This window comes from Micromonospora sp. LHW51205, assembly GCF_003315815.1.
Classification (GTDB): domain Bacteria; phylum Actinomycetota; class Actinomycetes; order Mycobacteriales; family Micromonosporaceae; genus Micromonospora; species Micromonospora chalcea.
Genome location: NZ_QMEZ01000009.1, coordinates 1 through 57,671, shown reverse-complemented (window position 1 = coordinate 57,671; position 57,671 = coordinate 1). Strand labels below are relative to the sequence as shown.

Genomic DNA, 57,671 nt, shown 5'->3' with positions numbered 1-57,671 from the left:
TGCTACGGGTGTCAGCCCTTGACCACGTTCAGGTCGAACTTGGCGGTCACCTCGGGGTGCAGCCGGATGCTGACCGGGTAGGAGCCGAGCGCCTTGATGTGGCCGGGCAGCTCCAGCCGGCGGCGGTCCAGGGTCGGGCCGCCGGCGGCCTTGACGGCGTCGACGATCTCGGCCGGGGTGACCGAGCCGAAGAGCCGGCCGCCGTCGCCGGCGCGGGCCTTCAGGTTGACCTTCAGACCCTCGATCTGGGTCTTGACCTCGGTGGCGTGGCCCAGGTCGCGGATCTCGCGGGCCGAGCGGGCCCGCTTGATGACCGTGACCTGCTTCTCCGCGCCCTTGGTCCAGGCGATCGCGAAGCCCTGCGGCAGCAGGTAGTTACGGCCGAAGCCGTCCTTCACCTCGACGATGTCGCCCGGAGAGCCGAGGCCGGACACCTCCTGAGTGAGGATGATCTTCATGTCCGTGCCTCCTCTCAGCGGGCCGTGGCCGTGTACGGCAGGAGCGCCATCTCGCGGGCGTTCTTGACCGCACGGGCGATCTGCCGCTGCTGCTGCGAGGTCACGCCGGTCACCCGCCGAGCGCGGATCTTGCCGCGGTCGGAGATGAACTTGCGCAGCAGCGCGGTGTCCTTGTAGTCGATGTAGGTGATCCCGTCCTTGTCGAGCGGGTTCACCTTCTTCTTCGGCTTGCGAAGTGCCGCAGCCTTAGCCATTGCTCGTGCTCCTGGTTTGCGATCGCGGGCGCTCGGCGCCATTAGAACGGAGGCTCCTCGTCGAAGTTTCCGCCCGAACCACCGCGGGAGGGGGCGGGGGCAGCAGAGGCCCAGGGGTCGTCGAAGTTGCCTCCGCCGCCACCCTGGCCGCCACCACCACCGAAGCCGCCGCCACCGCCGCCGGAGCGGGACATCTTCTGCACCTTCGCCGTGGCGTAGCGCAGCGACGGGCCGATCTCGTCGACCTCCAGCTCGATGACGGTGCGCTTCTCACCCTCACGGGTCTCGTACGACCGCTGACGCAGCCGGCCGGACACGATCACCCGAGCGCCACGCTGCAGCGACTCGGCGACGTTCTCGGCGGCCTGGCGCCAGACCGTGCACGAGAGGAACAGCGGCTCGCCGTCCTTCCACTCGCCGGAGGCCTTGTCCATGAAGCGGGGCGTCGAAGCGACCCGGAACTTGGCGACCGCCGCGCCGGAGGGGGTGAAACGCAACTCGGGGTCATCGGTCAGGTTGCCGATGACCGTGATGGTGGTGTCTCCTGCCATGACCATCTCCTCGCGCACTCATCTTTGTGCCGTACAGGCTCTCAGAGCCGTACGACAGCGTGGATGAGGCTTGATCCGGACGTGTCGGGACTAGATGCTCAGCGCATCTCCGGACGGATGACCTTGGTGCGCAGCACCGACTCGTTGAGTCGGAGCTGACGGTCCAGCTCGCCAACGGCCTCCGGCGTCGCCTGGAGGTCGATGACGGCGTAGATGCCCTCGGCCTTCTTGTTGATCTCGTACGCGAGGCGCCGGCGGCCCCACACGTCGGTCTTCTCCACCGAGCCACCCGCGGTCCGGATCACGTTCAGGTACGTGTCGAGCGACGGGGCGACGGTGCGCTCCTCGAGGCTGGGGTCGAGGATCACCATGACTTCGTAATGACGCAAGACGTGCTCACCTCCTGTGGGCTAAGCGGCCACGGTCCTTCCGTGGCAGGAGGTCGTGCGTCGTTGCCGTGACCGGTTCCGGGGGAACCCGGCTGGACACGGACAACCGGACCAGGATAGCCGGTGCGGACGATCATGGCCGGACCGGTCGGCCGGCACGGCCCGGACGCGGCGACAGGGGCCCACCTTCGGCCTCGAGAGCCGGCAGGTGGACCCCTGTCCACGGGGCCGCGGGGCGTCCCGTCCGCATTCCTTGGGTGGGACCTGGGGAGGAACGACCACACCGATGAGGTTGGATCGAAGACGCCCCGCGGAGCTTTATCGTGTTGTCACCTGTGCTGACCATACAATGGCTCTCGTCACCACTTGGGGTAAATTGAGGATTTAGTCCGGACTTCCATTTGATGTGCCGGATTCCTGATGGATCCCGCCCCGTCGTGCCGGGCCGCACGCCGGGGCGTCCCGTCACCGGGCGTCGGCCCCCTCACCCGTACGTGCTGTGGACCACGTCCGGGCGGAGCGTCGACCATCGATCCCACCTCGGACAACGACCGCCGGGCCGGGTGGTGACGCCTCCGACCCGCCGGGCGTCTCCGGCGAGCGCGGCGACCGTCGCAGGCGCGACGTAGGCTGCCCTGCATGCGAATCGGAGCCCACGTCGATCCGACCGACCCGCTGGCCGAGGCGGCCGCCCGGCAGGCCGAGGCGGTGCAGTTCTTCCTGGCCGACCCGCAGGGCTGGAAGGCCCCGAAGCCGCGCGAGGACGCCGAGCGCCTGCGCGCCGCCGACGTCGACCTCTACGTGCACGCGCCGTACGTGATCAACGTGGCCACGCTCAACAACCGGATCCGCATCCCCAGCCGCAAGCTGCTGCTCGCCCACGCCAACGCCGCGGCGGCCGTCGGCGCCAAGGGCCTGATCGTGCACGGCGGCCACGTCAACGCCGGCCAGGACGTCGCCGTCGGCTTCGACAACTGGCGCAAGACCTTCGCGTACGCGGCGGAGTCCGGCGGATTCCCGCTGCCGGTGCTGATCGAGAACACCGCCGGTGGTGACAACGCCTGTGCCCGGCACCTCGACTCGCTAGCCCGGCTCTGGGACGCGCTCGGCGACCACGAGGTCGGCTTCTGCCTCGACACCTGCCACGCCCACGCGGGCGGCGAGGAGCTGCTGGGCCTGGTCGACCGGGTGAAGGCGATCACCGGCCGGATCGACCTGATCCACGCGAACAACTCGAAGGGCGCCTTCAACTCCGGTCAGGACCGGCACGACAACCTCACCGGCGGCACCATCGACCCGGAGCTGCTGGTGGCGGTGATCCGCGCGGCCGGCGCGCCGGTGATCGTGGAGACCCCCGGCGGCGTCGAGGGCCAGGCCGCCGACATCGCGTTCCTGCGCGGGCAGTTGGGTGCGGCGGAGTGACCGCCGAGAAGTCCGGCACGACCGGCCGCCGGTCCGGCGCCGAGACCCGGGCGGACGGGACCGGCGCGAAGAACCCGCCGGACGACGCGGCCGGGGCCGGGCCGGGGAGCGGCTCGCCCGACGAGCGCGCGTCCGGCGCGGACAGCTCCGGTGAGGACGACACCGCGGGCACGGTGACGAGTGCCGGCAAGGCGAAGCGGACCCGCAAGGCCCGCCGCACCGGCGCGGCGAAGGCGGCAGGCGCGGCGAGCACCGCCGACAAGACGAGCACCGCCGACAAGGCGGGTGCCGGCACCGACAAGGCGGAGGCCGGCACCGACAAGGCGGAGGCCGGCACCGAAGCCGGGACCGAGGCCGAGGCCCGGGACAGAGCGGACGCCGCCAAGAAGGACGGCGACGCCGCGGAGAAGAGCGACGCCGCGAAGCAGGACGGTACGGGCGACGACGAGCCGGCCGACCCCTGGTCCGCGTTCGGTCCGGCACCCGAGCCGGTGCTCGGCCGCCCCCGCCGGGCCGTCCGCGCCGTGGGCCGGTTCCTGGTGCACGAGTGGACGCTCGCCGTCGTCGCCGCGCTGGCGCTGGCGGCGGCGATGACCTGGCCCACGCTGCGCTATCCGCGGCACACGCTGCCGCAGGACTACTGGGACCCGAGCCTGCAGGCGTGGCAGATGGCCTGGTCCGGGCACATCCTGCGGACGAACCCGGCGCAGCTGTGGCACTCGAACACGTTCTATCCGGAGAACTGGAGCTTCGCGTTCTCCGACACGCTCCTCGGGTACGCCCCGGCCGGCCTGATCGGGGTCGGCCCGGAGCACGCCGTGCTGCGCTACAACATCATGTTCGTGCTGGCGCACGCGCTCGCCGCGTTCGGCGCGTACGCGCTGGCCCGGCAGCTCGGCGCGGGCCGGATCGGCGGCGCGGTGGCCGGGGCGAGCTTCGCCTACGCGCCGTGGCTGCTGGCCCAGGCCGGCCACCTGCACATCATCTCCAACGGCGGCATCCCGTTGGCGCTGGCCATGCTGGCCCGGGGGCACGGCTGGTCACTGCGGTACGGGTACCGGCCGCGCCGCCGGCACGCGGGCTGGGCGTTCGCCGGGTGGCTGGTGGCCGCGTGGCAGCTCAGTCTCGGCTTCGGCATCGGGCTGCCGTTCGCGTACATGCTGGCCGGGGTGGTCCTGGTCTCGGTGGTGCTGTGGTTCGTGCGGCGGCGCAAGGTGAAGCGCCCGTTCGGCCGGCGGCTGTTCCTGGCCGACGTGCTGGGCGGCCTCGTCTTCGCGGCGGTGGGCGCGGCGCTGGCGGTGCCCTACTTCAAGGTCGCCGAGCTGCACCCGAACGCGGAGCGCACGATCGGCGACATCGGGCTCTACTCGCCGCCGGCGAGCGGGTTCTTCACCGCGCCGGCCGAGTCCCGGGTCTGGGGTGGTCTGCACGAGGGTGCCCGGGCCGTGCTGCCCTGGCATCCGGAGATGACGTTGTTGCCGGGCTTCGTGCTCTACGCGCTCGCCGCCGGGGGGCTGTTCTTCTCGGTGTGGCGGGTCCGGCACCGGATCTTCCTGCTCGCCGGTGTGCTCGTCACGATGGCGCTGGCGATGGGCACCCGGTTCTTCGGCGGCCGGTTCACCTACGTGCCGTTGTTCGACTATCTGCCGGGCTGGAGCGGGCTGCGCACGCCGGGCCGGATGATGCTCTGGACCACGCTGCTGCTGGGTCTGCTCGCGGCGGGTGCGGTCACCGCGTTCTGCATGCGGGTACGCGAGCTGGCCGCCGAGCGGGTGCCGCCGTGGCCGGGTCCGTGGCTGCGGCTGGCGACGCTGCTGCCGTTGGCTCTGGTGCTGGTGGAGGGGTTGAACGCCACGCCGCAGCCGGTGGTGCCGCGGCAGCCGGCGGCGCTGCGGACCGTGGACGGGCCGATGCTCGTGCTGCCGAGCAGTCAGAACCGGGATCAGCCGGTGATGCTCTGGTCCACCGACCGGTTCCAGCCGATGGTCAACGGCGGCAGCGGCTTCACGCCCCGGTCGCAGGCCCGGATCCGGGAGGCCACTGTCAGCTTCCCGGACTACGCGAGCGTCGACTACCTGCGGCAGATCGGCGTGAAGAACGTGGTGGTGTTGCGCGACGAGCTGGAGGGCACCCCGTGGGAGGGGATGCTGGACCGGCCGGTCGACGCGCTGGGCGTGGCCCGGGAGCAGGTCGGCGAGGCGGTCGTGTTCCGGCTGTAGACCGGAACACGACCGTCTCGGTCACACCGGCACGGGTTCGGCGGGCTGTTCGGCGGCGCGCGCCCGCCAGCGCTGGTGCCAGGGCGCGTCGGGCGCGCCGTCGAGCACCCCGCCGTCGGGGTCGTCGGCGTAGGTCTGCCGGACCGCGTCGAGTTCGGGCCGCATGATGTCCCGGATGACGAACCCGCAGAGCACCGCCACGGTGATCAGACGCAGGCTCGACGCCAGCACGAAGACGCCCTCGGGGAAGACGGGCCGGGACATGGCCGTGCCGAGCAGTTCGCCGTAGAACGCGGCGAAGTAGCCGACCTCGGCGATCTGCCAGGCGAGGAACGCGCCCCAGCGCGGCCGGGCGAGCACCGCGAGCGGCAGCAGCCAGAGCACGAACTGCTGGGACCAGACCTTGCTGAAGATGAGGAACGCGGCGACCACCAGGAAGGCGAGCTGGGCCAGCCGGGGCCGGCGCGGCGCCAGCAGCGCCAGCCCGGCCACGCCGAGGCAGGCCAGCCCGAAGAGCAGGTACGACACCCAGTTGAGCGTGGGGATGTTGGCGTTGAGCCATTCGAACGGCCCGAGTTCGCCGGGTGCGGACGGGCTGATCCGGCCGTCCAGGTAGCGGCCGATGTACCAGAGCGTGCCCCAGTCGATGGGTCGTGTGGTGTTCAGGTCGAAGAAGCGTTCCCAGTTCTCCCGGTAGGGGATCGCCACGGGCAGGTTGACCGCCACGAGGGACACCAGTGCGGTGGCGGTGGCGACGAGCCCGGCGGCCAGTTTTCCGGCCCGTAGCGCGAGCACCAGGATCGGGCCGAGGAGGAACAGCGGCCACATCTTGGCCGCGCCGCCGAGTCCGATCAGGACGCCCGCCACCGCGGGCAGCAGCATCGCGTACCGGTCGGGGCGGGCGCGCGCCCAGGCCAGCAGGCCGAACGCGGCCAGGCCGATGGCGAGCAGGTCCCAGTTGACGGTGGCGGTGAGCACCAGGGCCGGGGAGAGCGCGAACAACGCGGCGTCCCAGGGTCGTCGGCGGCGCAGGCTGAGGATGACCGCGACGGTGGCGACGGCGAGCGCGCCGAGCACCAGCGCGTTGAGGTTGTAGAACCACTGCCCCTGGTTGATGGCGGGGTTGTCGACGCCGAGGGCGTGCACCGGCAGGCCGAGCGCGCCCATGAAGTAGCCGGTCAGCACCGGGTACTCCACCGGGTGGTCGGCGTAGGGCACCTTGCCCTCGTTGAGCCCTTCGGCGTAGTAGAGCGCCAGCACGTCGGTATAGCACATGCGGGTGTACTGGATGTTGTTCTGCCACGCGCCGTCCTGGCAGGGGGATTTCTGCACCCAGTGCAGTGCCAGCGTCAGGCAGACCAGCGCCAGCACGATCCGGCCGGCGGTCCAGAACCGGCTCTCGCGGTCGGCCGGCCGGTCCAGGGCGGCGGCGTGGTCGCCGAGCGGCCCCCCGATCAGACCGGAGGCGCCGCGGACGAACCAGTCCGAGCGGGACGGGTGGTCAATCGTCTCGGCCGATCGCGGCGCCGCCTCGGACGCGCCGGGCTCATCGATGCCTGCGGGCGACTGGGTGCTCATGGAGAGGCATCCTGCCGTACACAGGGGGTCGCCGTCCCGTCGCGCGCGGAGAAATTCCGGTACGCGAAACGCCGGCGGCTCGGGTCCGGCCGCCGCCGTCAGGTCGTGCGCGTCAGTTCTGGCGTGTCGGTGGCGTGCTCGGTAGCAGCCCGCCACCGCCGCCACCACCGCCGGGGCGTCCGCCGCCACCGGGTAGCCCGCCCCCGCCGGGGTTACCACCCTGGTCGCCGCCGCCGGGGTTGCCGCCGCCGGGCGTACCGCCGGGGCAGAACAGGCCCAGCGGGTCGCAGCCCGGTCCGCCCGGCTGGCCCGGCTCGTTCGCCGGCGGCGGCGGGGCCTCGCCGTTGCCGGCGTCGTCCTTGCCGACGTTCGCCGCGGGCGGGAACTCTTCCTTGTCCTTGCCCTTGAGCGCGTCGTCCATGAAGCGCTTGAAGATGTCACCCGGCATCCGGGCGCCGCTGATGTCCCGGCCGTCCTTGTACTGGATCGGCTTGCGGTCCTTGACGTTGCCGACCCATACCGCGGTGGCGAGTTGCGGCGTGTAGCCGATCATCCAGGCGTCGCCGTTGCGGGTGGTCTTGTCGCCGAGTTCCCAGGTGCCGGTCTTCTCGGCCACCTGACGGCCGTCGTCGAGCCGCTTGTTGATCTGGGCCGGGTACTGCTTGAGCACGGAGGTGACGTCGGCGACGATGTCCTTGTCGATCCGCTGCTGCCCCTTGAGCTTCTCCGCGCCGACCAGGTCCCACTTACCCGTGTCCGGGTTCTGCTTCTCCACCTTCCGGATGAAGTGCGCCTTGTGGTACATGCCCTGGTTCGCGAACGTGGCGACGCCGTTGGCGTGGTCGAGCACCGTGATCGGGTACTGGCCGTACCCGAGGACGTGGAAGAACGGCGACGGTGCCAGGTCCTTCGGGTCGGCCTTGGTCAGGTCGTGCGCCTTGGCCGGGTTGGTGTCGGTCTGCCACATCGTGGTGACGCCGGCCTGCTTGGCCATGTCGAGCACCTTGTCCGGGCCGATCTGCTCGGTGATGTAGTAGAACGGCACGTTCAGCGACTTCAGCGTCGACAGTTCGAGCGTGCAGGAGTCACCGCAGGAAACCTTGTCCGCGCCGGCGTTGCTGACCTTGAACTTGGTGCCCTTCGGCGTGAAGGCCGTGCCCTTCCACCGGGACTTGAGCGAGATGCCTTCCTTGAGCGCCGCGGCGAGCGTGTAGATCTTGAAGCTCGAACCCGGTGAGTGGCCACCGCTCACGACGCCGTTGTCGACGTTCTTTCCGGCGTAGTCGGTGCCGGTGCCGTTGTCACCGCCGTAGTAGGCGAGCACGCGGCCGGTCTTCGGGTCGATCGCCACCACGGCGGCCATCAGGTTCGACCGCTGGCCGGCGAGTTCGGAGCCCTTCCTGGCCCGCTGGGCCGCGTCGAGCGCCGCCTCCTGCATCTTCCGGTTGATCGTGGTGGTGATCCTGTAGCCGCCGCGGCTGAGCGCCTTGGCGCACAGCGGCTTCTTGTCCGTCACCTCGGCCTCGTTGTCGGTGCAGAGCTTCATCTCGCGCAGTTCCTGCGAGACGTAGTTGACGACGTTGCCGTACGGGGTGTCGATGCCGTAGCCACCAGCGCTGCTCTTCGACGGCTTCTGGATGTTCTTCGGGTACTCGGTGGGGTGCTGCGGCGTGTTCGGCGCGTCCAGCCACTTCTCCGTGATCATGCCGTTGATCACATAGTTCCACCGGTCGACGGCGGCCTGCGCGTTGATGGCCGGGTCGTAGCCCTTGTGCGTGGCGCTGGGCTCCGGCTGCTTGATCAGGGCGGCGAGCACCGCGGCCTCGGCGACGTTCAGGTCCTTGACGTTCTTGGCGAAGTACGTCTGCGCCGCCGACTGGATGCCGTAGGCGCCCCGGCCGAAGTAGATGACGTTCAGGTAGTGCTGCATGATCACGCGCTTGTCGTACTTGTCGTTCAGCTTGGAGGCGAGGATCGCCTCCTTCACCTTGCGGCCGTACGTGTCCTGGTTCAGGTTGTCGAACGCGTTGCGCGCGTACTGCTGGGTGATGGTCGAGGCGCCCTGCTTGTCGCCGCCGGTGAGGTTGTTCCACGCGGCCCGCGTGATGCCCTTGTAGTCCACACCGGAGTGCTTGTAGAAGTTCCGGTCCTCCGCCGCGGCCACCGCGTGCTGGACGTGCTCCGGAATCTGGTCGATGGTGACGAGTTGGCGGTTCTGGTCACCGATCCGCGCGAAGGCCTTGCCGCTCGAGTCCAAGATCGTGGTGGACAGCGGCGGGATCGTGTCCTGGGGGAGCACCACCTTGGTGGAGTACCAGGTGAAGCTCACCACGCCGATGCCGGCGAGCATGATGAACACGGCGAAGCCGGCGATCAGCATGTTGATCCGGCGGCGCTTCTTCGCGCGCGCCGGGTCCTCGCCGCGACCGCCCCGGCCGGGGCCGGTCGGGCCGCCGGGACCGCCGGGACCGCCGGGACCGCCACCGGCGGAGCCGGGCACCCGGGCGCGGCCGCCCACCGCCGCCGCGCCGACGCTCGCCCGGGCGCCGACGCTCGCGCGCCCGCCCACGCTCGCCGCCCCCACGCTCGCCGCGCCGACCGCGGCACGTCCGGCCGGAGCGGCCGGGGAGACCGGAACCGACGCCCGTCCGGCGCCCGCGCGCCCGGAGGCGCCGGGTGCCGGCGAGACGGGCACCGAGGCGCGGCCACCCGCGCCGGCCCGGCCCACCGAGGCCGAGCCCGATGCCGGGCGCGGCGCCGGAGCGGCGCCACCGACCGAGGCCCGGCCGCCCGAGCCGTACGGTGTCGCGGAGGCGCGCGCCGAGGCGCCGCCGTCCGGGGAGCCGGACCAACCGTTCCCGCCCTGGTTCCACTCGGAACCGGGGTCGCCGTTCGGGCCCGGGATCTGGGCCCGCCCACGCGAAGAACTGGGATCGCCGTAGTTCATTCCTCACACCCTGCCGGTCGCGGTGGGGCGCGGGGGCGCCGCCACCGGGTTGCCGTGAGCTGGAACACGGGACGTTACCCGCCGGCCGTGCCCGCGGTTGCCCGTCAAATCCGATCTATTCGGACTAATTACGTCTAAGGGCTGTCGATTCCGCCACCCGGGGAATGGGCCGGCAGAGATCGGGACAGCCACGTTCACCGTTGCGCCTCTCGCCTTCGCCGAGGGGTGGAGCCGTTGGCCGCGACGGAATCCTCCGCGCCCTCCGCCTCGCCCACGAGACCGTCCCGGCCGAGCAGGAACTGCTCGACGAGATGGTTCCAGTCGCAGCCGGGGCAGACCTCCACCACGAACACCTGGAACTCACGCAGCGTCATGGCCAGGACGGGCAACTCGGCCCGGGTACGCGCCTGGCCGGCCGACTGCTTGAGTTCGTCACCGTAAATGTAGTGGACGTGGATCAGGTTCTCGCTGCGGCAGATCGGGCAGCGGTGATCGGTCGGCTCGCCGTGGAAGCGCGCAGCGTTCTTCAGGTACGGCGAGGCGTCGCAGACGTCGTACGTGCCGATCCGCCCGGCGAGCAGTTCACGCAGCACCGCCCGCTTCTGGAGCGAGTAGTCGACGACCTGGCGCTGCGTACGCATGCGGCAAAGGGTACGCGCTCCGACGAACCCAGGCGACCATGGTCACGATGCGTGATGATCGCGTCGCGTAAGACAGGGTTTGCCCCGTACATCGGCGTCCGCTAACGTGCGATGTATCGGTCCGATACATCGCGGTGGTTAGTGCTCCGCGCAGGGGGAAAGAAGGGATGGCCCGTGCTCGAGCTCGCCATCCTCGGCCTCCTGCAGGAGGCGCCGATGCACGGCTACGAACTGCGCAAGGAGCTGACCGCCAAGCTCGGCGCCATCCGGGCGGCGATCAGCTACGGCTCGCTCTACCCGACCCTGCGCCGGCTGCAGGCGGCGGGATGGATCACCGAAGCCGCTGAGACACCCGCGACCGCCGAGGAGGTTCCCGCGCTGACCAGCCGACGTGGTCGGGTGGTCTACACCATTACCGCGGAGGGCAAGGAACGCTTCGCCCAGCTGATAGCGCAGGCTGGACCCGAGACGTACGACGACACGGGCTTCGGGGTGCACTTCGCGTTCTTCGCCCGGACCGACCAGGCCACCCGGCTCCGGATCCTGGAAGGTCGTCGTCGCAAGATCGAGGAACGTCGCGAAGGTCTTCGTGACGTGCTCGGCCGGGCAGCCGAGCGACTCGACGCGTACACCCTGGAACTGCAACGCCACGGGCTCGACGCCTGTGAGCGCGAAGTCCGCTGGCTGGAGGAGCTCATCGCCAACGAGCGCTCCGGCCGGGCCCCGGCCGACCCGCGAACCGGGACGGCCGACGGCCGACGAGACAACGACAGCCCGCCCACGCCTGGAACGTCCAGGACAGAGCGGCCGTGATGAAGAAGAAGGAGGCAGACGCTATGGGCTCCGTCCGCGTCGCCATCGTCGGTGTGGGTAACTGCGCCTCGTCCCTGGTCCAGGGCGTGGAGTACTACCGGAACGCCGACCCGAACGACCGCGTCCCGGGTCTCATGCACGTCACCTTCGGCGACTACCACGTATCCGACGTGAAGTTCGTCGCGGCGTTCGACGTGGACGCCAAGAAGGTGGGCATGGACCTCGCGGAGGCGATCGTCGCCAGCGAGAACAACACGATCAAGCTGTGCGACGTGCCGCCGACCGGCGTCACCGTGCAGCGCGGCCCGACCTTCGACGGTCTCGGCCAGTACTACCGCGAGATCGTCGAGGAGTCGGACGCCAAGCCGGTCGACGTGGCGCAGGCGCTGCGCGACGCGCAGGTCGACGTGGTCGTCTCCTACCTCCCGGTGGGCTCCGAGGAGGCCGACAAGTTCTACGCCCAGGCCGCGATCGACGCCGGCTGCGCGTTCGTGAACGCCCTGCCGGTCTTCATCGCCTCCGACCCGGAGTGGGCGAAGAAGTTCACCGACGCCGGCCTGCCGATCGTCGGCGACGACATCAAGAGCCAGGTCGGCGCCACGATCGTCCACCGCGCCCTGGCGAAGCTCTTCGAGGACCGCGGGGTCGAGCTGCTGCGCACGTACCAGCTCAACTTCGGCGGCAACATGGACTTCATGAACATGCTGGAGCGCAACCGCCTGGTCTCGAAGAAGATCTCGAAGACCCAGTCGGTGACCTCCCAGATCCCGCACGAGATGCAGAAGAGCGACGTGCACATCGGCCCGTCCGACCACGTGCCGTGGCTGGACGACCGCAAGTGGGCGTACATCCGCCTGGAGGGCCGTTCCTTCGGCGACACCCCGCTCAACGCGGAGCTGAAGCTCGAGGTGTGGGACTCGCCGAACTCGGCCGGTGTCATCATCGACGCCGTCCGGGCCGCGAAGATCGCGCTGGACCGGAAGATCGGTGGCCCGATCCTCTCCGCCTCCTCGTACTTCATGAAGTCCCCGCCGGAGCAGTACGCCGACCACGACGCGCACGCCGCCGTCGAGGCGTTCATCGCCGGCGAGATCGAGCGCTGACGCGCTGAAACGCTGAAGAAGGAAGGCCGGGTCCGCGCGGACCCGGCCTTCCTTCTTCGGGTACGTCAGGACCAGGCGCGCCGCAGCGCCACGGCCGCCTCCAGCTCCAGCAGCGTCACCTTGCGCGGCAGCCCGCCGCCGAAGCCGACCAGCTTGCCGCCCGCGCCGACGATCCGGTGACAGGGCACGATCACCGGCACCGGATTGCGGTTGCAGGCCACCCCGACCGCCCGCGCGCCGCCCGGGTCGCCGACCGCCTTCGCCACCTCGCCGTAGGTCTTCGTCTCCCCGTACGGGATGCCTGTCATCTCCCGCCAGACCGCGCGTTCGAACTCCGAGCCGCGCGGGGCCGACACCGGCACCGTGAACTCGGTCAGCTCACCGGCGAAGTACGCCCGCAGCTCCGTCACCGCCAGCCGGGCCACCGCGTCGCCGGGCTCGTCGGCCGCCCCGTCCACCCGGCCGAAGTGCGCGCCGCGCACCGCGTCGTCGTCGGTGCCGACGGAGAACTCCCCGATCGGTGAGTCGAGCACTGTCCAGCGCATGCCACCCATTGTCGCGCGACGGGCAAAGATTTCCCCGCCCCGGGCGTCTGGAGATGCGGAGGTGGACGGTGGCAGAGGTCGACGGGGAGTTCACCGCGTTCGTCAACGAGCGGGGAGCGGCCCTGCTGCGGGTCGCCTACGCGCTGGCCGGCAGCCAGCACGCGGCGGAGGATCTGCTGCAGAACGCGCTGGCCAAGGCGTACGTCCGGTGGCCCCGGATCCACGGCGACGCGGAGCCGTACGTGAAACGGATCCTCTACCACGACCAGGTCTCCGGCTGGCGGCGGCGGGCGCGACGCGCGGAGGTGCCGGTGGCCGAACTGCCGGAGCGACCGGCCGCCGGCGACGACAGCGACCTGCGGCTGCTGGTGCGGGACGCGCTGCGGACACTGCCGCCGCGCCAGCGGGCCGTGCTCACCCTGCGCTACCTGGAGGACCTGAGCGTCGAGCAGACAGCCGCGCTGCTCGGCTGCCGCCCCGGCACCGTGGCCAGCCAGAGCACCAAGGCGCTGGCCCGTCTCCGGAAGCTGGTGCCGGGGCTGGACGGGCTGACGAACCGGACGGAGGTGACCCGATGAGCACGTCGCTGGACGAGACGCTGCGGACAGCCGTACACGATCTCGCCGACGGCGCCGCGCCCGCGCCGGACCTGGCGTGGCGCGCGCTCGGCCGGGGCCGCAGGCTGCGCCGCCGACGGCGGGTGGGCACCGCCGCTGCCGCGGTCGTCGCCGTGGTCGCGGTGGCGCTGCCGTTCGTCCTGCTCCGGCCGCGTCCCGCCCCGCCGCCGACCGCGCCGCCGGTCACCGTCGACCCGTCGCCTGTCATCAGGTCGGCGCCCGGACCGGACTGGGCGGACGGGCCGCTGGTGCTGCCCGGCGACTGGGTGGTCACCGGCACGCAGGCGAGGGCGGGCGGCGCCGGGCCGTCGTACCTGCTCGACCGGGGACGCGGCAGGTACTTCGGCAACGGCCGCTACGACGCCGTCCTGCCGGCGCCCACCGGCTCGCTGGTGGCGGTCTGGGACGACGACCGGCCCCGGCAGGTCGGCCTGGTCGACGTGGTCCGGGGCACCACCCGCTGGTACGAGCCGGGCCGCGCGCTCGCCTGGCCGAACTGGTCGCCAGACGGTCGCCGCCTGCTGTTCACCAGTCTGCGGGTCGGTCACCCCGGGTTCGTCGTGCTCGACGTGGACGGCACCGTCCGCTCCCACGCTGTCGACACCGGCCGCTATCCCTGCACCGATTCCTGCCCCTTCCTGTGGAGCCGGGACGGGCGGGAGGTGCTGCTACCGCAGACCGACCCGAGCGGTCCCCGGTCCGAGGCGGTCCGGCACCCCCGGCGGGGCGTGCAGTTCTTCGCCGCCGACAGCGGCCGGCCCACCCGGTTCGAGCCGCTGCCGGGCGACCCGGCCGGGCCCTGGGCGTGGTCACCGGACGGGCGGCTGGTGGTGGTGCAGGGGCAGAAGGAGCCGCTGCTCGTGGAGGCGGCGACCGGCCGCGTGGTGAACCCGTTGCCGGTGGCCGACGTCGTCTGGGTCGGCGACGACCGCCTGCTCTACCGGCGGCCGTACGGGTCGCGGGACTTCGTGCTCGCCGACACCACCGGCCGCGAACTCGTGCGTCAGCCGCTGCCGGAGGACCTCGCCCTCGCCGAGGTGACGATCGCGCCGCGCTGACCCGGCGCTGAACCTCTGCTGGACGTAGTGGATGTTGCACGGCGTCGATACCGTGCAGGTCATGGCCACCGGGACGCTCATCTTCCTGATCATCGGCGGGGTCGGTGTGGGCGTGCTGACGCTCGCCCTGCTCGGCTCGGGAGTGCTCCACCTCGGCCAGCCGGACGTCGACGGGCCGGTGTCGCTGGAGGCGGCCGCCGGGTTCACCGGCGCGTTCGGCTTCGGCGCCGCGATCGTCAACGAGCTGCTCGGCGGGCGTACCCCCGGGATGATCGCGGCGGCGGTGGCCGGCGGCGCGCTCGCCGCCGTGCCCACCGGCTGGCTGGCGGCCCGGCTCAGTCGCGCGGCCCGCAACATGCGCACCGACGCCACCCCCACCCGCGACCACCTGGCCGGCGCGATCGGCCTGGTGGTGACGCCGATCCCCAGCGGCGGCTACGGCGAGGTGCGGGTACGCCTCGCCGGCCAGCCGGTGAAGCTCAACGCCCGCGCCGACGGGCCGATCCCGGTCGGCACCCGGATCTTCGTGGTCGAAGCACTGAGCGAGACCAGCGTGCACGTCGAGACCTACTGACACCAACAGACGGGAATGCCCATGCCCCTGCTCGTCGCCATCGGCGGCGCGGTCCTCCTCGCCGTCGTCCTCGTACTCTTCGTGTTGTCCCGGATCAAGGTGGCCGGGCCGAACCAGGCGTTCATCGTCACCGGCCGCAAGGGCCGCACCACCCAGACCGCCGACGGAGCCCGCTCCACCGACATGTCCGGGCAGAAGGTCGTGCTCGGCGCCTCGGTGTTCGTCCTGCCGGTGGTGCAGAAGCTCCAGTCGCTCGACCTGTCCAGCCGCCGGATCGACGTCAGCATCCGCGGCGCGGTGAGCAAGCAGGGCATCCGCACCGAGCTGCACGGCGTCGCGATCGTCAAGGTCGGCGGCACCGAGGACGCGATCCGCGCCGCCGCCCAGCGCTTCCTGAACCAGCAGGAGGAGATCGACAACTTCACCCGCGAGGTGCTGGCCGGTGCGCTCCGCTCGATCGTCGGGCGGCTCACCGTCGAGGAGATCATCCGGGACCGGGCGGCGTTCGCCAGCGCGGTCGCCGAGGAGGCCGAGCACTCGATGACCAACCAGGGCCTGGTGCTGGACACGTTCCAGCTCCAGGACATCCTGGCCGAGGGCTCCTACCTGCAGGACCTGGGCCGGCCGGAGGCGGCCCGGGTGCTCAAGGACGCGGCCATCGCCGAGGCGCGGGCCCGCCAGCAGGCCGAGCAGGAGCGGCTGCTCGCCGAGGAGGCGATCGCCGAGGCGAACCGGAACCTGGCGCTCAAGCAGGCCGGCATCCAGGCCGAGATCGACGCGGCCAAGGCGAAGTCGGCGGCGGCCGGGCCGCTCGCCCAGGCCGAGCGGGACCAGGCGATCCTCTCCGAGCAGCAGAAGGTGGCCGAGCGCAACGCCGAGCTGAAGCAGCGCCAGCTCGACACCGAGGTGCGCAAGCCGGCCGACGCGGCCCGGTACAAGGTGGAGCAGGAGGCCGAGGCGAACCGCAACGCGGCGGTGCTCAACGCCGACGCGCAGCGGCAGGCGACCATCGCCGCCGCGCAGGCCGCCGCCGAGCAGGCCCGCCTCACCGGTGAGGGCGAGCGGGCCCGCCGGGCCGCGCTGGCCGAGGCGAACGCGATCGAGGGCGCCAAGGAGGGCGAGGCGGAGCAGCGCCGGCGTTCCGCGATCGCCGAGGCGGTCGAGCGGGAGGGCCAGGCCGAGGCGGCGGCCATCCTCGCCAAGGGTCAGGCCGAGGCCGACGCGATGGCCCGCAAGGCCGAGGCGTTCGCCGCGTACGGCGAGGCGGCCGTCCTGGACCTGCTGGTCAAGGTGCTGCCCGAGGTGGTCGGCGCGGCCAGCGCCCCGATCGGCGCGATCGACAAGATGACGGTGATCTCCACCGACGGCGCGTCGTCGCTGACCAAGTCGGTGGCCGGGAACGTCGCCCAGGGTCTCCAGCTGGGCAGCGACCTCACCGGCATCGACCTGGCCGGGCTGCTGGCGCGGCTGGGCAGCAGCGCGCAGAACAACGGCAAGAGCACTGTGGACGGCAGCACCGTCGACGCGTGACGAACGACGGCGCCCGCCGGGTCTCCCCTCGGGGAGCCGGCGGGCGCCGTTTCGGTGTGGCGGGTCAGAGCGCGGCGAAGACGAACTTCTCGCCGGTGCTCAGGCCCAGGGTCTCGCTGTTCCAGTCGATGACGCGGCTGGCGATGAGCTGGCTGCCCCCGGTCGCGCCGGCGGTGACCGCCTTGCCGTTGGCGTTCGCCCGCAGGTAGACCGAGCCGTCGGTGTTGTAGTCGAGAAAGTCGAAGACCTCCCAGGCGTCGATCACGGTGGCCTTCGCGATCAGCGCCCGGTTGCCGCCGGCGTCCGCCGTGACGAACTGGTTGTTCGCCAGCGCGCGCAGGGCGAAGAACCCGTCGCCCACGCTGACGACCTCGTACCGCTCCCAGGCCCCGACGGTCGCGGCCCGGGCGATCAGGGGCCGGGTTCCGCCGCTCTCGGTGGTCACGTAGTTGCCGTTTGCCACCGCCTTGATGCCGACCACCGGGGGCGCCGCGTCGAAGTCGAACGTCTCCGCCGCGCCGATGGTGGTCTTGCTGGCGATCAGCGGGTTGGTGGTGTTCGAGGCGGTGACGTACTTGCCGTTTGTGACGGCCTTCAGACTGACCGAGCCGTCGGTGTTCGTGACGATCTGGAACTTCTCCCAGTCGCCGATCGCGGCGGACCGGGCGATCAGCGGACGGTTGCCGCCGCTCTCGGCGGTGACGAACAGGTTGTTCGTGACGGCACGCAGGCCGTAGTAGCCGTTGCCGGCGTCCACCACGTCGTACCGCTCCCATGCGCCGACCTCGGTGCCGCGCGCGATCAGCGGCCGGTTGCCGCCGCTCTCCGCCGTCACGTACAGGCCGTTGCCGCGGGCCTTGAGGCCGTACGACTCGCGCGCCACCACCGCGTCGCCGACGTGCAGCAGCCGGTCGGGCGAGCCCATGATGTCGTGCACCGCGCCGCTGACGCTCGTGCCCACGACCGAGTCGCGCACCTGCTGCGGGGTCCAGCCCGGGTGTGCCTCCAGCACCAGCGCCGCGGCGCCCGCCACGTGCGGGGAGGCCATCGACGTGCCGTTCATCGTCTCCGTGCCGGTGGCGGTGCCGGCCTTGGCCGAGACGATGCCGGTGCCCGGCGCGAAGGTGTCCAGGCAGGTGCCGTAGTTGGAGAACCAGGCCCGGAAGTCGATCTGGTCGGTGGCGCCGACGGTGATGGCCGCCGGCACCCGCGCCGGTGACTCGCCGCAGGCGTCCTGCATGCTGTTGCCGGCCGCGACGGCGTAGGTGATGCCGGAGGCGATGGAGCGGGCGACCGCGTCGTTCACCGCCTGGTCGATGCCCCCGAAGCCGAGGCTCATGTTGGCCACCGACGGCCCGGTGGCGTGCGAGGTGACCCAGTCGATGCCGGCGAGCACCTGTTCGCTGCTGCCGCCGCCGTCGCAGTCGAGCACACGTACGGCGACGAGCGCGACGTCCTTGGCGACCCCGTACTTCGTGCCGCCGATCGTGCCGGCCACGTGCGTGCCGTGCCCGTCGCAGTCCTGCGCCACGTCGTCGGACTCCACCGCGTCGTAGCCGTTGCGGGCCCGGCCGCCGAAGTCCTCGTGGTCGATGTCGATGCCGGTGTCGATGACGTAGGCGGTCACTCCGGCGCCGGTCGCCGGGTAGGTGTACCGGCCGTCGGTCTTCGTCCGGGACTGGTCGATCCGGTCCAGCCCCCACGGCGGGGTGGTCTGGGTGCCGGTGGCCTGGTAGCGCTGGACCTGCTGCACGTAGGCGACGGCCGGGTCCGCGGCGAGGCGCTCCGCCTGCCGGCGGTCCATGCTGGCGGAGTAGCCGGACAGCGCCTTGCCGAACACCCGACGTACGGAGCCGCCGTGCTCGCCGGCGAGGGCCGACGCGGTGGACTTCACCTTGGCGGGACCGGCCTTGCCGTCCTTGAGGACGACGATGTAGCGGCCGGGTACCGCCGCGGCGGTGTCGGCGCCCCGGACCGGGGCACGCTTCGGGCCGGCCGGGTCGGCCGAGGCGGCGCCGCCGGTGGCGGCGCAGATGATGGAGGTCGCGGAGGTGAGGGCAAGCCCCACCAGCGCGGAGCGGCGCAGCGCGCCATGACGTGACACTGAATGCTCTCCCCGTGTCCAGCGGCCGTCCCTTCGGGACGGGCGGATGTGATCAGGACAGCCGTACCCGTCGATCCGGGTGGCTGATGATGACCATCATCATGCGCGAGACATCGACCGATGCACGTCAACCTTTCGGTCGACACGCCGCCGTATCGTCGTGGAGCTTCCCCGCGCGGGGAGGTCAGCCGATGATGCCCTCGTCGCGGGCCCAGCGCAGCAGCGCCGCCTCGGCCTCGTCGCGGTCCAGCGGCCCGCGCTCCAGTCGCAGCTCCTTGAGGTGCTGCCAGGCACGGCCGACCACCGGTCCCGGCGGTACGCCGAGCAACTCCATGATCGCGTTGCCGTCCAGGTCGGGCCGCACCCGGGCCAGGTCCTCCTCGGCGGCGATCCGGGCGATCCGCTCCTCCAGCGCGTCGTAGTCGGCCGCGAGCTGCGCGGCCTTGCGCCGGTTGCGGGTGGTGCAGTCGGAACGGGTCAGCTTGTGCAGGCGGGACAGCAGGTCGCCGGCGTCGGTGACGTACCGGCGCACCGCCGAGTCGGTCCATTCGCCGCGGCCGTACCCGTAGAAGCGCAGGTGCAGGCCGACCAGCTTGACCACCTGGGAGGTGATCTCCTTGGAGTAGCGCATCGCCTTCATCCGGGCCTTGGTCAGCCGGGCCCCGACCACCTCGTGGTGGTGGAAGCTGACCCGGCCGTCCGCGCCGACCGCCTTGGTGGCCGGCTTGCCGACGTCGTGCATCAGCGCGGCCATCCGCAGCACGAAGTCGCAGCCGTCGGACTCCAGTGACATGGCGTTGCTGACCACTGTGAGCGTGTGCTCGTAGACGTCCTTGTGCTGGGCGTGCTCGTCGATGGTGAGCTTCAGGCCGGTCAGCTCGGGCAGGAAGCGCTCGGCCAGGCCGGTGTCGACGAGCAGCCGCAGCCCGGTGATCGGGTCGGCGCCGCAGAGCAGCTTGGTGAACTCGTCCCGGATCCGTTCCGCGGTGATCCGGTCCAGGTCGCCGGCCATCTCGGTCATCGCGGCGCGGACGTCCGGGTGGACGGCGAAGCGCAGCTGGGCGGCGAACCGGGCCGCGCGCAGCATCCGCAGGGGGTCGTCGCGGAACGACTCCTGCGGCGTGCCGGGGGTACGGATGATCTTGGCGGCCAGGTCGGCCAGCCCGCCGTACGGGTCGGTGAACCGGTGGTCGGGCAGGCTGACCGCCATCGCGTTGACGGTGAAGTCGCGGCGCTTCAGGTCTTCGACCAGGCTGGTGCCGTACTGCACCACCGGGTTACGGCTGACCTGGTCGTAGACCTCGGCCCGGAAGGTGGTGATCTCCAGGTTGAGGCCGTCGCGCTGGCAGGCGATGGTGCCGAACTCACGCCCGGTCTCCCAGATCGACTCCGCCCAGCCACGGATGACCTTGACCGTCTCGTCTGGGTGGGCGTCGGTGCAGAAGTCGAGGTCGTTGCCGAGCCGGCCGAGCAGCGCGTCGCGGACGGATCCGCCCACCAGGTGCAGTTCGTGACCGGCCTGGGCGAAGCGCCGGCCCAGCTCGTCGGCGACCGGTGAGACTCGGAGCAGTTCGGCGACGGCGTTGCGCTGCGCGGCGGTCAGCTCGCGGCGGTCGGCGGCGTGGGAGGCGGAGGCTTCGGACATGGGATCGCCAGCCTATCGGGCCGAGGGTGGATCGACCGCGCCGGGCGCGGGTAACGGGCGGAGGTTGACTAAGGTTCCGGTTGGGCGGGGCCGGCCGGACCCGGTTGCGACGTACCCCTTGGAGGCTGGCAGATGAGCGGCGGGCTCTACCGCAGCGCGAACGCGCACGGCGGCGGCCTGCCGCCGGACGACGGCGCCACCTTCATCTCCGCCGAGCCGCTGAACCAGCCGGGCGTCGAGGCCGTCGCGCCCCCGCAGGAGGTGGTGGCCGAGACCAGCGCCGCGGCGAACAGCGCGGTGATGGCCATCGGCAGCCTGGTCAGCCGGGGTACGGGCTTCATCCGCAACCTGATGATCGGCGCCGCGCTCGGCACCATGGTCGGTGACGCGTTCACCACCGCCCAGTTCCTGCCCAACCAGGTCTACGAGTTCCTGCTCGGCGGCGTGCTGACCAGCGTCCTGGTGCCGGTGCTGGTCCGCCGCCGCAAGATCGACGCGGACCGGGGCGAGGCGTACGCGCAGCGGCTGCTGACCCTCGCGGTGCTGGCCCTGGCCGCGACCGCGCTGATCGCCGTGGTGCTGGCCCCGGTGCTCACCGCCGTGTACGCGGCCGGCAGCGACGACCCGGCGTACACCACGCTGGTCACCCGGCTGTCGTACCTGATGCTGCCGATGCTGTTCTTCACCGGCATCAGCGCGTTGATCGCCGCGGTGCTGAACACCCGGGGGCACTTCGCCGCCCCGATGTGGGCGCCGATCCTCAACAACATCGTCTCCATCGGCACGTTCGGCCTGTACATCGTCGTCTACAGCGCGAAGGCGCTGCCGCCCGGCGAGGTGGGCTGGGACCGGATCCTGCTGGTCGGCGGCGGCACGCTGCTGGGCGTCGCGGTGCAGGCGATCGGCCTGCTGCCCGCGCTGCGCAAGGTCGGCTTCCGGTGGAAGGCACGGTTCGACTTCCGCGAGCTGGGGCTGCGCGAGCTGGCCCGGCTCGGCGCCTGGATGTTCTGCTACGTCGCGGTCAACCAGCTCGGCCTCTTCGTGGTGGTCAACCTGCTCAACCGGGCCACCGGCGGGGACGGCCAGAACGCCGGCCTGCTGATCTACAACAACGTCTTCCTGCTGCTGATGATGGCGCACGGCATCATCGCCGTCTCGATCATCACCGCGCTGATGCCGCGGATGAGCGCGGCCGCCGCCGAGAACCGGTTCCACGACGTCACCGCCGACCTGTCCCGGGGCACCCGGATGGTCACCGCGGTGCTCGCGCCCATCGCGGTCTGCTACGCGGTGCTGGCCGCCCCGATCTCGGTGGTGGTGTTCCGGTACGGCGCGTTCACCGGCGACAACGCGGTGGCCACGTCGACGGTCCTGCTGGTGGCGGCGCTCGGCCTGGTGCCGTTCGCGGTCAGCCAGCTCTTCACCTTCGCGTTCTACGCGCTGCCGGACACCCGTACCCCGGCTCTGGTCAACATTCCGGTGGTGGCGCTGCGCGTCCTGCTCCAGGTCGGTCTGTTCCTGATCTTCTCGAACACGTTCGCGGCGGCCGGGATGATGCTCGGCAACGCCGTGTCGTACCTGGCGGCGGCGATCATCTCGGCGATGCTGCTGCGGCCCCGGGTGGGCCGGATCGGGCTGGGCGGGATCATGCGCACGCTCGGCCGGGTGGTCGTGGCGGCCCTCGGCGCGGCGGTCGTCGGCCTGCTCGTGGTCGCGGTGCTGCCGGGCGACCCGGCGAGCCTGAGCTGGCTCGCCGCGGCGGTCCAGTTGGTGATCGGCGGCGCGGCGATCGGCGCCACCTACCTCGGGCTCGCCATGGTGCTGCGGATCGGCGAGATCACCGAGGTGGTCGGGATGGTCCGGCGGCGCCTTGGGCGTTGACCCCCTCGGTGACCGACGGTGAACGAGGATCACCAGGCTGGGGATACGGCTGTGGATAACTTGGAATTCCCCCGTCCACTGGGCCTCTCGGCCTGTGGACAACCAACCGTACGGACGAGGGAGCGCAGGCCGGGAAGGGGAAAACCTCCCCGTCGCCGCACCGGTACGCCCCTGTGCCACCTCGTTGCCGTCAACCTCTAGATTGGCGGTGCGTGTCCGGCTCGCCCGCCGGGTGGGCGGGCGACCCGGCCGGGAGCCCGTGGCGACTGGCCTTCCGGCCGGTCACAGCGGGAAGATGACATGTCGGAGAACCGGGCATCCCGGGTAAGGTCGCTCTCGACGGGTACGACCGGGATCGACGCGACCGTCGAGACCGCGGCCGTTCCACCGAAGGCAGAGCGGGAAGCCACATGCCCAGCAGCACGGGTCCATCGATCGACGCGATCACCGAGGGAGGACGGGTGACCCAGGTCGGCGAGGGTCAGGAAGCGGAGGAGACCTCTCCTGCGGTCGTGACCTTCGGTGCTCCCACGGTCGGTGAGCTGCTCGCCGAGCGGTACGAACTGGTCGAGCACATCAACAACGACAGCGCGGGCCGGTTGGTCTGGCGCGGTGTCGACGTGGTGCTCCGCCGTCCCGTCGCGGTGGTCCTCCGCTACCCGGGTGGCGACTCCGCCACCGAGATGCTTCAGGCCGCGGTCGCCGCGAGCCGCGTCATCCACCCCAACCTGGTCGGCGTCTACGACGCGATCGACGAGGACGACCGCGCCTACGTGGTCCGCGAGTGGGTGGACGGGCAGTCGCTGCGCGAGATGGTCGCCGCCGACGGGCCGCTCGACCCGGCTCGGGCCACGGCGATCGGCAACGCCGTCGCGAGCGCCCTCGCCGCCGTACACGCCACCGGCATGGTGCACGGCAACCTGCACCCCGGCACGGTGATGATCAGCGACGACGGCCGGGTGGTGCTCGCCGACGCGCGTACCGACGGGGCGGACAGCCAGCAGAACGACCTGCGCGCGGTCGGTGGGGTGCTCTACTTCGCCCTGACCGGGCACTGGCCGCACGGCGAGGCCCCGCTGCACGGCGCCACCGCCGGGCACGGCCGCGCCGCCCTGCCGGACGCGGTCCGCGACGCCACCGGCGCCATCGCCGCGCCCCGGCAGGTGCGTGCCGGCGTGCCGGCGTACCTCGACGACCTGACCATGGACCTGCTCGACCGGGAGATCGACCCGCCGGCGTCGGACGTGCTGGCCGCCGAGCTGAGCCGGCTCGACATCCCGGCCGACGAGCAGTTCCTGGAGCAGGCCGGGCCGCTGCGTTTCACCGCCGAGCCCGGCGAGGAGCCCTCGCCGCTGGCCGCGGCCGGCGGGCGCAAGGTCGCCATCGGCATCGCCGGCATGCTGGCTGTCGCCCTGGTCGGGCTGCTCATCGGCATCAACGCGCTCGGCGGTGGCGACGACGGCGACAAGGAGCCGGTCGCCCAGCCGTCGAACAGCGCGCCGGCCAGCGCCGGCGGTGGCGACGAGCCCGCAGCGCAGGTCCGCAAGCTCACCATCCAGGACGTACGGATCATCGACCCGGACGGCGATCGCGCGGAGGTGCGCAACGCCGAGAAGGTCATCGACGGCGACGACGACGAGGGCTGGGAGACCAACACCTACCGGACGAACGCCAAGTTCGGCGGCCTCAAGAAGGGCATGGGCGTCTGGATTGACCTGGGTGCCCCGCACTCGGTCAAGCAGCTGGAGGCGACGCTGTCGGCCACCGGCGCCACCGTCGAGCTGCGTACCGGTGCCCGCGGCGACTTCCCGTCCACCTCCGCCGGCGACAAGCAGCTGGTGAACGCCTACTCCACGGTGGTCGGGCCGGCGAACGAGAACGGCGGCACGAAGATGATCTTCGACGCCTTCCAGCCGGACCAGAAGTACCAGTACCTCCTCTTCTGGATCACCAAGCTGCCGGTGAAGGACAACGGCAGCACCTGGAAGCTCGGCGTCCAGGAGATCACGGTCCAGGGCTCGTGACCCGTCGGCCGCGCCCGCCGCGCCACCTCCGCCGGACGTGGTGATGGCGGAACGCGACGACCCGCAGCCCGGCCGCTCCGACCTGGACCTGCTCCGGGCCCACGTGGCGGGCGACCGGGACGCCTTCACCGAACTGTTCCAGCGGCACCGCGACCGGCTCTGGGCGGTCGCCCTGCGTACGATCGGCGACCGCGAGGAGGCGGCCGACGCCCTCCAGGACGCCATGCTCTCCGCCCACCGCGCCGCCGCCCGGTTCCGGGGCGACTCGGCGGTCACCACCTGGATGCACCGGATCGTGGTGAACGCCTGCCTGGACCGGATCCGGCGGCGGCAGACCCACGCCACCGTCCCGCTGCCGGACGGGACGCACACCGACGGCGAACCGGGCCGGCACACCGGCGGGCGGGAACCGGCCGCACCGGCACACGACCACGACACCGCGCTCGTGGTCCGGCAGGCTCTCGCGGCGCTACCGGCCGAACAGCGGGCCGCGCTGGTCCTGGTGGACGTGCAGGGCTATCCGGTCGCCGAGGTGGCCCTGATGCTCGGCGTCGCCGAGGGGACCGTGAAGAGCCGGTGCGCCCGGGGCCGGGCGAGGCTCGCCGTCCTGCTCGGGCACCTGCGGACCGGTTCCGACTCCCCCGCGGCCGACGTGCCGCGGGTCACCTCCGGGAACCGGCGGGGCCCCGAGGGCGTCGGATCCTCGTCGGGAGCGTCCCGTCAGGCCGTCAGCCAGGAGGAGCCGTGACTTCCCGGGAGTTCAGCGAGGTCGACCACGACCTGCTCGCCGACTACCTCGGCGGGGCGCTGGACGGCACCCCCGAGCAGGCGACAGTGGCCCGGCTGGTCGAGCAGGACCCGGCATGGCGGGTCGCGTACGAGACGCTCGCCGAGGCGGTCGACCTGGTGCACGCCGACCTGGCCGGCTGGGCGGCGGCGCCCACGCCGGAGATGCCCGTGGCGGTGACCGACCGGATCACGGCGGCGCTCGCCGGGGCCGGACCGGGCGCGCTGCGCGACGGTACGCCCGTCGTACCGGCTCAGGCCGGCGGCGCGGCCCGCCCGCCCGGCGCCGCGTCGCGTCCCGAACGACACAGCGGCCCCGGTCGTCGTCCCCGGCGCTGGGCCCGGATCGCCGGGCCGGTGGCCCTGGCCGCGGCCTCGGTCGCGGCGGTGGGGCTCGGTGTCGGCCGGCTGGCCGACCCGGGCGACGGCGGTACGGCCGACCGGGCGGCCGGGGAGGCGGCGCCGATGGCCGCCGCGCCGTACCGGACCACCGGACCGGCGCTGCGCAGCGGCACCGACTGGACCCCGGAACGCCTCGCCGCCGCCCGCGTGCCCACCGGGGCGAAGTCGACGCCGCAGGACATGGCCGCTCCGTCCGGCGCGGCGCGGGAGAACGGCCCGGAGACGCCGCTGTACAGCGACAAGTACCGCGCCGGGGGGTTCGCCGGGCTGGACCGGCTGACCCGGCCGGAAACGCTCGGCGCGTGCCTCACCGCGATCGGCGCGGAGCACGGCGCCACCCCGCTCACCATCGACATGATCGACTACGCCCGGTACCAGGGCGCTCCGGCGCTCGTGGTGACGTTCGCCGACGCGACCGGCGCCCGCTGGGGCTGGGCGAGCGGGCCGGAGTGCGGCGTGCCCGGGTCCGGCGCGGACACGCGCTTCCGTACGCGGGTAGGGTGAAAACGCGGTCATCACGCGTGTCCCGCCACGTGACCTGACCCACCGGATGACCGGCTCGGGAATCCCCGCTTCGTACGATGACGTTCTGCAAGTCAGGCGCCGGCGCCGCTGAGCCGTCGGCACTCGGGATCGACATCGGTGCGGCCGGTGACGAACACACACATCGGGAGACGGCAGTGGACGAGGTCCGCAACCTGATCATCATCGGCTCCGGTCCGGCCGGCTACACGGCTGCGGTCTACGCCGCACGCGCCAACCTGAAGCCGCTGGTGATCGAGGGCGTGCAGTCGGGTGGCGCGCTGATGACCACCACCGAGGTGGAGAACTTCCCCGGTTTCGCCGACGGCATCCTCGGGCCCGAGCTGATGGACAACATGCGCAAGCAGGCCGAGCGTTTCGGCGCCGAGTTCCTCACCGACGACGTGACCCGGGTCGAGCTGAAGGACACCGGCGAGATCGGCTCCGACGCGGTCAGCACCGTGTGGGTGGGCGAGACCGCGTACCGCGCCCGCGCCGTCATCCTCTCCACCGGCTCCGCCTGGCGGCCGCTCGGTGTGCCGGGCGAGCAGGAATACCTCGGCCACGGGGTGTCGTCCTGCGCCACCTGTGACGGCTTCTTCTTCCGCAACCAGCACATCGTGGTGGTCGGCGGCGGCGACTCGGCGATGGAGGAGGCCAGCTTCCTCACCCGGTTCGCCGAGTCGGTGACGATCCTCCACCGCCGCGACTCGTTCCGCGCCAGCAAGATCATGGCGGACCGGGCGCTGAGCAACGAGAAGATCAAGGTCGAGTGGAACACCGTGGTCGAGGAGATCCTCGGCGACGACGGCAAGGTCAACGGCGTACGGGTGCGCAACGTGCACACCGGCGAGAGCAAGGTGCTCGACGTCACGGGCGTGTTCGTGGCGATCGGGCACGACCCGCGCAGTGAGCTGTTCCGCGGCCAGGTGGAGCTCGACGACGAGGGGTACGTGAAGGTCGAAGCGCCGAGCACCCGTACCAGCGTGCCGGGCGTGTTCGCGGCCGGTGACGTGGTCGACCACACCTACCGGCAGGCCATCACGGCGGCCGGCACCGGCTGTGCCGCCGCGCTGGACGCCGAGCGCTTCATCGCCACCATCCAGGGCTGAGAGTTCGACGAGCAAGGTTCGGAGGAGGAGAGTTCATAGTGGGAGCAACCAAGGCGGTCACTGACGCGAGTTTCGTCAGCGACGTGCTGCAGTCCGACAAGCCGGTCCTGGTGGACTTCTGGGCGGAGTGGTGCGGCCCGTGCCGCAAGGTCTCGCCGCTGCTGGAGGAGATCGCCGGCGAGATGAAGGACCAGGTCACCATCGTCAAGCTCAACATCGACGAGAACCCGGAGACGGCGCGCGCCTACCGGGTCATGTCGGTGCCGACGCTGACGATCTTCAAGAACGGCCAGCCCGTGCAGTCGATCGCCGGCGCCAAGCCGAAGGGCGAGTTGCTCAAGCTCATCGAGTCGGCGCTCTGAGCCGTACCGGCAGCGCCGGAACCCCCGTCACCCCGCCCGGGTGACGGGGGTTCCGGCTTTCCTGACCTGCATGAACACGAACCCGCCGGGTACCGGTCACGGTACGCTCCGTAAGCATCTCGTCGGAGTTCCGGTCCTGCCAACGTCCGTGCATAGGGGGTCGTCGTGCATCCGATCCGACCCGGTGACCAGGGACCGGCGGTGGCCGAGATCCGTACCGTCCTCGTCGGCCTGGAGCTTCTTCCCGCCGAGGGCGGAGGCGACGACTACGACGCCGAGACCGAACGCGCGGTCCGGGCGTTCCAGCAGTCCCGCGGCCTCAGCGTCGACGGGCGCGTCGGCGCCGAGACCTGGCGGGCGCTGGACGCGGCCCGCTGGCGGTTCGGCGCCCGCGCGCTCTTCCACGCCGTACCCGAGCCGATCACCGGCGAGGACGTCCGCTCGCTCCAGGAACGCCTCCTGGAGATGGGGTACGACGTGGGGCGCGCCGACGCCATCTACGGCATCCGCACCTCCCGCGCGGTGGCCCAGTTCCAGCGGGAGATGGGGCTGAAACCGGACGGGTCGTGCGGGCCGCACACCGTCAACGCGCTGCGCCGCCTCGGCCGCAAGGTGGTCGGCGGACGCCCGCAATGGCTGCGCGAGTCCGACGCCATCCGGCAGGCCGGGCCGGAACTGGTCGGGCGGACCGTGGTGATCGACCCGGGGCACGGAGGCACCGACCCGGGCGTGGTGGTGCCCGACGGCCCGCTGCACTGGACCGAGGCGGACCTCGTGCACGACCTCGCCAGCCGGCTGGAGGGGCGGCTCGCCGCGGCCGGCGTACGGGTGCAGCTGACCCGGGGCCCCGCGCCCGCGAGTTGCCTGCCCGACGCGGACCGGGCCCAGCTCGCCAACTCCCTCGGCGCCGACGTGTTCATCTCGCTGCACACCGACCACCACGCCAACCCGGCCGCCGAGGGGGTCGCCACCTACCACTACGGCACCGACAACGGCGTCACGTCGGCGACCGGCGAACGTCTGGCCGGGCTGGTGCAGCGGGAGATCGTGGCCCGCACCGGGCTGCGTGACTGCCGTACCCACGCCAAGGCGTGGGAGCTGCTCCGGCTCACCCGGATGCCCGCGGTACGCGTCGAGGTCGGCTACCTGACCTCGCCGGACGACCGGGCCCGGCTGGTCGACCCCCGGTTCCGGGACCGGGTGGCCGAGGCCATCGTCGCCGCGGTGCAGCGGATGTACCTGCCGATCGAACGCGACGTGCCGACCGGCTCGATCGACGTGACCGAACTGCGGGCGGCACTCGCCGCCGGCACCGTCGTCGACTGATCCCCGCTCAGCTGGTCGAGCGGGTGGCCGGCGCCGGGCGGACCGGCCGCAGCAGCGTCTCCGGGCTCATCGAGCCGAGCAGCTTCTCCAGCGCGTACTCGACGTCCGACTTCCAGCTCAGCGCCGTCCGCAACTCCAACCGCAGGCGCGGGTAACGCGGGTGCGGCCGGACCGTCTTGAAGCCCACCGAGAGGAAGAAGTCGGCGGGCGCCACGCAGGCGCGGGCCGGGTCGTCCGCGTCGTCGCCGAACTTGGCGTCCCCGAACGCCTCGATCGCCTTGATGCCGCGCTTGGTCAGGTCGCGGGCCACGCCCTGGACCAGCATCCGGCCCAGGCCGCCGTCGGCGAAGGCGGGCACCACGTGCGCCGTCATCAGCAGCGCCGCGTCCGCCGAGACCGGCGAGGTGGGAAACGCCATCGAGCGCGGGACGTACGCCGGCGGCGCGTACATGACGAAGCCGGCCGGCATCCCGTCGACGTAGACGAGCTTGCCGCAGGAACCCCACTCCAGCAGCGTCTGGGAGACCCACGCCTCCTTCTCCAGGCCCGGGTCACCTGCTGCGCAGGCCCGCTCCGCGGAGACCGGATCCAGCTCCCAGTAGACGCAGCGCCGGCACGATCGAGGCAGGTCCTCCAGCGTGTCCAGGGTCAGGCTGACCAGACGTCGCGACATGAGCGCACCCCACCAATAGGCTCGGAGCGCCGGTTCCTCCCGCGCCCTCCTGCTCCCGACGAGCGATCGTACGCCCCTGTCCGGCGGTACGGGAGGGAACGCGTGAACCCCCGCCCGGACGGCCGAGTGGCGGGTCCGGGATGTGGACGTGTCCACACGGCCGGTGCCGCTACCGTCACCGGGGACTACGATCGACCAACCGGCCCTCGCCGCCAATGGATGTCGGCATCGCGGGTACCACACCGGGCGGCAGCCCCGCCGACACCCGATCGAGGTGATGTCATGACCGGCACGACGCTCGACGACTACACCGACAGGTACGCCCGGCGCGTCCGCGGGATGACCGCCTCGGAGATCCGGGCGCTCTTCGCGGTGGCCAACCGGCCGGAGGTCGTCTCGCTCGCCGGTGGGGCACCCTACATCGCGGCGCTGCCGCTCGACGCGGTCGGCGAGATGCTCGGCCGGCTCGGCTCCGAGCACGGCGCCACCACCCTCCAGTACGGCGTCGGCCAGGGCGCCCCGGAGCTGCGCGAGCGGATCTGCGAGGTGATGTCCCTCTCCGGGATCGACGCCTCGTGCGGCGCCTCCCCGGAGGACGTGGTCGTCACCGTCGGCGGCCAGCAGGCCCTCGACCTGGTGGCCCGGCTCTTCCTGGACCCGGGTGACGTGGTGCTCGCCGAGGGGCCGACGTACGTCGGCGCGCTCGGGGTGTTCCAGGCCGCCCAGGCCCAGGTGGCCCACGTGCCGATGGACGACGAAGGGCTCATCCCGGAGGCGCTGGAGGTGGCCATCGCCGACCTGGCCCGGGCCGGCCGCCGGGTGAAGTTCCTCTACACCATCCCCACCTACCAGAACCCCGCCGGCGTGACGCTGAGCGAGGAGCGGCGCGAACGGGTGCTCGACATCTGTGAGCGCGCCGGGCTGCTCGTGGTGGAGGACGACCCGTACGGTCAGCTCGGCTTCGAGGGCGAGGCGCCCCGGCCGCTGCGGGCCCGGCGGCGCGAGGGGGTCTTCTACCTGAGCACGTTCTCCAAGACGTTCGCGCCGGGCCTGCGGGTGGGCTGGATCCTGGCCCCGCACGCGGTCCGCGACAAGCTGGTCATCGCCAGTGAGGCGCAGATCCTCTGCCCGAGCGCCTACGCCCAGTCGGCCGTCTCCACGTACCTCGGCACCATGCCCTGGCGGCAGCAGCTCAAGGTCTACCGCGAGATCTACCGCGAGCGCCGGGACGCGCTGCTCGACGCGATGGCCGACCTGATGCCGGAGGGCACCACCTGGACCAGGCCGCAGGGCGGCCTGTTCGTCTGGGCGACGCTGCCCGACGGGCTCGACTCCAAGGCGATGATGCCGCGGGCAGTGGCCGCCCGCGTCGCGTACGTGCCGGGGACCGGCTTCTACGCCGACGGCACCGGCGCCGGGAACATGCGGCTGAACTTTTCCTTCCCGACGCCGGAGCGGATCCGCGAGGGTGTCCGCCGGCTGGCCGGGGTGATGGAGCAGGAGATCGCGATGCGGAAGGTCTTCGGCGCGGTCGGCGGTGCCGGACCCCGCCGACGCCAGGGCGGCTCGGACGCGCCCGGTCCCGACTTGGCATGATGCCCGCATGTCCGACAGCCCTGCCGCACCGCCTCCCGTGACCGGATCCGCCGTCGACGAGCTGCACGTGCTCGTACTCGCCGGTGGCCTCTCCTACGAGCGGGACGTCTCGTTGCGGTCGGGCCGCCGGGTGCTCGACGCGCTGCGCGCGGTCGGCGTGCAGGCGGAGCTGCGCGACGCCGACGTGGCGTTGCTGCCCGCGCTGACCGCCGACCCGCCGGACGCGGTGGTGATCGCCCTGCACGGTGCCACCGGCGAGGACGGCTCGCTGCGCGGCGTGCTCGACCTCTGGGACGTGCCCTACGTCGGCTGCGACGCCCGGTCGTCCCGGCTCGCCTGGGACAAGCCGTCGGCGAAGGCGGTGCTGCGCGAGGCGGGCATCCCGACGCCCGACTGGGTGGCGTTGCCGCACGACCGTTTCTCCGAGCTGGGCGCGGTCGCCGTCCTGGACCGGATCGTCGACCGGCTCGGGCTGCCGCTGATGGTCAAACCGGCGCAGGGCGGCTCCGGACTGGGCGCCGCCGTGGTCCGGGAGGCGGCGTCGCTGCCGGCCGCCATGGTGGGTTGTTTCGCGTACGACCAGACCGCACTCGTGGAGCGCTACGTGCCCGGAATGGACGTGGCGGTCTCCGTGCTCGACCTCGGCAAGGGCCCGCAGGCCCTGCCCCCGGTCGAGATCGTGCCGCGCAACGGCGTCTACGACTACGCGGCCCGCTACACCGCCGGCCGTACCACCTGGCACGCGCCCGCCCGGCTCGACGCCGCGACGACAGCCCGGGTGACCGAGGTGGCGCTCGCCGCGCACACCGCGCTCGGCCTGCGCGACGTGTCCCGGGTCGACCTGATCGTCGACGCCGGCGGTGACCCGCACGTGCTGGAGGTGAACGTCTCTCCGGGCATGACCGAGACGTCGCTGCTGCCGCTGGCGATCCAGGCGGCCGGGCTGGACTTCGGCCGGGTGCTCGGCACGCTCGTGACCCGGGCCGCCGCCCGCCGCTGAGGTCAGCCCTCCCGGGTACGCCCCGCCCGCGGCTGGCCGTCGTCGACCACGTCCTCGGCCTCGCCCGCAGTCGGGGCGTCCCCGGTCTCCTGCTCCTCGGCCGCCTCGGATCCGTCCTCCGGCTCCGGGTCGTCGACCGACGGGCCCGCGGAGGGGTCTGAGACGCCCCCTGCCGCCTCGGACTCCGGGATCTCGTCCGCAGCCTCGATCACTGATGCGGGCTCGTCCTCGGGCTCCTCAGCGGCGTCCGTGGCCGAGGCCGGGGCAAAGCTCGACGGGGCCTGCCACTGGATGCGCGGCGGCTCGGCGAGCGGCCGGCCACCGAACTCGGCGAGCCACGCGGCCACCAGGGCCAGATTCTCCCGCCACTTGTCCTCGGAGATGGGGGGCAGGATCGAGTCCCACAGCGACAGGAACGTGCCGCGCAGTTGCAGCCGCCCGTACGGCCGGGCCAGGAACCACAGGTGCAGGTGCGCGGAACCGTCGCCCCAACGATTCACGTGGACCCGGGCCACGCCGTCGAGCGACCGGACGGCCCGCTCCAGGCGCACGGTCATCACGCCCAGCTCGGCGGCGAGCAGATTCGGCAGGTCGCCCAGATCCAGGTGGGACCGGGACTCCAGGATCAGGACCATCGGCAGACCGGTGGGCCGGTCCATGGCACGGACCCGCCACCGCTCACCGACCCAGATGTACGCCTCGTCGGGCGCATTGCAGGCGGTGCACTCCCGGTCCGCCTCGCCGCGGCGGGGAGGTTCGAACGGTACGGGCTCGTCGAGCTGCTTGACGCGGAGATCGCCCTCGAAGGGAAAGGACGGCCACTGGGTGAAGTCTGGAACTGAGGGAGGGGTGTCCGGCACGACGCTGACCCTAACCGAGTTGGCGACGCCTGTCCCTACCCGTTCCACTGGCCGCGCACAGGTTGTCCACCACGTTGTCCACAGGGTGCCGAGATCACCAGTACGGTGCGTCATCCACTGCTCAGCAAGGGTTTCGGCGCCTCGTTTCACGTGAAACGAGACGAGCCTGTGGACAACTGCTGTGGATAACTAGAGGGCGTGTGGATCCGTTCTTCCAACGATCGGGCGCGCGATCCGTACCGGGTTCGGGAAGGGCTTCTTGCGGTCGGTTTCACGTGAAACGACGGCGGTCGGATCGTCCGTGGTTCCACGCCGGTCCTCGGTGCGCCGAGTGCTGGGTCCTACGTCAGCCCGGCGCGGGGGTTCGCTGGGCCGGGGTTCTCGCTGGCCGGCTGATCCACGGTGACTCTCGACCGGTCCGCCGCCCCGCCGAGTCGACCAACCGGTATGCGACATGAAGGCACAGCCCGGCCGGACACCCGCCGAGTGCCAAGCAGCCGGGACGGCAGCGTCCGCCAGAGCCGGCCCACGAAGCGGCATCCGAGCCACCTCGGCTCAGCGGCGCACCGCGGCTCACCCCGAGCCACCGGGGCCAGCCGGGTCACCGGGGCTCCTGCCGTTCCCGGCCGCCCCGCCGCTTTGGCCGCCCCGGCCGAACGGCCCGCTCCGGCCCGCTCTGGTCGCTCTGGTCGCTCCGGTCGCTCCGGTCGCTCCGGTCGCTCCGGTCGCTCCGGTCGCTCCGGTCGCTCCGGTCGCTCCGGTCGCTCCGGTCGCTCCGGCGAGCATTCTCGCGCCCGCTTCGAACCTGCGAGAAATCAGCGGCTAGCGACAACTCATCCGGCTCCTGTGCGGGTGGTCTGGAGGCGTTGCTGACAGGGTGGTCATCGGCCGGGGCGACGGGGACATCTTGGGAAACGCGCGCCCCCAGACGGAACCACTTCGGTCCGAGCTCGCCAACGCCAGCCGCCCCGGGGTGCGGTGGAACACTATGGGTGTCTCCGAGGCGTTTTGACACCCATGGTGTTCCACTCGGTCCAGCTGCCGCTCTAGCGGGATGGCAGCGCGCGGGGCGGTGGGTGTCGGGGCGGTGAGTGCGCAGCGACGGCGGCTGCAACGACGGCCACCGGCGCGGGGCATCGGCGAGACGGCCGCATCAGCGACGCGATGTCAGCATCGACGCGATGGACGCGCGTCATCGTTTGGCCGGGTGGCCAGTAGCGGCCGGCATGGGACTGGGCCCGAAGGGCGGGCCACGGTGACCCAAAGGCGACGAGCCCAGGTCTGCAACCCACGTGGTTGCCCTTTGCCCACGCCCGAGCGGAGGTTCACGTTCGGCAGCGGCCGCCGCTTCGTGGGCAGTTCGATGTACAGCTTCGACCAGTAGCGTCGCGCGCCGCATCGGCGGGGCGGTGGGAGTGCTCAGCGGCCTCACGCGGGCCTACCCGTTTCACGTGAAACGCCGCCGCCTACCGACCGGGCTGCACCCGGTCTTGCCCTCCTTCTGAGGCGAGTAGTCCGCGAGTTCGGCACCCCAACCCGGGGCAGAAGCGAACCAGCCGCCCAGGTTCCGCCAGTCGCCTTAGCCACCCGGCCTATCCCGCCGCCGCGCGACCGCGTCGCCTCGGCACATCGCCACCGCGCTACCACCGCTACCCCCGCCACCCGCATTACGGCGCCACCGCGCCACCGCGCCACGACGCCACCGCGTCACCCGCGCCCCCTCGCCACGCGCCACCGCGCCACCGCGCCACCGCGCACCGGGCACCAGGCACCGGGCACCGGGCACCGGGCACCGGCATTCTCGTTTCACGTGAAACCAGCGGGAAGGACGCCGAGCCGGCCACGCCCTCGCGCGGGCAGCAGCAGACGGTTCGCAACCGAAACGGCGTCCTGGAGAAAGAGAACCGGCCGCACCCCCTCGCGGGCGATGCGGCCGGCCGGGCAACCTCTGACGGCTATGCCTCGGGCTGCTCCTCACCGTCCATGCCGATGATCCCGACGATCCGCTCCAGGTCGTCAACGGTGGCGAACTCGATCGTGATCTTGCCCTTGCTCCGGCCGATGTCGACCTTCACCCGGGTGTCGAACCGGTCGGAGAGCCGGTCCGCGAGATCGGTGAGCGCCGGGGCGTGCGGCTTCGGCCGGCGCTTCGCGGCAGCCGTCTTCGCCGGCTCCTCGGCGAGCGCCAGGTGCACCAGTTCCTCGGCACCGCGTACGGAGATGCCCTCGGCGACGATTCGCTTGGCGAGCTGCTCCTGCGCCTCGGCGTCGTCGAGGCTGAGCAGTGCCCGGGCGTGACCGGCGGAGAGCACTCCGGCGGCGACCCGGCGCTGCACGGCGGCCGGCAGGTTCATCAGCCGGATGGTGTTGGAGATCTGCGGGCGGCTGCGGCCGATCCGCCGGGCGAGCTCCTCGTGGGTGGCGCCGAACTCCTCCAGCAGCTGCTGGTAGGCCGCCGCTTCTTCCAGCGGGTTCAGGTTGGCGCGGTGGATGTTCTCCAGCAGCGCGTCCCGGAGCATCGCGTCGTCCTTGGTGTCCCGGACGATCGCGGGGATGGTCTCCCGGCCGACCGCCTGGGCGGCGCGCCAGCGCCGCTCACCCATGACGAGTTCGTACTTCTCGGTGTCGAGCTGGCGGACCACGATCGGCTGGAGGAAGCCGACCTCCTGGATCGAGGTCTTCAGCTCCTCCAGCGCCTCCTCGTCGAAGACGTGCCGGGGCTGCTTCGGGTTCGGCACGATGGCGTCGACCGGGATCTCGGCGAAGCGTGCGCCGGGCACCGGGCTCAGGTGCGACTCGGGCTCGACGGCCGGCGACGGGGTGCTTCCGACACCGCCGGTGATGGCGGCGGTCGCGCCCGCGACCGGAGCCGAGGGCGACGCGGCAACTGCCGACGACTCCGGTTCGGTGGCCGCCGGTTCGGCGCCCGGTACCGGTCCGGTGGGGATGAGGGCGCCGAGCCCTCGGCCCAGTCCGCCGCGGGGACGGTTCTTCATGCGACGCCTCCCAGCGACATCTCCGCACTACGCATTCCGGCTCACCGGCTCCTTGACGCCTCGTTCCGCGATCTCCTGGGCGGCCTCGAAGTAACTCGTGGCTCCCCGCGAACCGGGATCGTAGGTCATCACCGACTGGCCGTAGCTCGGTGCCTCGGAGACACGCACGTTGCGCGGGATGACGGCCTGGAGCACCTTGTCGCCGAAGTGGTTCCGGACGTCCTGCTCCACCGCGTCCGCCAGCCGGGTGCGCCTGTCGTACATGGTGAGCAGGATGGTGGAGACCTCGAGCTTCGGGTTGAGGTGCTGGCGCACCAGGTTGATGTTGTTGATCAACTGGTTGAGCCCTTCCAGCGCGTAGTACTCGCACTGAATCGGGATCAGCACCTCCTGCGCGGCCACGAGCGCGTTGACGGTCAGCAGGCCGAGCGACGGCGGGCAGTCTATAAAGACGTAGTCGAAGTGCCCCGGGTACGCGGCGATCGCCCGCGCCAGGCGCGACTCCCGGGCCACCACGGAGACCAGTTCGATCTCGGCGCCCGCCAGGTCGATCGTGGCCGGTACGCACCACAGGTTGGGGATGCCCTCGACGGCCTGGGCCACCTCTTCGAGCGGCACGCTGTCGATCAGGCAGTCGTAGACGTCGGGCACGCCGGTGTGGTGCGGGACGTTCAGACCGGTGGAGGCGTTGCCCTGGGGATCAAGGTCGACCACGAGCACCCGGTTGCCGTGCAGCGCGAGCGCCACGGCCAGGTTCACGGTGGTGGTCGTCTTACCCACGCCGCCCTTCTGGTTGGCGACGCACATCACCCGGGTCCGGTCCGGGCGGGGCATGGTGACCTCGCCACTGGGATTCAGGATCTGCACGGCGCGCATCGCCTCCATAGCCAACGGTGGATCATCCTCTTCGCGCGTCGGGGTTTCACGTGAAACGTACGTGCTGGCGTCTACCTCATCGCCGTACCCGCTCGCCTGTGGCGTGTCGGACGGCGTCACGGTGACCTCGGGAGCGGCCTGGTGCGGCACGGCCGAGACGGGCGGCTGGGGTTCGAAGCGAGCGGGCACCGCGACGTTCGCCCGCACCGCGGGTGGCCGCGGCGTCGGCGCGTTCGCCGGGCCGTCTGCCGGGTCGAGCGGGTCACGGGCCGGCGGGACGTTCGCCGGCGCCGACGAGACGGGCCGTACGGAACCGGCGGGCGGCGCGTCCCGCCGCTGCGGCGGCGGCTCGGCCGGCGGGTAAGAGGCGGACGGATCGCGGGGCTCGTTCACCGTCCACTCCCGGTAGTTGGTTTCACGTGAAACGGGGCCGGGGGATTTCCCTCCGGGCCCGGTCAACCGTGGATCGTCGTACCTGCCGTCGTCATGCACCTGTCATCCCTACCCGCTCCGGATGGTCGGTCCGCACCCGTCGAATCGAATACCGGGCGCTCGCCCGGCGTGGTCGGCTCGGCGGGAACCATCGGGTTCGGGTGCCGCCCGGCACCGCCGTTCCACACTATCGACGCGCGGTCAGCCTACGGCCGACGGGCGCGGTGGGTCCATGTCGGGTTGTGATCGATCGCGTCACGCCCACCCGGTCCAACGACCGGGTGGGCGTCCGGACAGCCGTTTCGGTCAGCGGTCGCCACGACGGCGGCCGCCACGCGACCGCTTCGGCTTCTTGGCCCGGCGCGGGTTCACCACGCGCTCACGGACCACCTCGACCACGGTCGCCGGGGACTCGATCACCCCGTCGCCGCACCGGTGCAGCTCGGGCGTGCCGCCGCCGAGGCGTACCACCGCTTCGGTGTGCTCGGCGATCTCCTCGGCGGCCGAGGCGCCCTTGAGTGCCACCAGGCGGCCGCCGGAGACCAGCAGCGGCAGGCACCAGCCGGCGAGCCGGTCCAGCGGCGCCACCGCGCGGGCGGTCACGATGTCGGCGGACAGCGGTTCCCGGTCCCGCGACCCGGCCGCTGCCTCCTCGGCCCGTCCGCGGAAGACGCGGACGTCGCGGGTCAGGCCGAGGCGTTGCACCGCCTCGATCAGGAAGGAGGTACGCCGCGCGAGCGGCTCCACGAGCGTCACTGTGAGATCGGGACGCGCGATCGCCAGCACCAGGCCGGGCAGTCCGGCGCCGGAGCCGACGTCGATCACGCTCGCCCCCTCCGGGATCCGCTCGGCCACCACCGCGCAGTTGAGCAGGTGCCGGTCCCAGAGCCGCGGCGTCTCGCGGGGGCCGATCAGACCGCGCACGACGCCGTCGGTGGCAAGCAGTTCCGCGTACGCGGCGGCGAGGTCGAGCCGGTCGCCGAAGAGCGCGCGGGCCGCCTCCGCCAGTTCCGGCGGCAGCGTCGCGGACGCCGGGTCGGGGGCGGCCGTCGACTCCGCACCGTCCACAGGGGATGGCGTGTCCTCCGCCGGCTCCGCGAACACCGGGTCGGCCGCCGCAGCCGCGGCCACCGGTGCCACGTCCGCCGCCGGCTCACCGGAGAACGCGGGCATCACGTCCACCGCCGGGTCGGCGGGCTCGACCCCGGTCACCACCGCCGGCTCGGCCGAGAAGGCGGGCTCGCCGGGGTCGGTCGCGGCCCTTTCCGGGTACGCCGGGTCGGCCGGCCCGTCGTCGTCGGAGAAGACCGGGTCGACTGTGGGATCGGGGCGCACAGCCGACGGCCCGGGCGGCGTACCACCCGGGCCGGCCACGGCGCCTGCCGTCGTCTCGTCGGAGATCACGGACCTCAGTCCGTCACCGGACGCACGACGATGCGGCGGTTGGGCTCGACGCCCTCGGACTCGCTCTCCACGCCGCTCATCGCGTTCACCACGTCGTGCACGCACTTGCGCTCGAACGCGGACATCGGCTCCAGGCGCACCGGCTCACCGTGCTCCTTGACCTTCTCGACCGCGTTCTTCGCCACGGCGGCCAGTTCCTTGCGCCGGGCGGCCCGGTAGCCGCCGACGTCCAGCAGCAGACGGCTCGGCGTGCCGGTCTGGCGGAACACGGCCAGCCGGGCCAACTCCTGGAGCGCCTCCAGGGTCGCGCCGCGCTGGCCGACCAGGTTCTGCAGCCGTCCGCCGACGACCTCGACGACCGGGCGACCGCCGGAGACCAGCTCGTCGATGTCGCCGTCGTAGTCGAGGATGTCCAGCAGACCCTCGACGTAGTCGGCGGCGATCTCACTCTGCCGGAACAGGTCGCTGTCGGCCGGGGCCTTCTTCTCCCGGGCCTCGCCCGAGGCGTCCTCGGTCTCGGTGGCGGCGGTAACGGGGGTCTCCTCGTCCAGGGACTGGTCGGCGCTGGGGATGCTGGTCTCGGTCACGGGTCTCATCTCCGTACTCGCTCGGCCGGACCGTTCGGGGGTCCGCTGGTCTCCCGGGGCCGGCGGGAGGTTCGCCGGTTGCCCTCGGGCACGTCTGTACGGGCCAGTTTCGCCCGCGGCCGCGCGTCGCGCGGCGATTCCGGCCCGGCGCCGACTCCTCGGATGGCAGCACGTGACCGGAACGGGCCACCGCCGGTGTCGCGGCGGTGGCCCGGTGGAACTCAGCCCTGTCGCTTGGCGGGCCGGCTGCCGCCCTTCTTCGGGTTGACCGGCTTGGCGCCCGGCTTCGGTCCAGCCACCTTCGGCGCCGCGGCCGGGGCCTTCGCCGCCGGCTGGGCCGCCTTGCGGCCGAACAGACCACCGGTCTTGGCCGGCTGCACCGGGCCCTTGCCGCCGGTGTTCTTGGCGGCGGTGGTGCTCTTCGCGGTGGGCGGCGGCGGGAACTTCCGCAGCACCCACTGCTGCTGGCCGAGCGTGAAGAGGTTGTTGGTGACCCAGTAGATGATCACACCGATCGGGAAGATCGCGCCCGAGATCAGCAGCGACAGCGGGATGCCGTAGAGCATCAGGCGCTGCACCATGCGCTGCTGCGGGTCCTCGGCCCAGCCGGTCTTGAGGATCATCTGACGGCTGGTCAGGTAGGTGGTGGCGATCATGATGATCACCAGGATGCCGGCGACGACCTTGACGGTGCCGGTGTTCGCGCCCAGCCGGCTGAGCTCCTCGGCGGTGGAGCCGAACTTGCCGGAGATCGGCGCGGTGAAGAGCGTCGCGTTCGAGGCGCTGTTGAACTGGTCGACAGTCCAGCCGTACAGGGTCTTGCCCTGGTTGTCCGGGCTGAGGCGGCGCAGCGTGTGGAACAGGCCCAGGAAGACCGGGATCTGGAGGAACATCGGAAGGCAGCCCATGAGCGGGTTGGCCTTTTCCTTCCGGTAGAGCTCCATCATCTCTTTCTGGAGCGTCTCCCGGTCACCCTTGTGCTTCTCCTGGAGCTCCTTCACCTTCGGCTGGAGCGCCTGCATGGCACGCTGCGACTTGATCTGCTTGACGAAGACCGGGAACAGGATCACCCGGACCGTCACCACCAGGAAGATGATGGCGAGGATCCAGGCCCAGTTCGTACCGATCACGGCCCCGACCGGAACTCCGATGGCGTCCCAGGCCGAGTGCCAGGTCAGCAGGATCCACGAGATCGCGTAGTAGATCCAGTCGAGACTAAACACTCAGGCTCCAGTCACGTCGGCACGGCGGCGGTCGCCCGGCTCCGGAACCGGGTCGTGTCCACCTGGGTGGAAGGGATGGCAGCGCGACAGCCGACGGACCGTCAGCCAGGCGCCCCGCAGCGCACCGTGCCGGGACACCGCCTCCACGGCGTAGGCACTGCACGACGGGTAGAACCGGCAGCGGGCCGGCAGAGCCGGACTTATCCACCGACGGTACGCGATGATAGGCGCCAGCAGCATGCGGGCACCGCTTGTGGGCGACGGAGTCGCGGTCGGGCCGGTCACCGCGATCGCCGTCCCCGGGGGGAGCGCGCGGCGGCGAGAGCGGCGTCGAGGTCGGCCCCGAGCCGGGTGTACGTGGCGTCGGCGGCTGCCGGCAGCGCGCGTACCACGAGGGTCGTGCCGGCGGGCAGCTCGGCCAGCCGCTCGCGGACCAGGTGCCGGAGCCGGCGGCGGACCTTGTTCCGGACCACCGCGCCGCCGACGGCCTTGGACACGACGAAGCCGGCGCGGCTCGGTGCGGAGGTCTCCGCACCGCTGGTCCGCGCCGGCTCCGGCGAAGGTGTCGCGGTGGTGCCGATCGGCTCGGGGGTGGTCAGGTGGACCACGACGGCGCCACGGCCGACGCGTCGGCCACCGCGAACCGCTGCGGCGAAGTCGCTACTGCGCCGCAGTCGTTGCGCGGCGGCCAGCACGACTGCCCACGTCCCCGGACCGGACCTGTCGGCCTCAGGCCGACAGGCGGGCGCGGCCCTTGGAACGACGGGTAGCGATGATGGCGCGGCCGGCACGGGTGCGCATGCGCAGCCGGAAGCCGTGGGTCTTCGCGCGCCGGCGGTTGTTCGGCTGGTAGGTGCGCTTGCTCACGTCAGGCTCTCCGTTGTCGTACGCCCCGCGCGGCGGATCGCCCGGGGTCGTGTGCTGGTCCAGGCCACCTTGTCGGTGACCTCCGATCGGCGCTGCCGTGACGCGCTCCCCGGCGATGCGAGGTGACAGCCACGGACAGCAAGCATCAATCACCCTAGCAGAGGGCGAGAGAGCAGCCGCTCCAGCCTACGCAGGGGCGCAATGACCGTCAAACGTCACACTCGGGCGTCCGACCTGCGTCGGAACGACGACCGAAGGGGCGGTTTTCACTGATGTTGCCAACGTCGTCAGGGTGTCGCCGGTTGATGGCGTGGGGTCCGCGCTGTTAGCGTGCCCGATTGCGGTCGGCGTCGGGGGTCCGGGGTTTGTCGCCGATCGGCAAGACCGGACACGCTGTTGAATCGTTCGGCACGGTGAACCCGCTTCAGCGCCTCCGTGGATCGAGGGGGGCAGGTCCGACCCGCGTCCGGTGGGCGGTCACAATCGGTCGGTACACAGGCTGTGGATAACTTGTGGATGACGACCGGTCAGCCGTCCGGGCGGGCGTGAGGAGCAGGCGAGGGGGTGGCACGACGGTGACCGGAGCGACCGACCTGGCCGCGGTGTGGACGGCGACCACCGACGAACTCGCCGACGAGATCATCTCCGCGCAGCAACGGGCGTACCTCCGGCTCACCCGGCTGCGGGCGATCGTCGAGGACACCGCGTTGCTCTCGGTGCCGGACGCCTTCACCCGCGACGTGATCGAGTCACGGCTCCGCCCGGCCATCACCGAGGCGCTGAGCCGCCGGCTCGGACGGCCGATACAGGTGGCCGTCACCGTACGGGTCACCGAGGACCCGGGCGCCCGCCCGGCCGGCACCGTCTACCGCAGCAGCCCGGAACCGCTCCCCGAGCACGACGGCGCCGCTCCGCTACCCGGCTTCGACCAGGCCGCCCCGACCTTCCCGTCGCCCCGCCCGGAGCCCGGTTACGCCGACTCGCGCCCCGAGCCCGGTTACGCCGAGTCCCGCCCGGAACAGCAGGTGGACGAACCGGCGCCCCGGCAGCGGACCGCGGACGGCGGCCGGCCCCACCTGATCCCCGCCGGCCGGGACGCGCAGGACACGCTCTTCAGCGCCGCGTTCGCCGAGCCGCTGCGCGCCGCACCCGAGCGCCGCGCCTTCGACGAGCGCACGCGCATCGAGCCGTCCGCTCCCGACGCCGGGGGTTACGAGCCGCGCTACCGGGAGAACCCGGCCGCCGACCCGGGGCCGATGCGCGGCCTGCCCCGCGACGGCGCCACCGACAACGGCCCCGGCCGGGGTGGCGCCGACCACCACCGTCCGGGTGGCGGCGGCCAGGCCGACCGCAGGCTCCCCGGCGGTACGGAGAGCGGCGGCAACCGGCTCAACCCGAAGTACATGTTCGAGACGTTCGTCATCGGCTCGTCCAACCGGTTCGCGCACGCGGCGAGCGTGGCGGTGGCCGAGTCGCCGGCCAAGGCGTACAACCCGCTGTTCATCTACGGCAGCTCGGGACTGGGCAAGACCCACCTGCTGCACGCCATCGGGCACTACGCGACGACGCTCGGCAACGCCCGCTCGGTCCGGTACGTCTCGACCGAGGAATTCACCAACGACTTCATCAACTCGCTGCGCGACGACAAGACCAGCGCGTTCCAGCGCCGCTACCGGGACGTGGACATCCTCCTGATCGACGACATCCAGTTCCTGGAGAACCGGGAACGGACGCAGGAGGAGTTCTTCCACACCTTCAACACGCTGCACAACGCCAACAAGCAGATCGTGATCACGTCCGACCGCTCGCCGAAGCAGCTCGCGACGCTGGAGGACCGGCTGCGTACGCGCTTCGAGTGGGGCCTGCTCGCCGACATCCAGCCGCCGGACCTGGAGACGCGGATCGCGATCCTGCAGAAGAAGGCCGCCCAGGAGCGGCTGTTCGCACCGCCGGACGTGCTGGAGTTCATCGCCTCCCGGGTGTCGAACTCGATCCGCGAACTGGAGGGGGCCCTGATCCGGGTCACCGCCTTCGCCAGCCTCACCCGTTCCTCGGTCGAACTGTCGCTGGCCGAGGAGGTGCTGCGGGACTTCATCCCGGACGGCGCCGGCCCGGAGATCACCGCGGACCAGATCATGGTGTCGACCGCCGACTACTTCGGGGTGAGCCTGGAGGACCTGCGCGGCCACTCCCGGTCCCGGGTGCTCGTGAACGCCCGCCAGGTGGCCATGTACCTGTGCCGCGAGCTGACCGACCTGTCGCTGCCCCGGATCGGGCAGGCGTTCGGTGGCCGGGACCACACCACAGTGATGCACGCGGACCGCAAGATCCGCCAGCAGATGGCGGAGCGGCGCTCGCTCTACAACCAGATCGCCGAGCTGACCAACCGCATCAAGCAGAACACCTGACCCCAGCTCTCCCACGCCGCCCGCGCACTGCCCGTCCGGCGGCTCCGGCGGTGATCAAGGAGTTTGTGTCGGGACGACACGTCATTCCTGCCCCGAACTCCTTGGTCAACAGGGCGGGGCTGCTGCGCAGGAGTCCGCCGACCCGAGCGCCTCGCCCAGCGTCTGCACGGACCCCGACCGCAGATCTTGGAAGGAAACGGCCGCCACAGGGGCCCTCGCCTTCCAAGATCTCTGCGGAGCCGGGGCTTGGCCCTCGCACGAGTCGCCCGGGCCCCGAGCCCCACCGAAACTTTGCGTCGATCATGAGGTTGACGGCGACAAACCGGGCGCCAACTGCCGCCAACTTCATGGTCGACACGTGCGGGGCGGGAGCCGGAGGGCGGGCGGGGACGGGGGCGGCGCGCCGAGGAAGGCTCGCGTTGACGCCCTGTTGACGTGATGAAGGTGACCAGCGGACGCCCGACAGGCGGCTGACGGCAAGCCGACAGCACGGGTTCGTTGACCCTCGACCCGGTGGAGGGCCCAGGATCGGGCTGTGTTCGTCCACAGCTCGTGCCCCTTGTCCACAGCCCCTGTGTCACAGGCAGTGGACAACCACCGTCCGCACCCGGCCGGTTACCCACAGACTGTGGACAACTCCTGGGGACGAGGCTGTGGACGCCTGGGGATGACGATCACCTTGTCCCCAGATGACAGGTCGCCTGTGGGCGAGCTGTTGAAGGTTCTGGGGATTAAGGCGGTCGACGCTGTCGGCGCTGTCCACAGCGCTGGGGAGAAAACCGGTGGATTAGCGGTGGACAACCGGTGGACAGCCGTGGAAAACCCGGCGGCTGGCGGGGGCTGTGGACCGGGACACGAGTTTTACCCCCGGTTCTCCACAGCCAAACCACCGGTGGATAACGTGTCTGACCTGCGCAGACGTTGGTTCTCCACAGTTTGCACAGGTGCGATGAAGACGATGAGTTATCTCTTCTAAACAACAAAAACCAATCATCACCGTTGGACTTCCTGTGGATCGGGCCGGAGCGCTGCCGTCGGCAGTCACCCCGGGCACCTGGATCCACGGGGTCGGGCGCACAGCCGATGCCCGCGCGCCCTAAGGTGCGATGGGTACCCGCACGGTCGGGCGGGACGGGTGGCAGCGGTCGGCATGAGAGAGTTGTCGCTGACGTCGACGCGGAGGCATTGATGAAGTTCCGAGTGGAGCGCGACGCGCTCGCCGAGGCGGTCGCGTGGACCGCCAAGAGCCTGCCCAACCGGCCCTCCGTACCGGTGCTGGCCGGGGTGATGCTCCGCGTCACCGACGGCAACCTGCAGGTCTCCGGCTTCGACTACGAGGTCTCCAGCCAGGTGACGGTCGAGGTGCAGGGTGACGCGGACGGCGCCGCCCTGGTCTCCGGCCGCCTGCTCGCCGAAATCACCAAGGCCCTGCCGGCCAAGCCGGTGGACATCGCCGCCGTCGGCGCCCACCTGGAGCTGGTCTGCGGCAGCGCCCGCTTCACGCTGCCCACCATGCCGGTGGAGGACTACCCGACGCTGCCGGAGATGCCGGAGAGCGCGGGCACCGTCGACGCCGCTGCCTTCGCCACGGCCGTGGCCCAGGTTGCGGTGGCCGCCGGCCGCGACGAGACGCTGCCGATGATGACCGGTGTACGCCTCGAGCTGAGCGGCGGCACGATGGCCATGCTGGCGACCGACCGATACCGCCTCGCGCTGCGCGAGATGGAGTGGAACCCGGACGACCCGGAGATCAGCCTCAACGCGCTGGTGCCGGCCCGTACGCTGCACGACACCGCCAAGGCGCTCGGCCCGCTCGGCGGCCACGTCACCATGGCGCTCTCCTCCGGCGGCGCCGGCGAAGGCATGATCGGCTTCTCCGGTGGCACCCGCCGGACCACCAGCCGCCTGCTCGACGGCGCCAACTACCCGCCGGTGCGTTCGCTGTTCCCGGCCGACCACAACGCCGAGGCCCGCGTCGCCGTCGCCACGCTCATCGAGGTGGTCAAGCGGGTCGCTCTCGTCGCCGAGCGCACCACCCCCGTGCTGCTCAGCTTCAGCGCCGACGGCCTCGTGGTGGAGGCGGGCGGCACCGAGGAGGCCCGGGCCAGCGAGGCGATGGAGGCCACCTTCACCGGTGAGCCGCTCACCATCGGCTTCAACCCGCAGTACCTCATCGACGGCCTGTCCAACCTCGGCGCCCAGCACGCCCTGCTCCGGTTCGTCGACGCGTTCAAGCCCGCGGTCATTTCCCCGGCCGGCGAGGATGGCGAGGTCATACCGGGGTACCGGTACCTCATCATGCCGATCCGCGTGTCCCGCTGATCGCAGGCAGCACGACCCTGACGTACGGAGGTAGGAGCAGATGCAGCTCGGCCTGGTAGGACTCGGCCGGATGGGCGGCAACATGCGGGAGCGGCTGCGCGCCGCCGGGCACGAGGTGGTCGGCTTCGACCACAACCCGGAGATCAGCGACGCCGCGAGCCTCACTGAGCTGGCCGAGAAGCTCCAGTCGCCCCGCGCGGTCTGGGTCATGGTTCCCGCCGGCGTCACCGACGCCACCATCGACGAACTCGCCGAGGTGCTCGGCGAGGGCGACATCATCATCGACGGCGGCAACTCCCGGTTCAGCGACGACGCCCCGCGTGCCGAGCGGCTGAACGAGCAGGGCATCGGCTACATCGACGTCGGCGTCTCCGGCGGCGTCTGGGGCCGGCAGAACGGGTACGGGCTGATGGTCGGCGGCGCGCAGCAGCACGTCGAGCGCCTGATGCCGATCTTCGAGGCGCTCAAGCCCGAGGGCGAGTTCGGCTTCGTGCACGCCGGCCCGGTCGGCGCCGGCCACTACGCCAAGATGGTGCACAACGGCATCGAGTACGGCCTGATGCACGCCTACGCCGAGGGCTACGAGCTGCTGACCGCCTCCGAGCTGGTCACGAACGTTCCCGGCGTGTTCAAGTCGTGGCGCGAGGGCACCGTGGTCCGGTCCTGGCTGCTCGACCTGCTGGACCGGGCGCTGGACGAGGACCCGGAGCTGGCCGAGCTGAGCGGCTACACGGAGGACACCGGCGAGGGCCGCTGGACCGTGGACGAGGCGGTACGGCTCGCCGTGCCGCTCAACGTCATCACCGCGTCGCTGTTCGCCCGGTTCGCGTCCCGGCAGGACGACTCGCCCGCCATGAAGGCCGTCGCCGCGCTGCGCCAGCAGTTCGGCGGCCACGCCGTCCACAAGCGCTGACCGGTATCCACAGCCTGTGTACGTCCGCCGGCTCGAACTGGTCGACTTCCGCTCGTACGAGCGCGTCGGCGTGGACCTGGAGCCGGGGCCGAACGTGCTCGTCGGCGCCAACGGCGTCGGCAAGACGAACCTGGTCGAGGCGCTCGGCTACGTGGCGACCCTGGATTCGCACCGGGTCGCCACGGACGCCCCGCTGGTCCGGATGGGCGCCACCTCGGCGGTGATCCGCTGCGCGGTGGTGCACGAGGGCCGGGAACTGCTTGTCGAGCTGGAGATCGTGCCGGGCAAGGCCAACCGGGCCCGCCTCGGCCGGTCCCCGGCCCGGCGCGCCCGGGACGTCCTCGGCGCGCTGCGCCTGGTGCTGTTCGCGCCGGAGGACCTGGAACTGGTCCGCGGGGACCCCTCGGAACGTCGCCGCTACCTGGACGACCTGCTGGTCACCCGCCAGCCCCGCTTCGCCGGGGTACGCGCCGACTACGAGCGCGTGGTGAAGCAACGCAACGCGCTGCTGCGTACCTCGTACCTCGCTCGCAAGACCGGTGGCACACGCGGCGGTGACCTGTCGACGCTGGCCGTGTGGGACGCGCATCTGGCCCAGCACGGCGCGGACCTGCTCGCCGGCCGCCTGGAACTGGTCGCCGCGCTCACCCCGCACGTGGCGAAGGCGTACGACGCGGTGGCGGCCGGCCGCGGCGCGGCGGGCATCGCGTACCGGCCCTCGGTCGAGCTGCCCGAACCCGGCGCCGACCGCGCGGCGCTGGCGGAGGCGCTGGCCGCCGCGCTGACCGCGAACCGCGCCGCCGAGATCGAGCGCGGCACCACGCTCGTCGGCCCGCACCGCGACGACCTGGCGCTCACCCTCGGCCCGCTGCCCGCCAAGGGGTACGCGAGCCACGGCGAGTCGTGGTCCTACGCGCTGGCGCTGCGGCTGGCCGGGTACGACCTGCTGCGCGCCGACGGGATCGAGCCGGTGCTGGTGCTCGACGACGTCTTCGCCGAGCTGGACACCGGCCGGCGGGACCGGCTGGCCGAGCTGGTGGGCGGCGCGAGCCAGCTGCTCGTCACCTGCGCTGTGGACGACGACGTGCCGGCGATCCTGCGCGGCACCCGGTACGCGGTGGGCGACGGGACGGTGCGACGTGTCTGACGACGAGGTGCAGCTACCGCCCGCGCGGCTCGGGCCGGGACGCGACGCGCGTACCCCGGGAAAGCCCGCGGACGGCGAGCCGGGCGCGAACCTGCCGGAGGGCGCGACCGGGCCGGAACTGGCGCGGGCTGTGCTCGACGCGGCGAAGGCCCGGCGGCAGGCGGCGGCTCCCCGGCGGCGCGGCGCGGTCCGCGGCGACGGCGAGAAGCGGCTGCGCGGCTACTCCGGCCCGGGGCCGGACCCGCGCGACCCGCAGCCGCTGGGTGCGGTGCTGGACAAGCTGGTCAAGGCGCGGGGCTGGCAGCAGCCGGCGGCCGAGGCGACGGTGTTCGGCGCGTGGGAGAAGGTGGTCGGCCCGGAGGTCGCCCAGCACAGCCGCCCGGTGAAGCTGGAGGACGGCGAGCTGACGGTGGAGGCGCGCTCGACGGCGTGGGCGACGCAGTTGCGTCTGCTGGCGGGCTCGCTGTTGCAGCAGATCGCCCGCGAGGTCGGCCACAACGTGGTGCGCAAGCTGCACATTCACGGCCCGGCTGCGCCGTCGTGGTCGCGCGGCCCCCGGCGGGTACGCGGGCGCGGGCCCCGCGACACCTACGGCTGACCGTCGCCGCCCGAGCGCTGGGCCTCCCGCCGGGCGCGCTTGAGTTCGCGCTGCTCGCGGCTCCACTGCTTGCGGCGTTCCAGGTCCTGCTTCCAGGCTTCGCGGGCCAGCCGGGAGCCGCCCTGCACCGCGCCCTGGACCTGGGAGGGGCCGGCGAGGTTCTGGAACACCCAGCCCAACAGGCGGCCACCCTTGCCGGAGGCGTCGCCCACCTGCTCGTCGTCGCTCATCCCGCCGCCCTCCCTGTTTTGTGTGCAAACCATTGGTACACCAATCGTTGCTAGGATCGCAACGACGACGAGGAGGACGAGGTGACCGACCCGATCGAGGAGGACCCCCTGGCGCTGGAGCAGCAGGTCTGCTTCGCGCTGTCGGTCGCCGCCCGGAGCGTCGTCGCGGTCTACCGCCCGCTGCTGGAGCCGATGGGGCTCACCCACCCGCAGTACCTGGTCATGCTGGCGCTCTGGCAGCACGCGCCGCTGTCCGGGCGGGATCTGAGCCGGCTGCTCCAGCTCGACCCGGGCACGCTGTCACCGCTGCTCAAGCGGCTGGAGGCGGCCGGCTACATCCGGCGGGAACGCGACGCCGCCGACGAGCGCAGCCTGGCCGTCTCGCTCACCGCCGAGGGGCAGGCGCTGCGGACGCAGGCCGAGCGGATCCCGCCGGCCATCGTGCAGCGCCTGGGTCTGCCGCTGGCCGACCTGCGGCACCTGCACACGGCGCTGACCGAGGTGATCGCGGCTGCCAACCGGGCCACGTCTTCTTTCGGCGCTGCGACGCCCGGTCAGGCGTCGGCGTAGACCGCGAAGCCGCGCTCCGCGCAGCGCCGGTAGAAGGCCGCCAGCACGCTCAGCTCGGCGCAGGTGAAGTTCCACTGCGGCGGGTCGCCGCTCTCGTCGCGCAGCCGGTCCAGCCGGCTGTCCAGCCAGCGGAGCTGCTGCTCGGCGAGCCGCCCGTCACCCAGCAACGCGCGCAGCACCTCGCTCACCGACTCGAACGTGACCGCCTCGCCGTACGGCCGGTGCCGGGCGACGAACTTCTCCAGGCCCTCGGCGATCCACGAGCAGCCGTCCGGGTCGATCACCGGGTCCTCGTCCTCGGCCGAGTTCTCCGTGGCGTAGAGCACATTTTCCAGCCCGAGGATCAGGTCGACCAGTTCGGTGTACGCGGTCGCCCGTACCGTGCCGGTCTTGGCGATCAGCTCGGCGAGCGCGGCGGTCGGCGCGGAGATCCGGGGGACGTCCACGATCTCGCCGAAGTCCACGAACTCGGCCGGCGCGACCGGGTCGTAGAAGCGGCCGGTCCGCGGCCAGTGCACCGCGACGTTGTCCAGCCCCATCGGGCGTCACCTCTCACCAAGCGTTTTCGGACCATCTTCGACGATCGTCCCGGTTGCGGGTGCGAAAGATCAAGACCGCAACGGCGGCGCCGCAAAAGCTACGGCACGCCGGACCCGGCCGCGACCCCCGGTCGGGACAGCAGCCGATCACCGGTCGGATGATCGTCACGGCTCACGGTGGCCGGTGGCGCGGCGGTGCCCCGTTGGCGTGTAGGGGGAGTCGCGGGAGGCGCGGTTCGTCCGGCTACGGCATTCTCAGCCGCCTCGGAGAGGGTGCCGAGTGGCGGTTTGGTCGGCTCCGCACAGTAAGATTGGGAGCGAGACGAAAGACCCGAGACGGAGCGACGGGCAGGGGCCCTCCGGGCCCTCGATCATAGTCCCGCCTCGGGTCCGAGCCGATCGCGATCCGCGGGCAACCGTGGCGCCCGGCGTACACGATCCGTGCCTGGTGATCCCAGGGGCGGTCCGTGCGCGCCGACGTCGCGTCCTGTCCGCCGAACCCGCGCCCCCGCGCCCACGCGCGGCCGGTGCGAGAAAGTGGCCGAGCGTGGCAGCGGAGGACAACAAGAAGTACGGTGCCGAGTCCATCACCGTTCTCGAAGGCCTGGAAGCGGTCCGGAAGCGCCCCGGTATGTACATCGGGTCCACCGGCGAGCGCGGTCTGCACCACCTGGTGTGGGAGGTCGTCGACAACGCGGTGGACGAGGCGCTGGCCGGGCACTGCGACACCATCGACGTGGTGCTGCTGGCCGACGGCGGCGTCCGGGTGACCGACAACGGCCGTGGCTTCCCGGTCGACCTGCACCCGAAGCTGAAGAAGCCGGGTGTCGAGGTCGCGCTGACCGTGCTGCACGCCGGCGGCAAGTTCGACGGCAAGGCGTACGCGGTCTCCGGTGGCCTGCACGGCGTGGGCGTCTCCGTGGTCAACGCGCTGTCCACCCGGATGGCGGTCGAGATCCACAAGGACGGTTTCGTCTGGCGCCAGCGCTACGACCACTCCAAGCCGACGCCGCTGGAGAAGGGCGAGGAGACCGACCGCACCGGTTCGGCCGTCTCCTTCTGGCCCGACCCCGACGTCTTCGAGACCGTCGACTTCGACTTCCACACCATCTACCGGCGCCTCCAGGAGATGGCCTTCCTCACCCGGGGCCTCACCATCCACCTGCTCGACGAGCGGGTGCCGGAGGACGAGGACGGCAAGACCCGCGAGGTCACCTTCCACTACGAGGGCGGCATCGCCGACTTCGTCCGCCACCTCAACGCCTCCAAGAGCCCGATCCACAAGACGGTGGTCGAGTTCGGCGCCGAGGAGACCGGCATGTCGGTCGAGATCGCCATGCAGTGGAACGAGTCGTACGGCGAGTCGGTCTACACGTTCGCCAACAACATCAACACCCACGAGGGCGGCACCCACGAGGAGGGCTTCCGGGCCGCGTTGACGAGCGTCGTCAACCGCTACGGCGCCGACAAGAAGCTGCTCAAGGGCGACGAGCGCCTCTCCGGTGAGGACATCCGCGAGGGCCTGGCCGCGATCATCTCGGTCAAGCTCACCGACCCGCAGTTCGAGGGCCAGACCAAGACCAAGCTGGGCAACACCCCGGTCAAGGGCTTCGTGCAGCGGGTCTGCAACGAGTCGCTCGTCGACTGGTTCGACCGCAACCCGGCCGAGGCGAAGATCATCATCCAGAAGGCGTCCCAGGCGGCCCGGGCCCGCATCGCCGCCCAGCAGGCGCGCAAGCTCGCCCGGCGCAAGTCGCTGCTGGAGTCCGGCTCGATGCCCGGCAAGCTGGCCGACTGCCAGTCCACCGACCCGCGCGAGTCCGAGGTCTTCATCGTCGAGGGCGACTCGGCCGGCGGCTCGGCCAAGCAGGGCCGCGACCCGCGTACGCAGGCGATCCTGCCGATCCGCGGCAAGATCCTCAACGTGGAGAAGGCCCGCATCGACCGGGTGCTGAAGAACAACGAGGTGCAGGCGCTGATCACCGCGCTGGGCACCGGCATCCACGACGACTTCGACATCGAGAAGCTGCGCTACCACAAGATCGTGCTGATGGCCGACGCCGACGTCGACGGCCAGCACATCCAGACGCTGCTGCTCACGCTGCTGTTCCGGTTCATGCGGCCGCTGGTGGAGCTGGGGCACGTCTACCTGGCCGCCCCGCCGCTCTACAAGATCAAGTGGAACAAGAAGGGCGACGACGCCCAGTACGCGTACTCGGACCGGGAACGCGACGGGCTGATCGCGCTGCGCCAGCAGAAGAAGCCCAACGCCCGCCCGGACGACATCCAGCGGTTCAAGGGTCTCGGTGAGATGAACTACCCCGAGCTGTGGGAGACCACGATGAACCCGGCGACGCGCACGCTGCGCCAGGTCACGCTCGACGACGCCGCAACCGCGGACGAGCTGTTCAGCGTCCTGATGGGTGAGGACGTCGAGGCACGTCGGTCGTTCATCCAGCGCAACGCCAAGGACGTGCGGTTCCTGGACATCTGACGGACGCGCCGGGCCGGCCGTTGATCCACCGGCCGACCCGGTAGTCCACAGAGTTATCCACAGTCTGAACGCTTTCCACAGCCGTTATCCACAGCGAGACCATGACTGAAGAGTCTGATAAGGGTTAACAGTGACCGATACTCCCGAGTCCACCCCGAACGAGCCGGAGACCCCGGAGACACTGGCCGCGGTCGTCCAGCACGACCGGATCGAGCCGGTCGGCCTCGAGGTCGAGATGCAGCGCTCGTACCTCGACTACGCGATGAGCGTCATCGTCGGGCGGGCCCTGCCGGACGTCCGGGACGGGCTCAAGCCGGTCCACCGCAAGATCCTCTACGCCATGTTCGACTCCGGCTACCGGCCGGACCGCGGGTACGTGAAGTGCTCCCGCGTCGTCGGCGACGTGATGGGCCAGTTCCACCCGCACGGCGACTCCGCCATCTACGACGCGCTGGTCCGGATGGCGCAGCCCTGGTCGCTGCGCTACCCGCTGGTCGACGGCAACGGCAACTTCGGCTCCCCCGGAAACGACCCGGCCGCCGCCATGCGATACACCGAGTGCAAGCTCGACCCGCTGGCGATGGAGATGCTGCGGGACATCGACGAGGACACCGTCGACCTGCAGGACAACTACGACGGCCGGGCCAAGGAGCCCACGATCCTGCCGTCGCGGATCCCGAACCTGCTGATCAACGGCTCCGAGGGCATCGCGGTCGGCATGGCCACCAAGATCCCGCCGCACAACCTGCGCGAGATCGGCGCGGCGGTGCAGTGGTGCCTGGAGCACCCGGAGGCCGACGAGGCCACCACGCTGGAAGCCCTGCTGGAGATCGTCAAGGGCCCGGACTTCCCGACCCACGGCCTGATCGTCGGCCAGGCGGGCATCCAGGACGCGTACCGGACCGGGCGCGGCTCGATCCGCATGCGCGCCGTGGTCGAGGTCGAGGAGGACAAGCGCGGCCGGCCGGCGCTCGTGGTCAGCGAGCTGCCGTACCAGGTCAACCCGGACAACCTCGCCGAGCGCATCGCCGAGCTGATCAAGGAGGGCAAGCTCGCCGGCATCGCCGACATCCGCGACGAGTCCTCCGGGCGTACCGGCATGCGGATCGTGCTCGTGCTCAAGCGCGACGCGGTCGCCAAGGTGGTGCTGAACAACCTCTACAAGCACACCCAGCTCCAGGAGACGTTCGGCGCCAACATGCTGGCGCTCGTCGACGGCGTGCCGCGCACGCTCAACCTGGCCCAGTTCATCCGGTACTACGTCGAGCACCAGATCGAGGTGATCCGGCGGCGGACCGCGTTCCGGCTGCGCAAGGCCGAGGAGCGGGCGCACATCCTGCGCGGTCTGTCCAAGGCGCTGGACGCGCTGGACGAGGTGATCGCCCTGATCCGGCGTTCGCCCACGGTGGAGGACGCCCGGCAGGGCCTGATCCGGCTGCTGGACATCGACGAGGTCCAGGCGACCGCGATCCTGGACATGCAGCTGCGCCGGCTGGCCGCCCTGGAGCGGCAGCGCATCCTGGACGACCTGGCGAAGCTCGAACTGGAGATCGCCGACCTCAAGGACATCCTGGCCAAGCCGGAGCGGCAGCGGCGGATCGTCTCGGAGGAACTGGGCGAGATCGTCGCGAAGTGGGGCGACGACCGGCGTACGAAGATCGTCCCGTTCGACGGCGAGGTCTCGATGGAGGACCTCATCGCCCGCGAGGACGTGGTCGTGACGATCACCCGCACCGGGTACGCGAAGCGGACGAAGGTCGACCTCTACCGGTCGCAGCGGCGCGGCGGCAAGGGCGTCAGCGGGGCGACGCTCCGCCAGGACGACATCGTCAGCCACTTCTTCGTATGCTCTACCCACGACTGGATCCTGTTCTTCACGAACAAGGGTCGGGTCTACCGGGCGAAGGCGTACGAGCTTCCCGAGGCCAGTAGGGTGGCCAAGGGCCAGCACGTGGCCAACCTGCTCGCGTTCCAGCCCGACGAGCAGATCGCGCAGATCATTGAAATCCCGAACTACCAGGTGGCGCCCTACCTGGTACTGGCCACGAAGAACGGCCTGGTGAAGAAGACGCGGCTCGAGGAGTTCGACTCCAACCGTTCCGGCGGCATCATCGCGATCAACCTGCGCGATGAGGACGAACTGGTCGGTGCGGTCCTGGCCGCTCCGGAGGACGACCTGCTGCTCGTGTCGAAGAACGCCCAGGCGATCCGCTTCAACGCCACCGACGAGGCGCTGCGTCCGATGGGCCGGGCCACGTCCGGTGTGATCGGCATGCGCTTCAGCGGCGAGGACGAGTTGCTCGCGGTCGAGGTGGTGCGAGAGGGTCTGGACGTTCTGGTCGCGACGAACGGGGGTTACGCGAAACGTACCCCGATCGAGGAATACCCGGTGCAGGGCCGGGGAGGTAAGGGCGTGCTGACCGCGAAGATCACCGAGCGACGCGGTGGCCTGGTCGGCGCGGTAGTGATCGATCCGGAGGACGAGCTGTTCGCCATCACCAGCAACGGCGGCGTCATCCGGACTCCGGTGAAGCCTGTACGCCGTACGCGTGACCGGAACACAATGGGGGTCAAGCTGATGGACCTCCCGGACGGCGTGACTATCGTGGCGATTGCTCGCAATGCCGACGAGCCTGACGAACAGGACTAGTTGATGACGGAGACACAGGCGAAGTCGGGGAACAAGGGGACCTCGGCCACCCCGGCCGAGGAGGAGGCTGCGCAGGGCGGTACACCAGCTACCGGCCGTGCGGCCGTGGGCCGGGCCACGGTTCCCGCCGACGCGCCTGCCCCGAAGTTCACCCGCGCCCCCGGCATGGCGCCGCCTCCGGACAAGCCGGGCGAGGACTCGGGTTCCCGGGACTCGTCGGCCGAGACCAAGGTCGACGCGCCGACGTCGGCCAACGGTCTGGCCGCTCCGGCGGCCAAGCCCGCGAACGCCACGAGCACACAGCCGATCAAGCCACCGGCCGCGGCCGGCCGGGCCTCCACCGGTACGACCGGCACCCAGCCGCGTATCGGCGCCGGCCTGGGCACCGCGCCGAAGACGTCGCCCGACGGCGCCCGTCCGACCACCACCGGCGCCACCGGCCAGTCCCGGCCCGCGAACGGCGGGGGCCTGCCGCCGGGCGTCAGCGGCGCGGCCGCTGTCGGCGCCGCGCGCGTGGGCGAGGCGGTACGCGCCGCGCGTACCTCGGTCAGTTCGGCCGCGTCGCGCGGGCCGCGACGGGCCCGGCTGAACCTGAAGCGGATCGACCCCTGGTCCGTGATGAAGTTCGCGTTCGCGGTGTCCGTGGTGCTCTTCATCGTGGTCGTCGTGGCGACCTCGGTGCTCTACCTCGCGCTGGACGCGATGGGCGTGTTCAAGAGCGTCAACGACAGCCTGACCGACCTGGTGAACGCCGGCGGCGGCCAGGGCGGCGGCGGCTTCCGGATCACCGCCAAGGGCGTGATCCTGACGTCGGCGCTGATCGGCCTGGTCAACGTCGTGCTGTTCACCGCGCTGGCCACGCTCAGCGCGTTCGTCTACAACGTCTGCGCCGACCTGGTCGGCGGGATCGAGCTGACGCTCGCCGAGCGGGACTGATTCGGTCGACGCCGGGGCGCCGCGCAAAGCGGTCGCCCCGGCGTCGTGCGTCCGGGTAGGTTCGGGGTGGCGCGGGTGCTTCCGCCACGGACCCCCCGATTTGGGCGCGGCGGAGGCGATGGGTTAACCTTGCTCGTCGCCACGCGGGGCTATAGCTCAGTCGGTTAGAGCGCAGAGCTGATAACTCTGAGGTCGCTGGTTCGATTCCAGCTAGCCCCACCGCACATCGTCCGACGGCAGTCGAGCACGAGGGGTCAAGCACATGTTCAAGAAGCTCCTGATCCTGGCCGGCATCGTCGGTGTGGCCGCCGTCGTGGCCAAGAAGGTCAAGGCGTCGAACGACGAGCGCGCCCTGTGGCACGAGGCGACCACCGCGCCCGACCTGCGCTGAGCGCCGACACGGGGCCCTAGCTCAACTGGCAGAGCACTGCCTTTGCAAGGCAGGGGTTAGGGGTTCGAGTCCCCTGGGCTCCACCAGCACTTTCCCCGGTTGATCTCGGTCCCGAGTACAGCCATTCGTACAGCCAAGCGGTCACGCCATCCCCTCCTCGCCGAGGACCCGGTCGATGGCCGAAGCAGCCTGACGAGCCCGCGTCGGCAGAACGTGCCCATAGGTGTCAGCCGTCATCCGGATCGTGGAGTGCCCAAGCAGCTCCATCACCGTGCGCAACTCCTCGCCTTGGTCGAGCAGGAGCGTGGCGAACGCGTGCCGCAGATCGTGCAGGTGTAACCAGTCCAGACCGGCCACAGCCCGGAGCTGCTCGAAGCGGCGGTTGACGTTCCGCGGCTCCATCGGAGTGCCGATCGTGCTGGCGAAGACCAAACCGAAGTCCGACCACAGCTCCCCCGCCGCGAGTCGTTCCTTGGCCTGCCGGGCCCGCTGAGCCTCCAACGCCCGGACCGCCAGCGCGGACAGCGGCAGAGGCCGACTCGACCGGTGCGTCTTCGGCGGCACGAACTCCAAGCCGCGGTCCGTGCGCTGGACCGTCTGGCGAACGAACAGCGCCTTACCGGGCAGGTCGACATCCGACCAGCGCAGGCTCAGGTGGGGCCGGGGTGTTGTCTCTCCGGCCCCTTCCGGTCCGATTAGTCAGTTCGTGCTGTCCCGCAGGCTCGCTCCGCGCTGTCAGCCGGCAAGGCCCCCGGCGCACCTCGCCTGTAGGCGATGTTGTGAATTGAGCCGCGGAGGAGGTGGAAGCCTGAGCAGGTCGGTTGAAAGAGGACCGGTGTTGTCGGTGTCGGCGGAGTTGGCAGGCGACCGCTCACGGAGCGGACGAGGCAGTCACCTTCACGCACGAGATGAGCCGCAGCGGTTTCCCCGAGGTGATATCGGACGACGGCACGGAGTTGCGTTCGTGCTTGTCAACGCCGGCTGAACTTTGACCCCTCTGTTCCGGCCGAATGTTGACCCCCTCGTTGGTTGTTGATGTTCAGTCGTTGGTCTTGGTTGCTGCGGGAACGCGGCCGAGGTCGCGGTCTTTGAGTCG

50 protein-coding genes and 2 tRNA genes are annotated in these 57,671 nt (G+C 71.4%); 29 read left to right on the top strand and 23 right to left on the bottom strand.

What is annotated here, in order from left to right; translation table 11 throughout:
* Positions 1-11 precede the first annotated feature (11 nt).
* The 4 genes from rplI to rpsF form a co-directional block, all read right to left on the bottom strand.
* Complete coding sequence (gene rplI / locus DQE82_RS26085; protein WP_013289354.1) at positions 12-458, bottom strand: 50S ribosomal protein L9; 447 nt, start codon at positions 456-458, stop codon at positions 12-14.
* Between the two features lie 14 nt (positions 459-472).
* On the bottom strand, positions 473-712 hold the full coding sequence (gene rpsR / locus DQE82_RS26080; protein WP_007073789.1) for a 30S ribosomal protein S18: 240 nt from the start codon (positions 710-712) through the stop codon (positions 473-475).
* A 41-nt stretch (positions 713-753) separates the two neighbouring features.
* Positions 754-1,281, bottom strand: a complete 528-nt coding sequence (locus DQE82_RS26075) for a single-stranded DNA-binding protein (protein ID WP_018788497.1) — start codon at positions 1,279-1,281, stop codon at positions 754-756.
* A gap of 80 nt (positions 1,282-1,361) precedes the next feature.
* Entirely contained in the window at positions 1,362-1,652 is a 291-nt protein-coding gene (gene rpsF, locus DQE82_RS26070) for a 30S ribosomal protein S6 (RefSeq protein ID WP_013289357.1), read from the bottom strand.
* Positions 1,653-2,291: 639 nt separating this feature from the next.
* On the opposite strand from rpsF, the gene DQE82_RS26065 reads away from it, so the two are divergent.
* Both DQE82_RS26065 and DQE82_RS26060 read left to right on the top strand, forming a co-directional pair.
* Complete coding sequence (locus DQE82_RS26065) at positions 2,292-3,074, top strand: deoxyribonuclease IV (protein ID WP_113974487.1); 783 nt, start codon at positions 2,292-2,294, stop codon at positions 3,072-3,074.
* Positions 3,071-5,293, top strand: coding sequence for a hypothetical protein (locus DQE82_RS26060; RefSeq protein WP_233514786.1), 2,223 nt, complete (start codon positions 3,071-3,073; stop codon positions 5,291-5,293). Before DQE82_RS26065 ends, DQE82_RS26060 begins: the two co-directional genes overlap by 4 nt.
* Positions 5,294-5,314: 21 nt before the next feature.
* Here the strand turns inward: DQE82_RS26060 and DQE82_RS26055 are convergent, their stop codons facing one another.
* The 3 genes from DQE82_RS26055 to DQE82_RS26045 all read right to left on the bottom strand — a co-directional run bounded on the left by DQE82_RS26055 (position 5,315) and on the right by DQE82_RS26045 (position 10,459).
* Positions 5,315-6,871 carry a glycosyltransferase family 87 protein gene (locus DQE82_RS26055; protein ID WP_113974486.1) on the bottom strand — a complete coding sequence of 519 codons (1,557 nt, stop codon included), beginning with the start codon at positions 6,869-6,871 and terminating at the stop codon, positions 5,315-5,317.
* Positions 6,872-6,983: 112 nt separating this feature from the next.
* On the bottom strand, positions 6,984-9,818 hold the full coding sequence (locus tag DQE82_RS26050; RefSeq protein WP_113974485.1) for a transglycosylase domain-containing protein: 2,835 nt from the start codon (positions 9,816-9,818) through the stop codon (positions 6,984-6,986).
* 194 nt (positions 9,819-10,012) lie between these two features.
* On the bottom strand, positions 10,013-10,459 hold the full coding sequence (locus DQE82_RS26045; protein ID WP_030499480.1) for a DUF5318 domain-containing protein: 447 nt from the start codon (positions 10,457-10,459) through the stop codon (positions 10,013-10,015).
* 174 nt (positions 10,460-10,633) lie between these two features.
* On the opposite strand from DQE82_RS26045, the gene DQE82_RS26040 reads away from it, so the two are divergent.
* On the top strand, positions 10,634-11,272 hold the full coding sequence (locus tag DQE82_RS26040; RefSeq protein WP_030499481.1) for a PadR family transcriptional regulator: 639 nt from the start codon (positions 10,634-10,636) through the stop codon (positions 11,270-11,272).
* A gap of 23 nt (positions 11,273-11,295) precedes the next feature.
* The gene (locus DQE82_RS26035) at positions 11,296-12,375 is read left to right on the top strand and encodes an inositol-3-phosphate synthase (protein WP_030499482.1); all 1,080 of its coding nucleotides are present in this window, start codon (positions 11,296-11,298) and stop codon (positions 12,373-12,375) included.
* Positions 12,376-12,440: 65 nt separating this feature from the next.
* Here the strand turns inward: DQE82_RS26035 and DQE82_RS26030 are convergent, their stop codons facing one another.
* Entirely contained in the window at positions 12,441-12,920 is a 480-nt protein-coding gene (locus tag DQE82_RS26030; RefSeq protein WP_043327698.1) for a methylated-DNA--[protein]-cysteine S-methyltransferase, read from the bottom strand.
* Between the two features lie 68 nt (positions 12,921-12,988).
* On the opposite strand from DQE82_RS26030, the gene DQE82_RS26025 reads away from it, so the two are divergent.
* Genes DQE82_RS26025 through DQE82_RS26010 form a run of 4 tightly spaced genes read left to right on the top strand, consistent with a single transcriptional unit; the run spans position 12,989 to position 16,699 of the window.
* Positions 12,989-13,498: a SigE family RNA polymerase sigma factor gene (locus DQE82_RS26025; protein ID WP_369799317.1), complete on the top strand. Its 510-nt coding sequence runs from the start codon at positions 12,989-12,991 to the stop codon at positions 13,496-13,498.
* The gene (locus DQE82_RS26020) at positions 13,495-14,595 is read left to right on the top strand and encodes a PD40 domain-containing protein (RefSeq protein WP_064448059.1); all 1,101 of its coding nucleotides are present in this window, start codon (positions 13,495-13,497) and stop codon (positions 14,593-14,595) included. The genes DQE82_RS26025 and DQE82_RS26020 overlap by 4 nt, the downstream gene beginning before the upstream one ends.
* Before the next feature lie 31 nt (positions 14,596-14,626).
* The gene (locus DQE82_RS26015) at positions 14,627-15,169 is read left to right on the top strand and encodes an NfeD family protein (protein WP_043327696.1); all 543 of its coding nucleotides are present in this window, start codon (positions 14,627-14,629) and stop codon (positions 15,167-15,169) included.
* A 21-nt stretch (positions 15,170-15,190) separates the two neighbouring features.
* Positions 15,191-16,699: a flotillin family protein gene (locus DQE82_RS26010; RefSeq protein WP_043327695.1), complete on the top strand. Its 1,509-nt coding sequence runs from the start codon at positions 15,191-15,193 to the stop codon at positions 16,697-16,699.
* 64 nt (positions 16,700-16,763) lie between these two features.
* Here DQE82_RS26010 and DQE82_RS26005 read toward each other — a convergent pair whose 3' ends face one another.
* Positions 16,764-18,803: a S8 family serine peptidase gene (locus DQE82_RS26005; protein WP_113974484.1), complete on the bottom strand. Its 2,040-nt coding sequence runs from the start codon at positions 18,801-18,803 to the stop codon at positions 16,764-16,766.
* 184 nt (positions 18,804-18,987) lie between these two features.
* Positions 18,988-20,448 (bottom strand): CCA tRNA nucleotidyltransferase, encoded by a 1,461-nt coding sequence (locus DQE82_RS26000; protein ID WP_043327693.1) that lies wholly within the window; start codon positions 20,446-20,448, stop codon positions 18,988-18,990.
* 132 nt (positions 20,449-20,580) lie between these two features.
* Here DQE82_RS26000 and murJ point away from each other — a divergent pair, with 132 nt between their 5' ends.
* The 7 genes from murJ (at position 20,581) to DQE82_RS25965 (ending at position 28,863) form a co-directional block, all read left to right on the top strand.
* Positions 20,581-22,329 carry a murein biosynthesis integral membrane protein MurJ gene (murJ, locus tag DQE82_RS25995; protein ID WP_064448057.1) on the top strand — a complete coding sequence of 583 codons (1,749 nt, stop codon included), beginning with the start codon at positions 20,581-20,583 and terminating at the stop codon, positions 22,327-22,329.
* Between the two features lie 410 nt (positions 22,330-22,739).
* Positions 22,740-24,353, top strand: a complete 1,614-nt coding sequence (locus DQE82_RS25990; RefSeq protein WP_043327691.1) for a protein kinase family protein — start codon at positions 22,740-22,742, stop codon at positions 24,351-24,353.
* 43 nt (positions 24,354-24,396) lie between these two features.
* Entirely contained in the window at positions 24,397-25,101 is a 705-nt protein-coding gene (gene sigM / locus DQE82_RS25985; protein WP_064448055.1) for an RNA polymerase sigma factor SigM, read from the top strand.
* Positions 25,098-26,045: a hypothetical protein gene (locus DQE82_RS25980; protein WP_113974483.1), complete on the top strand. Its 948-nt coding sequence runs from the start codon at positions 25,098-25,100 to the stop codon at positions 26,043-26,045. The genes sigM and DQE82_RS25980 overlap by 4 nt, the downstream gene beginning before the upstream one ends.
* A gap of 176 nt (positions 26,046-26,221) precedes the next feature.
* Positions 26,222-27,175, top strand: coding sequence for a thioredoxin-disulfide reductase (gene trxB / locus DQE82_RS25975; protein WP_064448138.1), 954 nt, complete (start codon positions 26,222-26,224; stop codon positions 27,173-27,175).
* A 38-nt stretch (positions 27,176-27,213) separates the two neighbouring features.
* On the top strand, positions 27,214-27,537 hold the full coding sequence (gene trxA, locus DQE82_RS25970; protein WP_030499495.1) for a thioredoxin: 324 nt from the start codon (positions 27,214-27,216) through the stop codon (positions 27,535-27,537).
* Between the two features lie 165 nt (positions 27,538-27,702).
* Positions 27,703-28,863: an N-acetylmuramoyl-L-alanine amidase gene (locus DQE82_RS25965; RefSeq protein WP_043327688.1), complete on the top strand. Its 1,161-nt coding sequence runs from the start codon at positions 27,703-27,705 to the stop codon at positions 28,861-28,863.
* Between the two features lie 7 nt (positions 28,864-28,870).
* On the opposite strand, the gene DQE82_RS25960 is transcribed toward DQE82_RS25965, so the two are convergent.
* On the bottom strand, positions 28,871-29,536 hold the full coding sequence (locus DQE82_RS25960; protein ID WP_043327687.1) for a hypothetical protein: 666 nt from the start codon (positions 29,534-29,536) through the stop codon (positions 28,871-28,873).
* Between the two features lie 282 nt (positions 29,537-29,818).
* On the opposite strand from DQE82_RS25960, the gene DQE82_RS25955 reads away from it, so the two are divergent.
* Together DQE82_RS25955 and DQE82_RS25950 are read left to right on the top strand one after the other, a co-directional pair.
* Complete coding sequence (locus DQE82_RS25955; protein ID WP_064448053.1) at positions 29,819-31,132, top strand: PLP-dependent aminotransferase family protein; 1,314 nt, start codon at positions 29,819-29,821, stop codon at positions 31,130-31,132.
* Positions 31,133-31,139: 7 nt separating this feature from the next.
* Positions 31,140-32,132, top strand: coding sequence for a D-alanine--D-alanine ligase (locus DQE82_RS25950; RefSeq protein WP_043327686.1), 993 nt, complete (start codon positions 31,140-31,142; stop codon positions 32,130-32,132).
* Positions 32,133-32,134: 2 nt separating this feature from the next.
* Here DQE82_RS25950 and DQE82_RS25945 read toward each other — a convergent pair whose 3' ends face one another.
* The 9 genes from DQE82_RS25945 to rpmH form a co-directional block, all read right to left on the bottom strand.
* Entirely contained in the window at positions 32,135-32,992 is an 858-nt protein-coding gene (locus DQE82_RS25945; RefSeq protein WP_233514785.1) for a hypothetical protein, read from the bottom strand.
* A gap of 1,955 nt (positions 32,993-34,947) precedes the next feature.
* Entirely contained in the window at positions 34,948-35,988 is a 1,041-nt protein-coding gene (locus DQE82_RS25935) for a ParB/RepB/Spo0J family partition protein (protein ID WP_064448052.1), read from the bottom strand.
* 27 nt (positions 35,989-36,015) lie between these two features.
* A complete protein-coding gene (locus DQE82_RS31395) occupies positions 36,016-37,356 on the bottom strand; it encodes a ParA family protein (protein ID WP_113974481.1) in 1,341 nt (446 codons plus the stop codon).
* 246 nt (positions 37,357-37,602) lie between these two features.
* Positions 37,603-38,469, bottom strand: coding sequence for a 16S rRNA (guanine(527)-N(7))-methyltransferase RsmG (gene rsmG / locus DQE82_RS25925; RefSeq protein WP_370446813.1), 867 nt, complete (start codon positions 38,467-38,469; stop codon positions 37,603-37,605).
* 236 nt (positions 38,470-38,705) lie between these two features.
* Positions 38,706-39,296, bottom strand: coding sequence for a R3H domain-containing nucleic acid-binding protein (locus DQE82_RS25920; protein WP_030499504.1), 591 nt, complete (start codon positions 39,294-39,296; stop codon positions 38,706-38,708).
* 212 nt (positions 39,297-39,508) lie between these two features.
* Complete coding sequence (gene yidC / locus DQE82_RS25915; RefSeq protein WP_043327681.1) at positions 39,509-40,510, bottom strand: membrane protein insertase YidC; 1,002 nt, start codon at positions 40,508-40,510, stop codon at positions 39,509-39,511.
* Positions 40,511-40,750: a membrane protein insertion efficiency factor YidD gene (gene yidD, locus DQE82_RS25910; RefSeq protein ID WP_091567651.1), complete on the bottom strand. Its 240-nt coding sequence runs from the start codon at positions 40,748-40,750 to the stop codon at positions 40,511-40,513.
* 41 nt (positions 40,751-40,791) lie between these two features.
* On the bottom strand, positions 40,792-41,205 hold the full coding sequence (gene rnpA / locus DQE82_RS25905) for a ribonuclease P protein component (protein ID WP_113974478.1): 414 nt from the start codon (positions 41,203-41,205) through the stop codon (positions 40,792-40,794).
* 34 nt (positions 41,206-41,239) lie between these two features.
* Positions 41,240-41,377 carry a 50S ribosomal protein L34 gene (gene rpmH / locus DQE82_RS25900; protein ID WP_018788530.1) on the bottom strand — a complete coding sequence of 46 codons (138 nt, stop codon included), beginning with the start codon at positions 41,375-41,377 and terminating at the stop codon, positions 41,240-41,242.
* A gap of 575 nt (positions 41,378-41,952) precedes the next feature.
* On the opposite strand from rpmH, the gene dnaA reads away from it, so the two are divergent.
* From dnaA to DQE82_RS25875, 5 genes are all read left to right on the top strand, one after another.
* Positions 41,953-43,785, top strand: a complete 1,833-nt coding sequence (dnaA, locus tag DQE82_RS25895; RefSeq protein ID WP_113974477.1) for a chromosomal replication initiator protein DnaA — start codon at positions 41,953-41,955, stop codon at positions 43,783-43,785.
* A gap of 1,188 nt (positions 43,786-44,973) precedes the next feature.
* Positions 44,974-46,107 carry a DNA polymerase III subunit beta gene (gene dnaN, locus DQE82_RS25890; protein ID WP_043327678.1) on the top strand — a complete coding sequence of 378 codons (1,134 nt, stop codon included), beginning with the start codon at positions 44,974-44,976 and terminating at the stop codon, positions 46,105-46,107.
* A 40-nt stretch (positions 46,108-46,147) separates the two neighbouring features.
* Positions 46,148-47,020, top strand: coding sequence for a phosphogluconate dehydrogenase (NAD(+)-dependent, decarboxylating) (gene gnd / locus DQE82_RS25885; protein ID WP_064448048.1), 873 nt, complete (start codon positions 46,148-46,150; stop codon positions 47,018-47,020).
* A 16-nt stretch (positions 47,021-47,036) separates the two neighbouring features.
* A complete protein-coding gene (gene recF / locus DQE82_RS25880; protein WP_069089277.1) occupies positions 47,037-48,167 on the top strand; it encodes a DNA replication/repair protein RecF in 1,131 nt (376 codons plus the stop codon).
* Complete coding sequence (locus DQE82_RS25875; RefSeq protein ID WP_043327676.1) at positions 48,160-48,765, top strand: DUF721 domain-containing protein; 606 nt, start codon at positions 48,160-48,162, stop codon at positions 48,763-48,765. The genes recF and DQE82_RS25875 overlap by 8 nt, the downstream gene beginning before the upstream one ends.
* On the opposite strand, the gene DQE82_RS25870 is transcribed toward DQE82_RS25875, so the two are convergent.
* Positions 48,756-48,995: a hypothetical protein gene (locus DQE82_RS25870; RefSeq protein ID WP_043327675.1), complete on the bottom strand. Its 240-nt coding sequence runs from the start codon at positions 48,993-48,995 to the stop codon at positions 48,756-48,758. The genes DQE82_RS25875 and DQE82_RS25870 overlap by 10 nt on opposite strands.
* A gap of 81 nt (positions 48,996-49,076) precedes the next feature.
* Between DQE82_RS25870 and DQE82_RS25865 the strand changes: the two genes are divergently transcribed.
* Positions 49,077-49,565, top strand: a complete 489-nt coding sequence (locus DQE82_RS25865; RefSeq protein WP_069089278.1) for a MarR family winged helix-turn-helix transcriptional regulator — start codon at positions 49,077-49,079, stop codon at positions 49,563-49,565.
* On the opposite strand, the gene DQE82_RS25860 is transcribed toward DQE82_RS25865, so the two are convergent.
* On the bottom strand, positions 49,550-50,104 hold the full coding sequence (locus DQE82_RS25860) for a hypothetical protein (RefSeq protein ID WP_043327673.1): 555 nt from the start codon (positions 50,102-50,104) through the stop codon (positions 49,550-49,552). The two genes, DQE82_RS25865 and DQE82_RS25860, sit on opposite strands and share 16 nt — an antisense overlap.
* 547 nt (positions 50,105-50,651) lie before the next feature.
* Here DQE82_RS25860 and gyrB point away from each other — a divergent pair.
* The 6 genes from gyrB (at position 50,652) to DQE82_RS25835 (ending at position 56,661) form a co-directional block, all read left to right on the top strand.
* A complete protein-coding gene (gene gyrB, locus DQE82_RS25855; protein ID WP_043327672.1) occupies positions 50,652-52,598 on the top strand; it encodes a DNA topoisomerase (ATP-hydrolyzing) subunit B in 1,947 nt (648 codons plus the stop codon).
* A gap of 130 nt (positions 52,599-52,728) precedes the next feature.
* Positions 52,729-55,248, top strand: a complete 2,520-nt coding sequence (gene gyrA, locus DQE82_RS25850; protein WP_064448044.1) for a DNA gyrase subunit A — start codon at positions 52,729-52,731, stop codon at positions 55,246-55,248.
* A 3-nt stretch (positions 55,249-55,251) separates the two neighbouring features.
* The gene (locus tag DQE82_RS25845; RefSeq protein WP_043327671.1) at positions 55,252-56,184 is read left to right on the top strand and encodes a DUF3566 domain-containing protein; all 933 of its coding nucleotides are present in this window, start codon (positions 55,252-55,254) and stop codon (positions 56,182-56,184) included.
* Positions 56,185-56,329: 145 nt separating this feature from the next.
* A tRNA-Ile gene (locus DQE82_RS25840) sits at positions 56,330-56,403 on the top strand.
* A 43-nt stretch (positions 56,404-56,446) separates the two neighbouring features.
* On the top strand, positions 56,447-56,575 hold the full coding sequence (locus tag DQE82_RS31240) for a DLW-39 family protein (RefSeq protein ID WP_013283222.1): 129 nt from the start codon (positions 56,447-56,449) through the stop codon (positions 56,573-56,575).
* A 10-nt stretch (positions 56,576-56,585) separates the two neighbouring features.
* Positions 56,586-56,661: transfer RNA gene (locus DQE82_RS25835), tRNA-Ala, on the top strand.
* A 55-nt stretch (positions 56,662-56,716) separates the two neighbouring features.
* Here DQE82_RS25835 and DQE82_RS25830 read toward each other — a convergent pair.
* Positions 56,717-57,223, bottom strand: a complete 507-nt coding sequence (locus DQE82_RS25830) for a site-specific integrase (RefSeq protein ID WP_255423893.1) — start codon at positions 57,221-57,223, stop codon at positions 56,717-56,719.
* Between the last annotated feature and the right edge of the window lie 448 nt (positions 57,224-57,671).

What these genes read in the sequence shown, in the direction of transcription:
- rplI (WP_013289354.1), bottom strand. Translation starts at nt 458, where the DNA reads ATGAAGATCATCCTCACTCAGGAGGTGTCCGGCCTCGGCTCTCCGGGC.
- rpsR (WP_007073789.1), bottom strand. Translation starts at nt 712, where the DNA reads ATGGCTAAGGCTGCGGCACTTCGCAAGCCGAAGAAGAAGGTGAACCCG.
- DQE82_RS26065 (WP_113974487.1), top strand. Translation starts at nt 2,292, where the DNA reads ATGCGAATCGGAGCCCACGTCGATCCGACCGACCCGCTGGCCGAGGCG.
- DQE82_RS26055 (WP_113974486.1), bottom strand. Translation starts at nt 6,871, where the DNA reads ATGAGCACCCAGTCGCCCGCAGGCATCGATGAGCCCGGCGCGTCCGAG.
- DQE82_RS26050 (WP_113974485.1), bottom strand. Translation starts at nt 9,818, where the DNA reads ATGAACTACGGCGATCCCAGTTCTTCGCGTGGGCGGGCCCAGATCCCG.
- DQE82_RS26045 (WP_030499480.1), bottom strand. Translation starts at nt 10,459, where the DNA reads ATGCGTACGCAGCGCCAGGTCGTCGACTACTCGCTCCAGAAGCGGGCG.
- DQE82_RS26035 (WP_030499482.1), top strand. Translation starts at nt 11,296, where the DNA reads ATGGGCTCCGTCCGCGTCGCCATCGTCGGTGTGGGTAACTGCGCCTCG.
- DQE82_RS26030 (WP_043327698.1), bottom strand. Translation starts at nt 12,920, where the DNA reads ATGCGCTGGACAGTGCTCGACTCACCGATCGGGGAGTTCTCCGTCGGC.
- DQE82_RS26020 (WP_064448059.1), top strand. Translation starts at nt 13,495, where the DNA reads ATGAGCACGTCGCTGGACGAGACGCTGCGGACAGCCGTACACGATCTC.
- DQE82_RS26015 (WP_043327696.1), top strand. Translation starts at nt 14,627, where the DNA reads ATGTTGCACGGCGTCGATACCGTGCAGGTCATGGCCACCGGGACGCTC.
- DQE82_RS26010 (WP_043327695.1), top strand. Translation starts at nt 15,191, where the DNA reads ATGCCCCTGCTCGTCGCCATCGGCGGCGCGGTCCTCCTCGCCGTCGTC.
- DQE82_RS26000 (WP_043327693.1), bottom strand. Translation starts at nt 20,448, where the DNA reads ATGTCCGAAGCCTCCGCCTCCCACGCCGCCGACCGCCGCGAGCTGACC.
- murJ (WP_064448057.1), top strand. Translation starts at nt 20,581, where the DNA reads ATGAGCGGCGGGCTCTACCGCAGCGCGAACGCGCACGGCGGCGGCCTG.
- DQE82_RS25990 (WP_043327691.1), top strand. Translation starts at nt 22,740, where the DNA reads ATGCCCAGCAGCACGGGTCCATCGATCGACGCGATCACCGAGGGAGGA.
- sigM (WP_064448055.1), top strand. Translation starts at nt 24,397, where the DNA reads ATGGCGGAACGCGACGACCCGCAGCCCGGCCGCTCCGACCTGGACCTG.
- DQE82_RS25960 (WP_043327687.1), bottom strand. Translation starts at nt 29,536, where the DNA reads ATGTCGCGACGTCTGGTCAGCCTGACCCTGGACACGCTGGAGGACCTG.
- DQE82_RS25955 (WP_064448053.1), top strand. Translation starts at nt 29,819, where the DNA reads ATGACCGGCACGACGCTCGACGACTACACCGACAGGTACGCCCGGCGC.
- DQE82_RS25950 (WP_043327686.1), top strand. Translation starts at nt 31,140, where the DNA reads ATGTCCGACAGCCCTGCCGCACCGCCTCCCGTGACCGGATCCGCCGTC.
- DQE82_RS25935 (WP_064448052.1), bottom strand. Translation starts at nt 35,988, where the DNA reads ATGAAGAACCGTCCCCGCGGCGGACTGGGCCGAGGGCTCGGCGCCCTC.
- rsmG (WP_370446813.1), bottom strand. Translation starts at nt 38,469, where the DNA reads ATGCCCGCGTTCTCCGGTGAGCCGGCGGCGGACGTGGCACCGGTGGCC.
- DQE82_RS25920 (WP_030499504.1), bottom strand. Translation starts at nt 39,296, where the DNA reads ATGAGACCCGTGACCGAGACCAGCATCCCCAGCGCCGACCAGTCCCTG.
- yidD (WP_091567651.1), bottom strand. Translation starts at nt 40,750, where the DNA reads ATGCTGCTGGCGCCTATCATCGCGTACCGTCGGTGGATAAGTCCGGCT.
- dnaN (WP_043327678.1), top strand. Translation starts at nt 44,974, where the DNA reads ATGAAGTTCCGAGTGGAGCGCGACGCGCTCGCCGAGGCGGTCGCGTGG.
- gnd (WP_064448048.1), top strand. Translation starts at nt 46,148, where the DNA reads ATGCAGCTCGGCCTGGTAGGACTCGGCCGGATGGGCGGCAACATGCGG.
- DQE82_RS25870 (WP_043327675.1), bottom strand. Translation starts at nt 48,995, where the DNA reads ATGAGCGACGACGAGCAGGTGGGCGACGCCTCCGGCAAGGGTGGCCGC.
- DQE82_RS25860 (WP_043327673.1), bottom strand. Translation starts at nt 50,104, where the DNA reads ATGGGGCTGGACAACGTCGCGGTGCACTGGCCGCGGACCGGCCGCTTC.
- DQE82_RS25845 (WP_043327671.1), top strand. Translation starts at nt 55,252, where the DNA reads ATGACGGAGACACAGGCGAAGTCGGGGAACAAGGGGACCTCGGCCACC.
- DQE82_RS31240 (WP_013283222.1), top strand. Translation starts at nt 56,447, where the DNA reads ATGTTCAAGAAGCTCCTGATCCTGGCCGGCATCGTCGGTGTGGCCGCC.